General features: G+C 67.9%; 39 protein-coding genes, 2 tRNA genes and 4 pseudogenes. 33 read left to right on the top strand and 12 right to left on the bottom strand.

The features are described 5' to 3' along the window. Positions 1-183: 183 nt before the first annotated feature. Positions 184-435, top strand: coding sequence for a hypothetical protein (locus H7U32_RS07130; RefSeq protein ID WP_204469343.1), 252 nt, complete (start codon positions 184-186; stop codon positions 433-435). Positions 436-444: 9 nt separating this feature from the next. Here the strand turns inward: H7U32_RS07130 and H7U32_RS07125 are convergent, their stop codons facing one another. Together H7U32_RS07125 and H7U32_RS10825 are read right to left on the bottom strand one after the other, a co-directional pair. Beyond that, positions 445-1,212, bottom strand: coding sequence for a nitroreductase family protein (locus tag H7U32_RS07125; protein ID WP_204469341.1), 768 nt, complete (start codon positions 1,210-1,212; stop codon positions 445-447). Between the two features lie 49 nt (positions 1,213-1,261). Beyond that, complete coding sequence (locus H7U32_RS10825) at positions 1,262-1,609, bottom strand: hypothetical protein (protein WP_239457592.1); 348 nt, start codon at positions 1,607-1,609, stop codon at positions 1,262-1,264. A gap of 645 nt (positions 1,610-2,254) precedes the next feature. Here H7U32_RS10825 and H7U32_RS10820 point away from each other — a divergent pair. Further along, a complete protein-coding gene (locus H7U32_RS10820; RefSeq protein ID WP_239457591.1) occupies positions 2,255-2,737 on the top strand; it encodes a hypothetical protein in 483 nt (160 codons plus the stop codon). Positions 2,738-2,790: 53 nt separating this feature from the next. On the opposite strand, the gene H7U32_RS07115 is transcribed toward H7U32_RS10820, so the two are convergent. Continuing rightward, complete coding sequence (locus H7U32_RS07115; RefSeq protein ID WP_204469340.1) at positions 2,791-3,192, bottom strand: DUF4235 domain-containing protein; 402 nt, start codon at positions 3,190-3,192, stop codon at positions 2,791-2,793. 88 nt (positions 3,193-3,280) lie between these two features. Here H7U32_RS07115 and H7U32_RS07110 point away from each other — a divergent pair, with 88 nt between their 5' ends. The 3 genes from H7U32_RS07110 (at position 3,281) to H7U32_RS07100 (ending at position 8,134) form a co-directional block, all read left to right on the top strand. Beyond that, on the top strand, positions 3,281-3,979 hold the full coding sequence (locus tag H7U32_RS07110; RefSeq protein ID WP_204469338.1) for a histidine phosphatase family protein: 699 nt from the start codon (positions 3,281-3,283) through the stop codon (positions 3,977-3,979). A gap of 172 nt (positions 3,980-4,151) precedes the next feature. After that, positions 4,152-6,248 (top strand): alkaline phosphatase, encoded by a 2,097-nt coding sequence (gene phoA / locus H7U32_RS07105; protein ID WP_204469336.1) that lies wholly within the window; start codon positions 4,152-4,154, stop codon positions 6,246-6,248. Positions 6,249-6,805: 557 nt separating this feature from the next. Beyond that, positions 6,806-8,134: an ABC transporter substrate-binding protein gene (locus H7U32_RS07100; RefSeq protein WP_204469334.1), complete on the top strand. Its 1,329-nt coding sequence runs from the start codon at positions 6,806-6,808 to the stop codon at positions 8,132-8,134. A gap of 94 nt (positions 8,135-8,228) precedes the next feature. Here H7U32_RS07100 and H7U32_RS07095 read toward each other — a convergent pair whose 3' ends face one another. After that, on the bottom strand, positions 8,229-9,239 hold the full coding sequence (locus tag H7U32_RS07095) for a LacI family DNA-binding transcriptional regulator (RefSeq protein WP_204469332.1): 1,011 nt from the start codon (positions 9,237-9,239) through the stop codon (positions 8,229-8,231). A 315-nt stretch (positions 9,240-9,554) separates the two neighbouring features. On the opposite strand from H7U32_RS07095, the gene H7U32_RS07090 reads away from it, so the two are divergent. Continuing rightward, positions 9,555-10,409, top strand: a complete 855-nt coding sequence (locus tag H7U32_RS07090; protein ID WP_204469330.1) for a carbohydrate ABC transporter permease — start codon at positions 9,555-9,557, stop codon at positions 10,407-10,409. Beyond that, positions 10,406-11,242, top strand: coding sequence for a carbohydrate ABC transporter permease (locus H7U32_RS07085; RefSeq protein WP_204469329.1), 837 nt, complete (start codon positions 10,406-10,408; stop codon positions 11,240-11,242). Before H7U32_RS07090 ends, H7U32_RS07085 begins: the two co-directional genes overlap by 4 nt. 74 nt (positions 11,243-11,316) lie before the next feature. Here the strand turns inward: H7U32_RS07085 and H7U32_RS07080 are convergent, their stop codons facing one another. After that, on the bottom strand, positions 11,317-13,074 hold the full coding sequence (locus H7U32_RS07080) for a glycoside hydrolase family 13 protein (RefSeq protein ID WP_204469327.1): 1,758 nt from the start codon (positions 13,072-13,074) through the stop codon (positions 11,317-11,319). Positions 13,075-13,380: 306 nt separating this feature from the next. Here H7U32_RS07080 and H7U32_RS07075 point away from each other — a divergent pair, with 306 nt between their 5' ends. Continuing rightward, positions 13,381-13,983, top strand: coding sequence for a DUF624 domain-containing protein (locus H7U32_RS07075; RefSeq protein WP_204469325.1), 603 nt, complete (start codon positions 13,381-13,383; stop codon positions 13,981-13,983). Between the two features lie 24 nt (positions 13,984-14,007). On the opposite strand, the gene H7U32_RS07070 is transcribed toward H7U32_RS07075, so the two are convergent. Then, positions 14,008-15,069, bottom strand: a complete 1,062-nt coding sequence (locus tag H7U32_RS07070) for a LacI family DNA-binding transcriptional regulator (RefSeq protein WP_204469323.1) — start codon at positions 15,067-15,069, stop codon at positions 14,008-14,010. Positions 15,070-15,268: 199 nt separating this feature from the next. Here H7U32_RS07070 and malQ point away from each other — a divergent pair, with 199 nt between their 5' ends. Further along, positions 15,269-17,554 carry a 4-alpha-glucanotransferase gene (gene malQ, locus H7U32_RS07065; protein ID WP_204469322.1) on the top strand — a complete coding sequence of 762 codons (2,286 nt, stop codon included), beginning with the start codon at positions 15,269-15,271 and terminating at the stop codon, positions 17,552-17,554. A gap of 1,087 nt (positions 17,555-18,641) precedes the next feature. On the opposite strand, the pseudogene H7U32_RS07060 reads toward malQ, so the two are convergent. The 3 genes and pseudogenes from H7U32_RS07060 to H7U32_RS07050 all read right to left on the bottom strand — a co-directional run. Beyond that, positions 18,642-18,842: pseudogene (locus H7U32_RS07060) on the bottom strand (DNA cytosine methyltransferase); the annotation flags it as partial. A gap of 22 nt (positions 18,843-18,864) precedes the next feature. Beyond that, positions 18,865-22,089, bottom strand: coding sequence for a DUF3427 domain-containing protein (locus H7U32_RS07055; RefSeq protein WP_204469320.1), 3,225 nt, complete (start codon positions 22,087-22,089; stop codon positions 18,865-18,867). Between the two features lie 45 nt (positions 22,090-22,134). Next, on the bottom strand, positions 22,135-22,578 hold the full coding sequence (locus H7U32_RS07050; RefSeq protein ID WP_204469319.1) for a (deoxy)nucleoside triphosphate pyrophosphohydrolase: 444 nt from the start codon (positions 22,576-22,578) through the stop codon (positions 22,135-22,137). A 177-nt stretch (positions 22,579-22,755) separates the two neighbouring features. On the opposite strand from H7U32_RS07050, the gene H7U32_RS07045 reads away from it, so the two are divergent. The 14 genes from H7U32_RS07045 (at position 22,756) to rsmI (ending at position 38,235) form a co-directional block, all read left to right on the top strand. Next, positions 22,756-23,151 (top strand): hypothetical protein, encoded by a 396-nt coding sequence (locus H7U32_RS07045; RefSeq protein ID WP_204469317.1) that lies wholly within the window; start codon positions 22,756-22,758, stop codon positions 23,149-23,151. 565 nt (positions 23,152-23,716) lie between these two features. Beyond that, positions 23,717-24,316 (top strand): hypothetical protein, encoded by a 600-nt coding sequence (locus H7U32_RS07040; protein ID WP_204469315.1) that lies wholly within the window; start codon positions 23,717-23,719, stop codon positions 24,314-24,316. 156 nt (positions 24,317-24,472) lie between these two features. Further along, entirely contained in the window at positions 24,473-25,714 is a 1,242-nt protein-coding gene (locus H7U32_RS07035) for a Fic family protein (RefSeq protein ID WP_204469313.1), read from the top strand. Positions 25,715-26,181: 467 nt separating this feature from the next. Next, positions 26,182-28,062 carry a molecular chaperone DnaK gene (gene dnaK, locus H7U32_RS07030; RefSeq protein ID WP_204469311.1) on the top strand — a complete coding sequence of 627 codons (1,881 nt, stop codon included), beginning with the start codon at positions 26,182-26,184 and terminating at the stop codon, positions 28,060-28,062. An 11-nt stretch (positions 28,063-28,073) separates the two neighbouring features. Then, positions 28,074-28,802, top strand: coding sequence for a nucleotide exchange factor GrpE (gene grpE, locus H7U32_RS07025; protein WP_204469309.1), 729 nt, complete (start codon positions 28,074-28,076; stop codon positions 28,800-28,802). A gap of 242 nt (positions 28,803-29,044) precedes the next feature. Continuing rightward, positions 29,045-30,067 carry a DnaJ C-terminal domain-containing protein gene (locus H7U32_RS07020; RefSeq protein ID WP_204469307.1) on the top strand — a complete coding sequence of 341 codons (1,023 nt, stop codon included), beginning with the start codon at positions 29,045-29,047 and terminating at the stop codon, positions 30,065-30,067. Positions 30,068-30,079: 12 nt separating this feature from the next. Next, the gene (locus tag H7U32_RS07015; protein ID WP_204469305.1) at positions 30,080-30,643 is read left to right on the top strand and encodes a heat shock protein transcriptional repressor HspR; all 564 of its coding nucleotides are present in this window, start codon (positions 30,080-30,082) and stop codon (positions 30,641-30,643) included. 129 nt (positions 30,644-30,772) lie between these two features. Continuing rightward, positions 30,773-31,450, top strand: a complete 678-nt coding sequence (locus H7U32_RS07010; RefSeq protein ID WP_204469303.1) for an HAD family hydrolase — start codon at positions 30,773-30,775, stop codon at positions 31,448-31,450. Between the two features lie 184 nt (positions 31,451-31,634). Continuing rightward, the gene (locus H7U32_RS07005; protein ID WP_204469301.1) at positions 31,635-32,315 is read left to right on the top strand and encodes a DedA family protein; all 681 of its coding nucleotides are present in this window, start codon (positions 31,635-31,637) and stop codon (positions 32,313-32,315) included. Between the two features lie 147 nt (positions 32,316-32,462). Further along, positions 32,463-32,535: transfer RNA gene (locus tag H7U32_RS07000), tRNA-Ala, on the top strand. Between the two features lie 78 nt (positions 32,536-32,613). Beyond that, positions 32,614-32,686, top strand: a tRNA-Ala gene (locus tag H7U32_RS06995). 620 nt (positions 32,687-33,306) lie between these two features. Beyond that, entirely contained in the window at positions 33,307-35,367 is a 2,061-nt protein-coding gene (locus tag H7U32_RS12595; protein WP_440201441.1) for a TIM-barrel domain-containing protein, read from the top strand. Between the two features lie 122 nt (positions 35,368-35,489). Then, positions 35,490-37,025: a glycoside hydrolase family 1 protein gene (locus H7U32_RS06985; protein ID WP_204469350.1), complete on the top strand. Its 1,536-nt coding sequence runs from the start codon at positions 35,490-35,492 to the stop codon at positions 37,023-37,025. A gap of 250 nt (positions 37,026-37,275) precedes the next feature. After that, on the top strand, positions 37,276-38,235 hold the full coding sequence (gene rsmI / locus H7U32_RS06980) for a 16S rRNA (cytidine(1402)-2'-O)-methyltransferase (protein ID WP_204469299.1): 960 nt from the start codon (positions 37,276-37,278) through the stop codon (positions 38,233-38,235). Between the two features lie 179 nt (positions 38,236-38,414). On the opposite strand, the gene H7U32_RS06975 is transcribed toward rsmI, so the two are convergent. Both H7U32_RS06975 and H7U32_RS06970 read right to left on the bottom strand, forming a co-directional pair. Further along, positions 38,415-38,609 (bottom strand): hypothetical protein, encoded by a 195-nt coding sequence (locus tag H7U32_RS06975; RefSeq protein ID WP_323804606.1) that lies wholly within the window; start codon positions 38,607-38,609, stop codon positions 38,415-38,417. Positions 38,610-38,855: 246 nt separating this feature from the next. After that, entirely contained in the window at positions 38,856-39,758 is a 903-nt protein-coding gene (locus H7U32_RS06970; protein ID WP_204469297.1) for a hypothetical protein, read from the bottom strand. A gap of 232 nt (positions 39,759-39,990) precedes the next feature. Between H7U32_RS06970 and metG the strand changes: the two genes are divergently transcribed. The 8 genes and pseudogenes from metG (at position 39,991) to H7U32_RS06935 (ending at position 51,772) form a co-directional block, all read left to right on the top strand. Next, the gene (gene metG / locus H7U32_RS06965; RefSeq protein WP_204469295.1) at positions 39,991-41,856 is read left to right on the top strand and encodes a methionine--tRNA ligase; all 1,866 of its coding nucleotides are present in this window, start codon (positions 39,991-39,993) and stop codon (positions 41,854-41,856) included. A 1,110-nt stretch (positions 41,857-42,966) separates the two neighbouring features. After that, positions 42,967-43,221 (top strand): DUF4143 domain-containing protein, encoded by a 255-nt coding sequence (locus H7U32_RS10965; protein WP_323804605.1) that lies wholly within the window; start codon positions 42,967-42,969, stop codon positions 43,219-43,221. 254 nt (positions 43,222-43,475) lie between these two features. Beyond that, a pseudogene (locus H7U32_RS12590) lies at positions 43,476-44,522 on the top strand (ABC transporter ATP-binding protein); the annotation flags it as partial. A 36-nt stretch (positions 44,523-44,558) separates the two neighbouring features. Continuing rightward, positions 44,559-45,329 (top strand): annotated as a pseudogene (locus H7U32_RS12585) (ABC transporter ATP-binding protein); the annotation flags it as partial. A gap of 1 nt (position 45,330) precedes the next feature. Then, positions 45,331-47,145 (top strand): ABC transporter ATP-binding protein, encoded by a 1,815-nt coding sequence (locus H7U32_RS06950; RefSeq protein ID WP_204469291.1) that lies wholly within the window; start codon positions 45,331-45,333, stop codon positions 47,143-47,145. A gap of 10 nt (positions 47,146-47,155) precedes the next feature. Continuing rightward, on the top strand, positions 47,156-48,112 hold the full coding sequence (locus H7U32_RS06945; protein ID WP_204469289.1) for a TatD family hydrolase: 957 nt from the start codon (positions 47,156-47,158) through the stop codon (positions 48,110-48,112). Positions 48,113-48,263: 151 nt separating this feature from the next. Next, complete coding sequence (locus tag H7U32_RS06940) at positions 48,264-50,621, top strand: KUP/HAK/KT family potassium transporter (protein WP_204469288.1); 2,358 nt, start codon at positions 48,264-48,266, stop codon at positions 50,619-50,621. A 65-nt stretch (positions 50,622-50,686) separates the two neighbouring features. Beyond that, positions 50,687-51,772: a LacI family DNA-binding transcriptional regulator gene (locus tag H7U32_RS06935; protein WP_239457590.1), complete on the top strand. Its 1,086-nt coding sequence runs from the start codon at positions 50,687-50,689 to the stop codon at positions 51,770-51,772. A gap of 15 nt (positions 51,773-51,787) precedes the next feature. Here H7U32_RS06935 and H7U32_RS06930 read toward each other — a convergent pair whose 3' ends face one another. Continuing rightward, positions 51,788-53,446: an alpha-N-arabinofuranosidase gene (locus H7U32_RS06930; RefSeq protein ID WP_239457589.1), complete on the bottom strand. Its 1,659-nt coding sequence runs from the start codon at positions 53,444-53,446 to the stop codon at positions 51,788-51,790. 394 nt (positions 53,447-53,840) lie between these two features. On the opposite strand from H7U32_RS06930, the gene H7U32_RS06925 reads away from it, so the two are divergent. Continuing rightward, entirely contained in the window at positions 53,841-55,202 is a 1,362-nt protein-coding gene (locus tag H7U32_RS06925) for an ABC transporter substrate-binding protein (protein WP_204469284.1), read from the top strand. Between the two features lie 303 nt (positions 55,203-55,505). Further along, positions 55,506-55,772: pseudogene (locus H7U32_RS10805) on the top strand (HD domain-containing protein); the annotation flags it as partial.

Genomic DNA, 55,772 nt, shown 5'->3' with positions numbered 1-55,772 from the left:
TCCGAACCCGGAAGCTAAGGCCTGGCACGGCGATGGTACTGCACCCGACAGGGTGTGGGAGAGTAGCACGTCGCCGCACCACACATACAAGGACCCCGGGTCGAGCACAGCTCCCCGGGGTTCCTTCATATACGCCCGAAACAAGAGCAATCGATCAACCCACGCAACCCACGGGAGGCTTCCTTGCATTACTTCACGCCGAAGCGCTGCGCCTCCGTGAACAAGATCATGTACCACGACAAGGCCCAGGCCCTGCGCGCGGCCGACCAGTCGCTGCGCGAGCGTGGCACGGAGCTGTGGGTGTATCGCTGCGAATACTGCGGCAGCTGGCATCTGACGCATCGCAATCCCGACGACGCCTACCGGCACGTTCCCCTCAACCAGGAACGCAAGCCCCACAGCCGCAAGAAGGGCTACAAGCCCCGCCGCCGGTAGCGGCGGACGTCAGCGCAGCTTGAACCCCTGCTTGGCGGCGTGCTCGCCCACGTTCTTGGAGGCGACGCCCTGGTCCACCGCCACCGCGGCGATCTGGTCGCTGAAGGCGTCCACCGGGCGTTCGGTGTTGCGCAGGTCGTAGTAGCGGTGCACGGTCTCGTCGAAGTCAGCCAGCGGCTCGAGCACCTCGGCGTCGTCGGTCGGGTAGGTGTTCTCGAAGAACTGCATGGAACGCGGCATGCGCGGCTTGAGCGCCGGCTCCTGGTCCGGCTTGCCGATGGCCAGGCCCAGCACCGGGTAGGTGAGCTCGGGCAGCCGCAGCGCCTCGATCAGCTTGTCCACATCGTTGAGCAGGGAGCCCAGGATCACGCATCCCAGGCCCAGGGAGTAGGCGGCCGTCTCCATCGCATGCAGCGCCAGCACGGCGTCGTTCTGCGCCTGCGAGAAGCGGTAGCTGGAGGTGAGCGTGAAGGCGTCGGTGTGCACGTCCATGTCCTTGCGCGCGGCGATGGCCGCATTGCGGTGCTCGTCGGCCACGAACACGTACAGCAGCGGCGCGGTGCCCACATAGGCCTGCCCGCTGATGCCGGCGAGCGTGCGCTTGAGCTCCGGGTCGGTCACGCGGATGGCCGACCAGTCGTTGAGATACTGGCTGGACGCCGCGTGCTGCGCCACGGTTTCCAGCGCGTCGATGACGTCGTCGTCGATGGCCTCGTCCTTGAAGGCGCGGATCGAACGGCGGTTGAGCAGTGTTTCGATTGTCGCATTGGTAACCATACCGCCATTATCGCGCGCCCGGCCACCCCGTGCGCGCCGGCGACGTGCTTCATGTTTTTTGAGTGCGAATTGTGTAGTGGTGCCTCATCGGGGGTGAGCGCGAAACCGGGTCGGTCTGTTTGGCTGGTCGTATGGAAGACGGGACCACCATGGCGACGAAGCGGCAGGTCGCCCTCAGGTTCAGGGACGAGTATGTGAGGGTGTCGAAGAAGCGGAAGGGCGTCATCCTGGACAGGATGCGCGAGACGCCCGGGGTGGGCGGGGGCACGGCCAGGCGCCTGCTCGCCCAGGCCGGGCGGCATGGGAACGACGCGGCGCCGGCGGCGCGGGAGCGGCCGCGCCGGCATTCCGGCCAGTCGCGCGAGCCGCCGGTGCGGGTGCGGGTGTCGACGGACATGCCGTGCGGCAGGTATCCCAAGGCGATGCCGCCGCAGTGGCTGCCCGTGCTGCGCGGGCACGGGCAGCCGGACGAGTGGGACGGACACGCGCCCGGGGCAGCTTATGGCGATGGACGCCTCGACGACCGACCGGTGCCCCAGGCCGGCGCGCGACGCCGCCCGCCCCAGGGGGTCGGCGGCCACGCGTCCGGCCGGCGAGCCGTCGCGCGACTCGATCACGATCAGGAAGGCCGGCGACGGGCCGGACGGCCTGCCCGGCAACGTGGAGGCCGACACCGTCGCCCGCTGCGGCCCCGGTCCCAAGGGCGGGTCCCGCCGCACCCCGGCCGTGGTCGGCTTCGCCACCGGACGGGCCGGGAACGCGTCCGCCCGCAACGACGCGTGCCGCGGCCTCTCCCAGGCCGAGGAGAGGATCCCGTTCCCGATCCGCTCCCACGACAACGACAACGGCGGCGAGTCCGTCGACGCGGACTCCATCGGCCGCCTCCGGCGGCCCGACACCCAGCGGACCCGCGGCCGTCCCCACAGGAAGAACGACCAGGCCGCCGTCGGGTCCCGCGACAACCACGTCGTGCGCAAGCACGCGTTCCGACCGCCGGCGCGAACTCGCCGAACCCGACCTGTCGAACGAGCCGTGGCGGCCCGTGAGCGTCAAGGCCAACCCGTTCACCCCGTCCAAGAGACCCGTGGGACGCCCCGGCACCCGCGACGGACGCCCCAGGCGCGTCTGCGACCGGCCCATGGCCCCATGGCGGCGGCCCGCAAGGTTCGACGGACAGGACCGGGCCGCCGGCGGACCCGGATACATCCCGGCCGAACGACGCGAGCGCATCGAACGCCTGACCGCCGAGACGAACCCGGCCGAGCCCGTCCGCCGCACCCACGCCATCCAGGACCAGCCCGAGGACATGGCCGCCCCACGCACCCGACGCCTCGAGCAGCGCGTCGGCCCCGACACGCCATACTCGAACAGGACACTCGCACGCATCGCGGGCGTCCGACCGGAAGACAACAACGAAACCCCAGCCGACACCGACCAGGATTTCGCGCTCACCCCACGCGAGGCGCCACTCCCGGTTCCGCACTCACTTTCAAATGAGGCACCTCGCCGGTGCGCGCTGCGCTGAAGCAGTCCCCGGCCGTCAGCCCCTGGCCGGCCGCCGCGGTCGGCAGCCGCCGGTCAGCGGCGCCTGCGCTGGCGGCGGCGCACCCACGCCTTCGACCCGCGGTCGGACAGCGTGGAGACGACGGCGCCGAAGGCCGCGGAGGCGGCGGCGAACAGCAGGCTCATCGCGAGCCCCTGCTGGGCCGTCCCGTCCTGCTGGGCCGTCCCGTCCGTGGCGCTGCGGAGCCCGCCGGCCGCCCCGTGCGCGCCGGTGCCCTTGCGCCAGAGCAGGTCGAACATCTTGCCGGCCACCAGCCCGGCCAGCGCCGGCAGCGCCGCCTTGATTACCTTGTCCCCCAGGGAATCCGGGTCCGCCAGCCTCGCCTTGCGCATCGCGTCCACCTTCCTGTCGATGCGATGGAAGGCCTCCACGACCTCGTCCGCCGTGGAGCCGCCGTCGCCGCCATACTCACTCATGCCCACCAGTCTACCGGCGCCGGCGCCAGCGGCCCCGGTTCCCCGGCCATCGCCGTGCCCTTGGGCGCGAGGTACTACAGTGGTCGATATGACCGAAACGAAGACGTACCGCGACGGAGCCGTCGCGCCCGGCCGGCTGGTGCTGCTGCGCCACGGCCAGACCGCATGGAGCGAATCCGGCCAGCACACCGGACGCACGGACATCCCGCTGACCGGGGAAGGGGAGCGCCAGGCCGAAGCCGCCGGCGACCGCCTCCGGGCCGCCTATCCGGGCGGATTCGACGCCGCGCATGTGTTCGTCAGCCCCCTGCGCCGCGCCCAGCAGACCGCCGATCTGGCCGGCTTCCCCGACCACCGCACGGTGGCCGACCTGGCCGAATGGGACTACGGCCGCGCCGAGGGGCGCACCCGCGGCACCGTGAAGCAGGCCAGCGGCTTCGACTGGGAGCTGTGGCAGGACGGCCCGCGGTCGCTGCCCGAGCATTTGGAGGGCGACTGGACCGAGACCCTGCCTTCCGGCGAGCAGGTGCCGGTGCACGCCGGCGCCGGCGAGAGCGTGGAGGATGTGGCCGCGCGCGCCCGCCGCGTCATCGCGCTGGTGGATCCGCTGCTGGACGCCGGCGAGGACGTGCTGCTCGTCGCCCACGCGCATGTGCTGCGCATCCTGACCTCCCAGTGGCTCGACCTGGAGCCGCGCTTCGGCCGCCTGCTGCGCCTTGACACCGCCCGCTACAGCGTGCTCGGGCGCTACAAGGGCGACAACGTAATCGTCCACTGGAACCTCTGAGCGCGCCGCCGGCTGGGACGTCACCTCCGGTTCATCCGCCGTTGTCCGGCCGGCGCCGAATGTTCACCGGCCGGTGGGCGTGTTGTGGCCTCGGCGACAATCAGGCCTCTTAGATTGCGGGACGGAGACCACCCCGACAGTGGGGTGGCCGTCAGCAAGGAAAGAGGCAAGCGTGAGCAAGCACAACGCATGGAAGGGAACGGTGGCCGTGCTCGCGGCCACCGCTGCGATGTTCGGCGTGACCGGCACCGCCAACGCCGCCGACGGCAAGTCGGTGGACCAACTCGCTGCGCACGGCGGCGCGCAGCGCATCGCCGCCATCGGCTCCGAGCGCGCGAAGAACGTCATCCTGTTCATCGGCGACGGCATGGGGGATTCCGAGATCACCGTCGCCCGCGACTATCTGCACGGCTTCGACGGCAGCTTCGACGGCCTGGACCGGATCGGCCAGCCCGGCAAGCTGGGCGACGCCGCGGCCGGCACCGGCCAGTACACCACCTATTCGCTGGGCGGCAGCTCCGATGACTCGGCGATGGCCAAGGGCCGCGACGGCAAGCTCACCGGCAGCACGAAGGCCGGCGTGATGACCCCGGTGACCGACTCCTCGGCCTCCGGCTCCGGCTGGGCCACCGGCACCAAGACCTACAACAACGCGGTGGACGTGGACGTGCACGGCAACCCGCAGCTCAACCTCATCGAGCTCGCCAAGGCCAAGGGCCTGGCCACCGGCAACGTGACCACCGCCGAGATCCAGGACGCCACCCCGGCCGTCCTGGAATCGCATTCCACCGAGCGCGCCTGCTACGGGCCGCAGGGCAAGTGGGACGGCGCAACCGATACCAACGGCGACGGCAAGGTCGACGCCTCCGACGGCGACGCCGCGAAGAACTGCCTGGCCAGCCAGCTCAAGGTCAACGGCGGCATCGGCTCCATCTCCGAGCAGCTGCTCGACACCCGCGCCGACGTGACCATCGGCGGCGGCGCCAAGTACTTCAACCAGATCGACCCGACCTACGGCGACGGCACCAAGACGCTGTGGCAGCAGGCCGCCGACCGCGGCTTCCAGACCGTGGACAAGGACGTGGACCAGTTCGCCGGCCTCGCCTACCAGCAGGACAAGCCGGTGCTCGCCCTCATGGCGGACGGCAACATGCCCACCCAGTTCAACCCGACCCCGGCCCTGACCCAGGAGGCCACCGAACAGCGCGGCCCGGTCTCCTGCACCACGAACGACAAGTGGCTCGGCACCAAGAACGCCAACGGCAACTCCGCCTCCCTCGCGGACATGACCGACAAGGCGATCGACCTGCTCCAGGCCAACCCGAAGAGCCGGAACGGCTTCTTCCTGCAGGTCGAGGGCGCCTCGATCGACAAGCAGGACCACGCCGCCAACGCCTGCGGCCAGATCGGCGAAACCGACGACCTTGATAAGGCCATCTCCGCCGCCCTGAAGAAGGTGGACCTCAAGGACACCCTCATCATCGTGACCGCCGACCACGCGCACACCTCGCAGATCGTCAACGAGCCGCCGGCCTACGCGCTGAGCACCATCCTGGTCAACAAGCTCGGCGAGCGGATGGTCGTCTCCTATGGCACCGCCCCCAGCGCCGACCCGGACGCCGCCGACCCGACCAAGGGCTACGGCCAGGGCGGTATGGAGCACACCGGCACCCAGCTGCGCATCGCCGCCTCCGGCCCCGGCGCGCAGCGCGTCAACGGCCTGACCGACCAGACCGACAACTTCTACACCATCGCCTACGCGCTCGGCCTGGCCGCCGACACCGACAGCCAGCAGCGCCTCTCCGACGGCGCCAAGGTGGAGGTGGCCGGCAAGGACGGCGCCACCGTGGCCAACGCCACCGGATTCGACGGCGACGCGGTGCTCTCCTACGAGCTCAAGGACGACGCCGACGGTACGGTCGTCGCCTCCTCCGACACCAGCACCCCGGTCTCCGGCGTGCGCGTCGCCACCGCTGCCACCACCGCGATTCCGCTCCAGCAGCTCACCCCCGGTGCGAACTACACGCTCACCGTCACCGGCCGCCAGTCCGGCAAGCAGGTGACGGTTCCGTTCACCGCCGCGGCCCAGACCTCCGCCGGCCAGAGCGGCCAGGGTGACGGGGTCATCGCCTCCGGCACCGTGAACAAGCCCGCCGCCCCCGGCGCGCTGGGCAAGACCGGCGCCACCGTGGCGCTGGTGGTCCTGGCGGCGGCCGCGCTCGCCGCCGCCGGCATCGCGCTGCGCCGCCAGCTCGCCGCCCGCCGCTGACCCGGCCTGACCGGGGCCGGTCCGCCCGGCCGGCCCCGGCTCATTCCCGATTCCGATAGATCCCGATACATCCCGATACATCCCGATGCGCCGCGCCTCGGCCCGGATTCCTCCGGCCGGGGCGCGCCGTCGTTCAGCGCGCGGGGGCGACCCGCCGGTTCCCGTCCGCCCCAGCCTTGTCGAATCTCCGGCCCTTCCTGTCCCGGCCCTGTCGAATCCCCGATCCTCCCTGTCCCGGCTCCGTCCCATCCCCGCCTACCCGCCATCCCCCCGTGCGTTGCCGCCGGCCAGCCAAGCCTGTCGTTCGCTGGAAGGCAAACGGTTGCAGTGTCAACGATTTGCGAGAACCGTTGGAAATAGGGGGTTGGTAGCACTTTTCTTCCGGTGTGGACCGCAGTTTGCGCACGTCGTACTGCTGTCGTTTGCAAAAACGTGTCGGATGATGCACAATAGGAGGCGTCGAGAACCAAGGATGCTGTTTCGACGCAGGAACGGCATTCTGCGCGCCTCCCCCTCCGCAGTGGGAGTGCGCAAGCAGGACGGAAAGGAAAGGTTCGATGATGAATCGCACGTTCAAGACCACGGTCGGCCTGGTGGCCATCACCGCGATGTCCCTGGGTGCGCTTGCCGCGTGCGGCAGCTCCAGCGCGGGTGACAGCGATGCCAAGGGCAAGGTCTATTACCTCAACTTCAAGCCGGAGGCCGCCGACCAGTGGACGGCGCTGGCCAAGGAGTACACCAAGGAGAAGGGCGTCGAGGTCAAGGTCCAGACGGCCGCCTCGAACACCTACGAGCAGACCCTGAAGTCCGAGCTCGCCAAAAGCGAGGCCCCCACCCTGTTCCAGGTCAACGGCCCGGTCGGCTACCAGAACTGGAAGGCCTACACGGCGGATATGTCGAACACCGAGGTCTACAAGGAGCTCAGCAACCCCGACGTGGCGCTCAAGGACGGCGACAAGGTCGTGGGCGTGCCGTACGTGATGGAGACCTACAGCCTGATCTACAACAAGGACCTGCTCAACAAGTACTGCCAGCTGCCGGGCGCGAAGATCAAGTCCGCCGCCGACATCGACTCCTTCGACACGCTCAAGGCCGTGGCCGACGACATCCAGGCCCATAAGGACGAGCTGGGCGTCAAGGGCGCCTTCACCTCCGCCGGCTTCGACTCCAGCTCCGACTGGCGCTTCAAGACCCATCTGGCGAACCTGCCGCTGTACTATGAGTTCAAGGACGAGGGCATCACCAAGCAGCCGGCCACCGTCAAGGGCACGTACCTGCCGGAGTACAAGAAGGTCTTCGACATGTACCTCAAGGATTCCACCACTGCGCCCACGCAGCTGAGCTCCAAGACCGGCGACGACGCGAACTCTGAGTTCGCCCTGGGCGAGGCCGTGTTCTATCAGAACGGCACCTGGGCCTGGACCGACCTGGAGAAGGCCGGCATGAGCCCGGAGAGCGTGGGCATGATGCCGATCTACTTCGGCGTGGACGACAAGGACGAAGGCCTGGCCACCGGTTCCGAGAACTACTGGTGCATCAACGACAAGGCTTCCGACGCCGACAAGAAGGCCACCGAGGACTTCCTGACGTGGGTCATCACCTCCGACACCGGCAAGAAGGCGCTGAGCGAGGACATGGGCTTCACCACCCCGTTCAAGACCTTCGACGACGTGAAGTCCGACAACCCGCTGACGCAGGCCGCGGTCGAGGACTCCAAGTCCGGCAAGACGCAGGTCACCTGGAACTTCACGATGATGCCGTCCGAGCAGTGGAAGAACGACCTGGGCAACGCGCTCCTCGAGTACGCCCAGGGCACCGGCAGCTGGGACAACGTCAAGAAGGCGTTCGTCGACGGCTGGGCCACCGAGTACCAGAACTCCCACTGAGTCAGGCGGCGCCGGGCGAAGCCCGTCCCCTTTTCCTGAAGGCCGCCGTCCTCCCCTTCGCGGGGAGGGCGGCGGCCTTCGCCGTTCCCGGGGGTCAGCGCGGCCGGGCCGTGCTGGACCGCACGATGAGACTGGGTGCGATGAGCCGGAAGGGATTCTCGGGGGTGTGTCCCTCGATGAGCTCGAGGGTCATCTCCGCCGCCTGCCGGGCCATGCCGATCGGATCCTGGCGCAGCGTGGTGAGGCTGGCGTCGGCGGCGTAGGTGCTGTCGTCGTAGCCGATGACGGACACGTCGTGGGGGACGGACAGTCCGTTGCGCTGGAGCTGGAACAGCAGCGGCAGTGCGATGCCGTCCTCCTGGCAGGCGACGGCGGTGGGCATCTCGGGCAGGCTCATGAGTTGGGTGACGGCCGTGGCGATGCGCGATTCGCTTTCGTCGATGGTGATGACATGGGGTTCGATCCCCGCCTGCCGGCAGCAGGCCACGAAGGCGCGGTAGCGCGTCTCGACGCTGAAGTGCAGGGAGATGGCGCGGTCGGTGCGGATGTACGCGATGTCGCGGTGGCCTAGCGAGATGAGGTGGCGGGCCGCGAGCATGGCCCCGGTCGAATCGTCGATGGTCACGGTCGCGGCAAAGCCTTTGCCGTCGGTGGTGAGCAGGGAGTTGATGCCGATGATCGGCACGCCGATGCTGGTCAGGTGGGCGATCTCCGTGTCGTCGATGTCGAAGGAAGCCACGATCACCGCGTCCGCGTTGCGGCGCACCGGCAGCGTGCCGAAGAACTCGCGGCGCTCGTCGATGCTGGAGACCTGGAAGATGGAGATGTCGTAGCCATGGTGGTGGAACACCTCGGTGAGGCCTTCGAGCACCGAGGCGTTGAACCACTGGCGCAGGTGGTCGCTCATGAGCAGGGCCACGCGCAGCGAGCGGCCGGATTTGAGCGCCACCGCCGAACGGGAGAGCGAGAAGTTGAGCTCCTCGGCGATGCGCAGCACGCGCTCGCGGGTTTTGGCGGACACGAGCTCCGGGCGCGTGAGCGACCTGGAGACCGTGGAGACCGAGACCCCCGCCGCCTTGGCCACGTCCTGGATGCTGCTGCCCATGGCGCCTCCCGCCCTATCGTCGTCGTTGCGCGCGCGATGCCAGGCATCGCGATGAGAATGGTACTGAACATAGTCTACCTGTGGCGGCAAAACGATACAAACGTTTGCACTACAAGGGCAAAGCAGGGTGCGGTGTTTCACGTGAAGCCGACGCAAAAACGGTGGATTTTGGCCCTAATGCCGTTATTCTGCCGACAGGATTGGCAAATGACAACGTTTGACATGACTGTGTCGCGCTGCTATGTTGGGAGGCGAGCAAGGAACCGCGCGCACGCAGCCGTGGCGCGGTCTCATCGAAGAGAAAGCTGAATCGACATGATAAGCATGGCCGGCAAAGCCATCCGCCGGTGGTGGGCGGTGTTCACCTTGCCCACCTTCCTGGCCTTCGTCATCGGATTCCTCGTGCCATTCGGCATGGGCGTGTGGCTGAGCTTCTGCAAATTCACCACCGTGTCCGACGCCCAGTTCGTGGGGCTGCGGAACTACGCCCGCGCCATCCAGGACAAGGAGTTCCTGCGCGCGCTCGGGTTCTCCGTGGCGCTGACCATCGTCACGACCGTCGTGATCAACGTGGCGGCCTTCGCCATCGCCTACCTGCTGACCAAGAAGATCAAGGGATCGACGATCTTCCGCTCGGTGTTCTTCATGCCGAACCTCATCGGCGGCATCATCCTGGGCTACATCTGGCAGCTGCTGCTCAACGGCGTGCTCGCCCACTGGGCCCGTTCGCTCACCTACAAGGGCATCTATGGATTCTGGGGTCTGGTCATCCTCGTGTGCTGGCAGCAGATCGGCTACATGATGATCATCTACATCGCCGGCATGCAGTCGCTGCCCACCGACGTGCTCGAGGCCGCGGCGGTGGACGGCGCCAACGGCAGGCAGACGATGTTCCGCATCATCATCCCGCTGATGATGCCCTCCATCACCGTGTGCTCCTTCCTGACAGTGACCAACGGCTTCAAGCTCTACGACCAGAACCTCGCGTTGACCAACGGCGCCCCGTCGAACACCTCCGAGGGTCTGGCGCTCAACATCTTCCGCACCTTCTACGGGCGCGTCGGCTGGGAGGGCGTCGGCCAGGCCAAGGCCGTGCTCTTCTTCATCCTCGTCGCCGTCGTCGCGGTGATCCAGAACCGTCTTACGACCAGCAAGGAGGTCGAGGCATGAACGAGAACGTCAAGCACCCGAAGCTGTGGACGGTGTTCTTCACCGTCGTCTCGCTGGCATGGGTCTTCCCGATCGTGCTGGTGGTCATCAACTCCTTCAAGCAGAAGGCCTATATCTCGCGCAACGCGTTCTCGCTGCCCACCGGCAAGGCCTTCGTGGGGCTCGAGAACTACACGCGCGGCATCGAGGTCACCGACTTCTTCGCCAGCTTCGGCTGGACCCTGCTCATCACCGTCGGCTCCGTGCTGCTCATCCTGCTGTGCACCTCGATGTGCGCGTGGTGGATCGTGCGCGTGGACAACAAGGTCGCCAAGACGCTGTACCTGCTGTTCCTGTTCAACATGATCGTGCCGTTCCAGATGGTCATGTTCACGCTGTCCAAGCTCGCCGACACGCTCAAGCTCAACACCCCGTGGGGCATCACCATCGTGTACCTGGGCTTCGGCGCCGGCCTGGCGGTGTTCATCTTCACCGGCGTGGTCAAGGGCATCCCCCAGGAGCTCGAGGAGTCCGCGATGATCGACGGCGCCTCCGTGCCGCGCATCTTCTTCCAGATCGTGGTGCCGATCATGCGCCCGTCCATCATCTCGGTCGCGATCCTGCAGGCCATGTGGATCTGGAACGACTACCTGCTGCCGTACCTGACCCTCGACCTGGGCAAGTACAAGACGATCTCCATCGCCATCCAGTACCTCAAGGGCGGCTACGGCTCGGTGGACATGGGCGCGATGATGGCCTGCCTGGTGCTCGCCATCATCCCGATCATCGTGTTCTACCTGGTGTGCCAGAAGTACATCGTCAAGGGCATGATCGCCGGCGCCGTCAAGGGCTGACGCCGTCTCGCTTTCTCCTCAACGGCACGGCCGCCCCGGGAACATCCCGGGGCGGCCGTTGCTGTTGGGGTCGGTCAGGCGACGATCCAGGCGGTCGCGTCCGGCGGCAGCAGGCCGCCGTCGACCGGATGGCTGGCGAGGACGACCTCCCCGTCGGGCAGGACGACCGGGCCGTCGCCGAGGTTGGTCACCGAGGTGAGGCGGCGGCCGTCGGCGGTCGGACGGGCGTAGGCGACGACGTCGCCCTTAAGCCCCACCCAAGTGAAGCTCGTGGTGTCGCGGGCGGCGGTGAGCAGTTCCTGGCGCAGGCGCAGCGCCTCGCGGTACAGGCTGAGCATCGAGCCGGGGTCGCCGGCCTGGGTGTCGGCGGCGTAGCGGCCGTACCACAGTGGCTGCGGCAGATGCGGATCGGCGGCCGGCGAGCCGTCGGGCCGGGTGGCCGGGGAGAAGCCGAAGCTGGCGCCGGTGCCGAAGGGATGGCCGGGCTCGGACCACGCGGCGGTGGCGGGCGCATCGGCGGCGGTCCACGGCAGCGGCACACGGCAGCCGTCACGGCCCTTCGAGGTGCGGCCGCGGTCGGTGCGGAAGGCGGTCGGATCCTCCAGGCGGTCCCACGGGATGTCGGCCACCTCGGGCAGACCCAGCTCCTCGCCCTGGTAGATGTAGGCGGAGCCCGGCAGACCCAGCTCCATGAGGATGGCGGCGCGGGCGCGGCGGGCGCCGAGCTCGCGGTCCTCGATGAAGTTGCCGCCGTCGCGCAGCAGCCACATCTCGGCCAGCTGGTGGTGGAGGCGGGTGTGCACCTGCGGCAGGCCGTAGCGGGAGGCGTGGCGGGGCACGTCATGGTTGCTCATCACCCAGGTGGTGGTCGATCCGGAGGCCGCGGCCGAGTTGAGGCCGGCCTGGATGGCGGCGCGGAAGTCGCCGGCGCGCCAATCGGCCTCGGCGAACTCGAAGTTGAACACCTGGCCGAGCTCCTCCTCGGAGGCGTACAGGTGCTGGTGCTCGGGCACGCACCAGGCCTCGCCCACGGCGAAGCGCGGCGGATCGTACTCGTTGAACACTGCGCGCCACTCGCGGTAGATGGCGTGCACCTCCGGGCGGTCCCACAGCGGGTTCGTGCCGTCGTGGCACAGGCCCTCCAGCGGGTTGCCGCGGCGGGCGGTCACCATGAGGTCGTCGTCCAGGTCCTTGGCCAGGCCGTGCGCCACGTCGATGCGGAAGCCGTCCACGCCGCGGTCGGACCAGAAGCGCAGCGTGGTCTTGAACTCCTCGTGCACTTCCGGATTCTTCCAGTCGAGGTCCGGCTGCTCCTTGGCGAACATATGCAGGTACCACTGGCCGTCGGCCACGCGCTCCCAGGCCGGGCCGCCGAAGATCGACTGCCAGTCGTTGGGCGGCAGCTCGCCGTGCTCGCCGCGGCCGTCGCGGAAGATGTAGCGGGCGCGCTCGGGGGAGCCGGGGGCGGCCTTGAGCGCCGCCTGGAACCAGGCGTGGCCGTCGGAGGTGTGGTTGGGCACGATGTCCACGATCACCTTGAGGCCGGCCGCGTGGGCGGCCTCGGTCATGGCGTCGAAGTCCGCCAGCGTGCCCAGTCGCGGGTCCACGTCGCGGTAGTCGATCACGTCGTAGCCGCCGTCGGCCAGGGCGGAGGGGTAGAAGGGGGAGAGCCAGATCGCGTCGACGCCCAATGCCTTGAGATAGTCCATCTTCTCGGTGACGCCGGCGATGTCGCCGAGGCCGTCGCCGTTGACGTCCTTGAAGGAGCGTGGGTAGATCTGGTAGACGACGGCCTGCTTCCACCAGTCGTCGTTGCGGTTGTTCGCGGTCATCGATGTCCTTTCGCGGATGCGGTCGCGCGAGGCGGCGCCGTGCCACTGCGCCGGCGCACTGCCCCAAGGGTCATGACAACGATATCATGCAGGGGAGGGCTTCGCATATCCGCCGGCGGCCGTGTCTGCGGGGTGCGGGGTGACATCGATGGCATGCGCCGGTGGCGTGCGGTGCGCGGTGCGCGGGGTGCGGGGCGCGTGCGGTGCGCGGGGTGCGGGGGCGACCTCGCGCGTCTCCGCCGCCGGTGTACAGTGGTGTCGCCGCCCACGGCGGGCGGCGACCTGCCGCGAGATGGGAGTGACGACATGCGGTTCCTGTCCCCCGATTCCAAGTTCATGCAGGAGCTCGGCAACCTCACCGATGCGATCTGGATCAACATCCTCATGCTCGTCACCTCGATTCCCCTGGTGACGGCCGGCGCCGCGCTCGCCGCCGGGCATGACGCGGCCCGCCGCGCGGTGCAGGGCGAAGCCGGCGGCGTGACGGCCAACTACTTCCGCGCCTTCCGCGCGAACTTCGCCAAGGCCACGGCGCTGTGGATCGTGTTCGGCGCGACCGGCGCCGCGCTCGCCTGGTCGTGGGTGGTGCTGCAGATCACCCCGTTGCTTGTGCCGAAGATCGGCCTGAGCATCGTGTGGGCGCTGGGCTTCGAATGGGTGTTCGCGCTGCAGGCGCGGTTCGAGAACACGGTGGGCCGCACGCTGGCCAACGCCTTCGTGATGGGGGTGAGCCGGCTGCCGCTCACGCTGGGGATGACGCTCATCGACGCCGTGTGGCTGGCGTTGCTCGTGGCCAGCTGGTTCTACTTTCCGCAGGGTCTGTTCCTGCTGCTCGTGCTCGGCTACGGCACGCTGCTCACCTTCCATGTGCCGCTGCTGGAACGTGGCTTCAAGCCGATGCTCGGCTGAGGGGCCCGTCGCCGCCCGCGGCGGTCAGCCGGCCCGGTTGAGCGGCGCGGTCGTCTCGCGCAGCACCAGCGGCGCGGCCGGCGTCTCGAAGGCGAGGCCGGCCGGGGTGCCCTCGCCGAGCGGCTCGCCGGCGATCAGCGCCAGCGTTTTGCGGGCGGCGGCCGCGCCCATCGCGAACGGGTCCTGATGCACGGTGGTCAGTCCCACGGGGGCGGCGTAGGGGTTGTCGTCGAAGCCGACCAACGACAGGTCGCCCGGCACTTCGCGGCCGTACTGGCGCAGGCGGAGCAGCGTGGGCACGGCCAACCCGTCCTCGCACACGCAGACGGCGGTCGGCACCGGCATGGCGGACAGGATCAGCTCCACCGCGGCGTTCGCCCGGTCGCGGTCCCGGTCCGCCGGCAGGTTCAGCACCGTCGCCTCGACGCCCTGGGCGGCGTGCGCGGCGCAGGCGTCGAGCACGCCGCGCAGACGGGCCGTGGCGCTGAAGCGCAGCGCATGCGGATCGGCGCCGGCCTCGTCGCCGCCGTACCCCACGAAGGCGATGCGGCGGTGGCCCAGCGTCACCAGATGCTCGGCCGCGGCGCGCTCGGCGGCGCGGTCGTCGATGCTTACGCCGGCGTCGAAGCCGGCGGGGGAGGGGATGTTCACGCCCACGATGGGCACGGCCATGCGCTTGAGGCGAGCCACCTCGCCCGGGTCGATGTCGAAGGAACCCACGATCACCGCGTCGGCGTTGCGGCGCACCGGCAGGTCCTCGAAGAAGGAGCGACGGTCGGCGGCGGAACTCATCGGGAACACCGCGATGTCGTAGCCGGCGGGGCGCAGCACCGACCCCAGGCCGGCGTACACGCTGGCGTTGAACCATGTGACGCCGCCGCTCATGAGCAGGGCCACGCGGAAGGACTGGCCGGATTTGAGCGCGGCGGCCGAGCGGGAGACGCGGTAGTCGAGCTTGCGGGCGGCCGCCATCACGCGTTCGCGGGTTTCGGGCAGCACGAGGTCGGGTTTGGCGAAGGCGCGGGACACCGTGGACGTGGAGACGCCGGCCTCGCGAGCCACCGCCTGGATGCTTGCCTTGGTCATGATGACAACGGTATCATGTGTGACATGCCGGGGTGGCATGCTCCGGCTTGCAAACGTTGTCTTCCGTGCTTACCATAGAAGAAATGGACATACGCGACGTCTCCCCGTCGTCAACGTGGAACAGACTGGGAACGTTTGCAGACCCGTGGCATCACCGAAGGACAGGGATATGACCGACGCCTCAGCAGCAACGAACCCCATGACATCCGATTCTGCCCGTCCGCCCGCTTCGGCTGGCGCGGCGCCGGGCGGGGCCACCCACGACGCAGCCCCCGACGGGGCTCGTGGCGCCGCCCCCGGCGGGCGGCGCTCCGAATCCCCGGGCCGCCTGGCGCGCCCGCTCATCCGGCTGGCGCACCTGCACGGCGTGGCCACCTCCTACATCGACCAGCTCGGCGCCTACGTCGAGAACGACGACGCGGCCATCGCCGGCGTGCTCGCCGCCCTCGGCGTCGACGCCTCCGGCCCCGAAGCCATCGAGGCCTCCCTGCGCGCGGAACTCGACCGGCGCGGCCGCCAGCTGGTCGCGCCCACCATCGTCGCCACCTGCGGCGAGGCGACGTCGGTGCCGGTCAACTGCGCCCCGGAGGACCGGCCCCGCGCCGGCATCGTGCTCGAGGACGGCACCCACTACGACGGCGAACCCGCCATCGTGCCCACCGACCCCGCCGACGCGCCGCGGCACCACCAGCTGCTGCGCGCCGGCATGGCCCTCACCCTGCCTGCGGACCTGCCGATGGGCTACCACACGCTCGTCGTGGAGGTCAGCGGGCGGCGCGCCACGGCCACCGTCATCTGCGCGCCGAAGTCGATCCCCGTGCCCCCGGCCGTCGCCGAACGCGACCGCTGGGGCTGGATGACGCAGATGTACTCGGTGCGCTCCGCCGACTCGTGGGGCGTGGGCGACTACGGCGACCTGCGCCGCCTGCTGGCGGACGCGGGCGCCAAGTCCGGCGCCGACTTCATGCTCATCAACCCGATCCACGCGTGCGCGCCCGTCGCGCCGCTGGAACCCTCGCCGTACCTGCCCGAGTCACGGCGCTTCCTCAACGTCACCTACATCCGGCCGCAGGACATCCCCGAATACGCCGAGCTGAGCGAGGCCGAGCGCGCCGAGGTCGACCGGCTGCACGCCGGCGTGGCCCCGATGAACGTCAGCGCCGAGCCGATGGATATCAACGCCGCGTGGAACGCCAAGCTGCCCGCGCTGCGCGTGATCTTCCGCCACGGGCGCGGCGCGGCGCGCGAGGCCGCGTTCCGCGCCTTCGTGGCGGAGGCGGGCGAGGACCTGACCGCATGGGCTACCTGGTGCGTGGCCTTCGAGACCTGGGGCGCGCCGTGGGAGGGCGACTGGATCCGGACCACCGGCCGCGACTCGGCCGCCGTGCGCGAGCTGGCCGCCGGGCATGCCGAGGAGATGGACTTCCAGCGGTGGCTGCAGTGGATCGCCGCCGAACAGGTGGGCGCCGCCCAGCAGGCCGCCAAGGACTCCGGCATGGCGCTCGGACTCATGATGGACATGGCCGTGGGCGTGCACGCGCTCGGCGCCGACGTGTGGTGGAGCCCGGAGCGCTTCGCCCTGGGCGGCGTGACCGTGGGCTGCCCGCCCGACTTCTACAACCAGCAGGGCCAGGACTGGGGCCAGCCGCCGTTCAATCCGCGCTACCTCGAGGAGACCGGCTACGCCGTGTACCGGGACATGGTGCACGCGATGTTCGCGCACGCCGGCGCGATCCGCATCGACCACGTGCTCGGGGTGTTCCGCCTATGGTGGATTCCGCAGGGGCTCGGCGCGAAGAACGGCGCGTATGTGCGCTACGACCACGAGGCCATGCTCGGTGTGCTCGCCATCGAGGCGACGCGCGCCGGCGGCATGGTCATCGGCGAGGACCTGGGCACCGTGCCGGATTACGTACGTCGGGTGCTCGCCGACCATGGCGTGCTCGGCACCGACGTGGAATGGTTCGCCCGCGTGGACGACTCCCCGAACGCCAGCGATCCGTACAAGGCGCCCTCCGAGTACCGGCGCCAGGCGCTCGCCTCGGTGACCACGCACGACCTGCCGCCCACCGCCGGCTACCTGCGCTTCGAGCATGTGGCGCTGCGCGAGCGGCTGGGCCTGCTCAGTGAGCCGGTGGAGACCTTCGCCGCCTCAGCCCGCGCCGAACGCGACGCGATGATGGCGCGGTTGGTGGAGTCCGGGTATTTGACGGCCGAGGAGGCCGCGGATGTGGAAGGGCACGAGCAGCGCGTGGTCGAGGCGATGCATGCGATGCTGCGCGACACTCCCTCGTATTTGAAACAGGCGGCGCTGGTGGATGGCGTGGGCGAACGGCGTAGCCAGAACCAGCCCGGCACCAGCTGGGAGTACTGCAACTGGCGCGTGCCGTTGGCCGACGGCTCCGGGCATGTGGTGCCTGCCGACGAGGTGTTCGCGCTGCCGCGCGTGCGCTCGCTGGCCGCGGTGATGCGCGGGGAGCGGTGAGGCGGGGCGGTGATGCGCGAGGCGTACGGTTTGTCGCACTCTTGCGGTCCCCATACGGCGAACCGTACTCTTACGGCGTGTGAGCGTACGGTTTGTCGCACTCTTGCGGTCCCCATACGGCGAACCGTACTGTGAGTGTGCCTAAGCGTACGGTTTGTCGCGCTCTCACGGCCTTCATGCGGCGAACCGTACTGTGAGTGCGTGTCAGCGTACGGTTTGCCGCATGCTTGTAGTTTCGCTGCGGCGAACCGTACTCTTGCGGCGTCTAAGCGTACGTTTTGTCGCATGGGCGTCTCCTCACGCTCCGGAATCTTGGCGATGTCATTGGTCTGAGCCTGTGGGAACGGTTTTCCTCTGTCCGTGAGCGCGCGGCTGTGCATGTGGGGACGGTTGCTTCTGTCCTTGAGCGCACAGCTGTGCCTTCGATGGTCATGTATGGCGTCCCCAGATACACAGCTATGCATGTGGGGATGGGTTTTGCTGTGTCCTGACGTGCACAGCTGTGCCTGCGATGGTCATGTGCGGCGTCTCCGGATGCACAGCTGTGCATAGCGTGGTCGTGTACGGCCGTCCGAGCCGTTGTTCGTGACCATGCCATGCACAGTTCCGTCCCGAAACGTCCTTGCGTGCACAGCCCGGGGCTTCTGGAGTCATGGCATGCGCAGCGCCGCCGTGGTCTCAAGCCCATGGGAAGCGCGATAGCCATCCATCCGCATGCGATGGGCGCCGCGGATGAGGATGGTGGTATGGATTGGGGAGTAGGGCTTGTACAGAATGGGGAATAGGGGTTGTCAAATATGGGGAATAGGCGACGTGCTGCTGGATCGGTGCAACGGTCATCATAGGTGAAAACCTATGAGATCATGTGTGAAAGCATATGAAGGACCGATGATGACCGAGAAAAAACCTATGATGCCGGCGCAAGCACAGATGATGAAGGGGCATTACCAGCAAAAGTACTACGAAGGTACCATGACGGTACCATGATGACTGAGAAAAGACCTATGATGCCGGCGCAATCATCGATGATGACGGGAACGTTGCCGGCAGAAGGACGATGACGGCCGCCGTTGAGAAATGAAGGCCATCACGCCGATACGAGATCGGAGGCCAGCACCTTACCGATGGCGTGGGGGACGCCGGTGACGAGGGCGTTGCCCATGCAGAAGGCGCGGTGGTCGTCGGACATGCCGGCGGTCCATCCTTTCGGGAACATCTGCAGCTGGTCGAGTTCGTCCGGCACCAGGCGGCGCAGTTTGCCATCCTGCTCCACGACATGCTTGGCGCCCCGGGCAGGAGCGCCGAGCGGGTCAGGCGGTCGCCATGCCGGTGAGATGACGGTAGAGCTCGGTGTCGAGCGGCTGGGTCAGGCGCAGGTTCGTCGTCGTAACGTTCACCTGCTTGCCGCCGTCGGAATCGGGCTTGGTGGTGAGCTGCGGCTCGGTGAACGACGTGACGTGCCCGACGTAGTAGTACCGGCCTTCCTTCTCCTCCTCCTTGCGCATGACGAACAACGGGATGAAGTGGGAACCCTTCCAGCCCTCCGTGCCCAGGCCCTGCCGCAGCCATTGGAACTCCGGGGAGTCCGGGGTGCGCTTGTTCTTGCTGTAGTAATGCATCTCCTGCGGGTTGAGGAAGCGGTCCTCGTACTGGCTGGTCGCGTATTTGACGAAGATGGGCATCGTGCCGGTCTCGCGGTGCACGAAGTAGCCGCCGACGTTCTGCGGCGTCATTTCGTTGCCCCAGCCGAGCAGACGCATCACGTCCGCCAGTGTGTACTTCTGCTCGTACAGGAAGCCACGATCGAAGCCTCGGTCACGCCGGGCGGCCTCCGAGAACATCAGACGGCATTTGGCCAGGCCGGTGCGCAGTGTGTCCGCGAAGAAGACGCGGAACGTGCGGTTGCCGGCCAGCATGTCCGCGAACGCTCCGGTCAGGCGCACCGTCCCGTCGTCCGTCGTCTCGACCAGCGGTGTGGCGCCGAATCGTTTGCGGTTCGGCGCGGTGAAATACTCGCCGTCGAGCACGCCGAGCGCCGAGTCCAGCTGGGAGGGGGCGAGGTAGGCGTCGGGGAACCGGCTGGCGATGAGCCCGAGCAGCTCCTTCCGGGACGCCGGCGGGGCGGGCGCCCAGCCGGCGCCATCGTCGTCCCCAAGATGGGTCTCGCCGAACCCGCACAACCGATCCAGCACCACCAGCTCGTGCGGGCGCAACCCCGGCAGCAGCAGTTCGGTGGCCATCTTGAGGATGGCGGTTTGCGTGTCCGTCGTCGGATCCAGCAGGTCGGCGAACGACGGCTCGTCGTTGTTCCGTCCCTTGTCCAGGCTCCGCTCCCGGGACCGGACGAACGACAGGTAATCCCCCGATTTTGACGCCAGCGTCACCGGCAGCGACGGGTCGCGCTCCACGATGTCGGCGAGCATCGGGATACGACCGAGCTGGTAGCGCAGCTGGCGGTATTGCTCGGTGAGCTTCTTCATATCCGACCAGTCGGCGGAATCCAGCGCCTTGAGCACACGGTCGCGGGCGATGCGGTCGAAACTGATGGAGGACAGCCCGATGGTGTGCCGCTGCAGGTTCTTGCGCGCGATGTCGCGGTCGCCGGAGCTGCCGTACAACGCCACCGGGATGAGGTAGTTGTTCGCGTAGTTGCCGATGAAGTCGATGACGGTGACGCTGTCCTTATGGTCCGCCTTGCGCAGGCCGCGGCCGAGCTGCTGGGTGAAGATGATGCTCGACTGGGTGCTGCGCAGCATCACGATCTGATTGACCAGCGGGATGTCGATGCCCTCGTTGAACAGATCCACCGTGAACAGGTAGTCGTATTCGCCGGCCTCCAAGGCCTCAACCATGCGCTCGCGGTCCTCCTGCCGGGGGCAGGTGCCGCTGGTGACCGCGGCGGTGCGGTAGTTGCGCTCGGCCTGTTCGTTGAATGCCTCGTTGAACAGCCGGGAGAGCGCGACGGCCTCGTCCTGCCGGCTGCAGAACACCAGGCCGGTGAGCTGCTCGTGATACGGCGTGTACTGGCGGAGTTTGCCGATGATGTACCGCACGCGCTCGCGGGTGGCGAGCTGGCCGATCTCGTACTTGAGCTGTGCGGCCTGCTTGGCGTCCATGCCTCCGGAGACCTCGATGCGTTGCGCCGGCTGGTCGGAGCCACCGTCGGAACCGAGGTATTCGGCCACGCCGTAATAGTGGAACGGGCAGAGCATGTTCTCGTCGAGCGCCCGCTGCAGACGGATCTCATAGGCCACGTTGTGGCCGAAGAGCTCGAAGATGTTGACGCCGTCGGTGCGTTCCGGCGTGGCGGTCATGCCGAGCATGAACCTCGCGTCCTGGAAGTGGTCGATGACGCGTTTGTAGGTGTCCGCGCCCACGTGGTGCGCCTCGTCCACGAGGATGTAGTCGAATTCGTCGGAGGCGAATTGCGCGAGCACCTCCGGCTTGCCCATGGTCTGGATGGTGGCGAACACATACTTGCGGCCGGACTGTTTGCTGTCGCCGGTGAACAGGCCCAGCTCGTCGTCCGGGCAGCCGAGCACGCGTTGGTAGGAGCGCATCGCCGCCTTGAGGATTTGCTGCTGGTGCACCAGGTACAGCATGCGGCGCGGCTTACAGGCCCTCACATCGAAGGCGGAGAGATAGGTCTTGCCGGTTCCGGTCGCGGAGATGACGATGGCGCGCCGCTCGCCCTGCGCACGCAGCTTGGCTAGACTCTCCAACGCCTCGCGTTGCATGTCGTTCGGTTCGATGGGCTTGTGTTCCGCAGCCTCGCGTTCCTTAAGAATCTCGCGGCGCGGAGGCGCGTAACGCTTGAAATCCTCCTCGTACTGCTTGATCCATTCCTCGGTCAGCGGTACGGAATCCCTTACCTGCGCATCTAGCTCACGCTGGACCTGACCGACCAGATCGCCGCCCTCCAGGGAGGAGACTTTGAGGTTCCATTCGCGCTGCTGGCTGAGCGCGGTGGAGGTGAGATTAGAGCTGCCGACGTACACGTTGACGTACGGGGTGCCGTTGTCCATGCGGCGGGTGAACACATATCCCTTCGGATGGAAGGGCTGGCCTTGGGGATCGTCGGAGGGACCGTCGGTGGGGCTGGCGTCGCCGCCGTTCCATACGCGGACGTCCACGTCGGCCTCGCGGCCCAGGCGCAGCAGGTCCCAGAAGGCGGCCGGTTTGTTGAAGAAGTTCTTCGTGGAGGTGATGAGACGGCTGGGAGTGACCGCGGTGCGCGGATGCAGCTCACGGTTGTCGAGGAAGTCCTGGAACAGCGTCTTGACCGCGCCGGGGGAGACGAATGCGACCGACATGGTGAAGGCGTCGCTTTGCTCCAGTTCGTCATGGAGCGCTTCGCCCATCGTGTCGCCGGAACGGTTCGCGATGAGCCTGGGCGCATAGGTGCCCGGTGCGTCGGCGTCGGCTCGGACCAGCCCGGCGCTCAGATCCTTGGCGAAGAGGTGCTCGATGGCGGAGAAGTCGGCGGGGAAGTCGTCGGTGCTCGCGAAGGGGGCGTCGGTGTTGTCGGTCGTCATGGAGGCCTCGGGATCGGTGCGGGGAGGGTGGTTCGTCAGGCGACGTCAGGCGGCGTCGGCCGCGGACGGGAATGCCATGGCGGCGATCATCCGGACGGCCTCGTGATCGGCGGGGGCCCAGTCCAACGTGGGCATTTCGGCGGGGGCGAGCCAGCGGATGGCCTGGTGCTCGGTCAGGCGCGGCGCCCCGGAATGAAGATGGCCGATGAACGTGGTGAGCACCACGGTGCCGAAGTCATAGTCATAGGAGGACGTGCACACTTCGTCGGCGACTTCGATGTCGCAGCGCAGCTCCTCCTCGATCTCACGGTGCAGGGCTTCGCGCGGCGTCTCGTGCGGCTCCACCTTGCCGCCGGGAAACTCCCAGAATCCGGCCAGGGATTTACCCTCGCCGCGTTGGGCGCACAGCACCTTGCCGTCCTTCACGATGGCGGCCCCGACCACGGTGATGATCTTGCGGGTGGGGGTTGGTGCAGTGCCAGTGCTCATTGTGTCGCTCCGCTCTTTCGGTGTCCGGGAAACCGAGACCAGGATACCGCCGCTGGGATGATGTCGGTTTGTTCCCGCGACGGTTGTGGGGTGACGCGATCTGCGCCATGGGCGTGATCGTCCCGCGGGGTGGTCACTCTTCGGCAGGGTACAAGGTGATTGAACGGGGAGAAGACCATGGTGGATGGGATCGAAGCAGAACGTGGGAGCGGATGCGAGCCGGGGCGGATGGTGACCGAGCAGATGATCCGGGAGATGATCGAACGCGTCGACGGGAGGTTGCTGCCGTTATGCCGATGCGAGGGATTCCAGCCGGGGGAGAGTGTCGTCAGGCTCGGCGACGACGGATATGTGACCGAGGCTGAGTTCGACGCGGCGCTCGCGGATGAGCCGGACTGGGCGGCGGCCTGCTACCAGCTGGACGGCAACCAGCGCGGCCGGTGCAAGGTGTGGGCGGAGCTTTATAACGAGGAAGGCGTCGCAGGACTGGAGGAGGCGCTGACCAGATTGTTCAGACTCGACCAGGCGGATGTCCTGTATTGCACCGAGGCGGATGAGAACGGCCACTGCTGAGCCGCCGACGCTGCGTGTGGCGGAGTTCGGGGTGTGGCTGAGGCTGGGTGGCGGCGTATCTGCGTTCGTTGGGTCGTCAAGGTGTGACGTCGGGTGGGGAATTTGCGGTTGTTGGGGCGTGGGTGGCGGGGGTATCTCGGTTCAGTGGGGCGTCTCGGCCGGGGTATCTCGGTTCGTTGGGGCGGATTTTCCGTGTTGCGGAGGTCTATCTGCGTTCGTTGGGTCCTCCGGCCAGAGACACCGCGGAACCCGATTCTTGGAATTCCGCCGTTTTGGGGACTTTCCTAGGTGGGATATCGCGCTTGAGAGGACCCAACGAACGCAGATAGACCTCCGCAACGGCCCGAATCCGCCCCAACGAACTGAGATACACCTCACCGGAAGCCCCAACGAACGCAGATACGATGCACCGCAAGCCCCAACGAACCGAGATGCGCCCTCCAGCGCCCCAATGAGCGGAGATAGGACCTCCGCGGCGCCCCGGGCCCTGCCCCGCCTCGCCCGCCGCGCGCCTACGATGGGAAGTGCAAGCGGCGGGGGCCGCGGAACGGGAGGCCATACGGCGATGGACATCGGGGCATCGATGGCGGTGGCGGCGGAGTCGGCCAGAGCGGTGGCACAGGTGTCGCGCGGACACTGGCTGCTTGTGGTGTGCGCGGCACTGTATCTGTTCTGGTGGGCGGTGTTCTTCCGCCCCGGAGCCCAAGCGCGCGGAGCATTGCGCGGCGCCGCCATCGCGGCGATCCTGCTCGCGGCGGTCTGTGGCGTCTGGGGGCTCATCGACGCAGGGATCGCATTGCCCTGGATCGGCAGCGTGGGCGGTGTACCGCTGTGGGTGTTCGCGGTTTGCGGCGTCGTCGCCTATGCGGCGCTCGCCGGCGTGACGCAGGGGCTGTTCCATCGCCAGCTCACCACGGAGCTGTTGCTCATCGTGCTGTGGGCGGCCTTCGAGTTGGCGGTCGCATGCCGTCTCGGGGCCGGCGCGATCCCGATGGGTGTGGCCGTGGCGCTGCTCATCCTGACCGTGGTGTTGTTCGTCGGCAGCATGGTCTGCTATGTGCTCTACTACCGGCTGCCCGCATGGCCGGCGTTCCTGGCCGGGTGCGCGCCGCTCGTGGCGGTCGGCGTCGAGGCCGCGGCCATCGCGGTGCTGACCTCGATCTGAACCGTCCTCAGCGGCGCCCCTAATGTTCAAAAACCGCGAAATCGTACATTATGTAAGCAGCCAAGGCTATCTTAATGTTCAAAATCCGCAAAAAGATACAATAGAAAAGATGATTTGACCTAGTAATGTGCGGAATGTGCGGAAAGGAGCAATGGCATGCCCTATCTCAGCATCCAGCGGACCGTACACATGACGCGTTCCGCCGAGCTTCCGCAGGTCGTGGCCGATCGGGAATATGAGGCGCGGCTGCGCGGGTGGGGCACCTTTCGCTCGGGCGTGAGGCTTGGTGGCCACGAGGTGTTCGTCGTCAATTTCAGCGAGTTGGCGTTGCTTACGGATCGGATTCGTGAGCAGGAGGCGCAGGTCGAGGCGTTGTGGCGGGCGTTGCCGAGCGTCGCCAATCAGTCGTATCTGGTGGATCTGCTGAGCAACGAGCTGGAAAGCACCAACACCATCGAGGGCGTGCGCTCCACCCGCAAGGAAATCGGCGACGCTTTGGAGTCGGCCATGTCCAACGACGGGGCGCACCGGCGCTTCGGTGAGATGGCCAAGCTGTTCATGGCGCTGAGCGCCGACGACGATGGGGCGCGGTCGTTGCCGGAGACATTGGAGGACGTGCGGGCCATCTACGACCGCGTCGTTTCCGGTGAGCTGGCCGAGGCCGACCGCCCGGACGGAGACCTATTCCGTGCCGGTCCGGTATATATTGACGATCCCTCGACCGGGCGCCGAATCCATGCCGGTGTCGTTCCGGAGTCGGAGATCAAAGTGGCGCTCACCCAATGGCTGGCGCTGATGCGCAATCAGGAGATTCCGCCGTTGCTCCGGGCTGTGATGTGCCACTTCGTCTTCGAATACGTGCATCCCTTCTATGACGGCAACGGCCGGACGGGCCGGTTCCTGCTCGCCTGGCAGTTGCGGCAGGCCTTGGGGGTGTTCACGGCCGTGAGCATCAGCCCGGCCATCGAGGCTGGGAAGGACCGGTATTACAAGGCGTTCGAGGAGGCCCAGCATCCGCTCAACTGCTGCGACGCCAGTCTGTTCTGCCGCCAGATGCTGCGGTTTGTGAGTGATGCGCAGCAGCACTTGGTGGACGATCTGACCGAGAAAAGCGCGAGGCTTGGCGCGGCGTCGGAAGCGTTGCGGCGTCTGTGCTCGGAACGCGGATATGACGAGACGCTGATGGATATCCTCGGATTCCTGACGCAGGAGGAGTTGTTCGGCGTGGGGGTGCGACGCCTGACCCGCGGCCAGATGGAGCAAGCCGGGCACATGGGGCGCGCACGCGTCAGGAATGCCTTGGCTCGGTTGGAATCCGATGGGATGGTCGCGCACGCCGGGCAGCGTCCCGCCCGTTACTTCCTCGCCGAGGAGGCACGACGGATCCTGCTGGGATGACGACGGCGCGGCTGTCTCCGCGAAGGGATCCGGCCGGACGTGATCCCGATAAGGCTTGACAACGATGCCGGGGCGGGCCTCCCCGCGGAGGGGGCCCGCCCGTAGGGGGAGGAGCGGGGATGGCCCGCCCCGGCATCGTCCTAGTCGCGTTTGGTTGCTCGGCCCGCCCGTCATCCGCCGTCCCGTTCGTGTCATCCGCCGTCATCTGCCTGCCTCCAAACCTGAGTCACCCCCGCTCAAGATTTTTGGAGAATTCGGGAATAGAACTTGCCAACAGGAAGTTGAGTGGTGTAGGCTCAAGTTTTGGAACGGGCTGGAAGGCACACAGGCAGGCTGCAAAGCCGTCGAGGCCGGAAGGTCCGCGAGGAACGTGAGCGGGAAACCGTGAAACAGAACGTTCCGCACACGCCCGGCCCGAGGAACAGGCAGGCAGGGCGGCGGCGGACAGAAGAAAAGGAGCACAAACTATGGGACGTGCAGTCGGCATCGATCTGGGCACCACCAATTCCTGCATCGCTACGCTGGAAGGCGGCGAGCCCACCGTCATCGTCAACGCCGAGGGCATGCGCACCACCCCGTCCGTGGTCGCGTTCTCCAAGTCCGGCGAGATCCTGGTCGGCGAGGTCGCCAAGCGCCAGGCCGTCACCAACGTGGACCGCACCATCTCCTCCGTCAAACGCCACATGGGCACTGACTGGACCGTGGAGATCGACGGCAAGAAGTGGACCCCGCAGGAGATTTCCGCGCAGATCCTGATGAAGCTCAAGAGGGACGCCGAGGCGTACCTGGGCGAGCCGGTGACCGACGCGGTCATCACCTGCCCGGCGTACTTCAACGACGCCCAGCGCCAGGCCACCAAGGACGCCGGCAAGATCGCCGGCCTCAACGTGCTGCGCATCATCAACGAGCCGACCGCGGCCGCGCTGGCCTACGGCCTGGAGAAGGGCAAGGAGGACGAGCGCATCCTGGTCTTCGATCTGGGCGGCGGCACCTTCGATGTGTCCCTGCTGGAGATCGGCAAGGACGACGACGGCTTCTCCACCATCCAGGTGCAGGCCACCAACGGCGACAATCACCTGGGCGGCGACGATTGGGACCAGAAGATCATCGACTGGCTGGTCTCCGAGGTCAAGAACAAGTACGGCGTCGACCTGTCCAAGGACAAGATCGCGCTGCAGCGTCTGAAGGAAGCCGCGGAGCAGGCGAAGAAGGAGCTGAGCTCCTCCACCTCCACCTCCATCTCCATGCAGTACCTGGCCATGACCCCCGACGGCACTCCGGTGCATCTGGACGAGACCCTGACCCGCGCCCACTTCGAGGAGATGACCTCCGACCTGCTCGGCCGTTGCCGCACGCCGTTCAACAACGTGCTGGCCGACGCCGGCATCTCCGTGAGCGACATCGATCACGTGGTCCTGGTCGGCGGCTCCACCCGTATGCCCGCCGTCAAGGAGCTGGTCAAGGAGCTCACCGGCGGCAAGGAAGCGAACCAGTCCGTGAACCCGGACGAGGTCGTGGCCGTGGGTGCCGCCGTGCAGTCCGGCGTCATCAAGGGCGACCGCAAGGACGTCCTGCTCATCGACGTGACCCCGCTGTCCCTCGGCATCGAGACCAAGGGCGGCATCATGACCAAGCTCATCGACCGCAACACCGCCATCCCGACCAAGCGCTCCGAGGTGTTCTCCACCGCGGAGGACAACCAGCCGTCCGTGCTCATCCAGGTCTACCAGGGCGAGCGTGAGTTCGCCCGCGACAACAAGCCGCTGGGCACCTTCGAGCTGACCGGCATCGCCCCGGCGCCGCGTGGCGTCCCGCAGATCGAGGTCACCTTCGACATCGACGCCAACGGCATCGTGCACGTGTCCGCCAAGGACAAGGGCACCGGCAAGGAGCAGTCGATGACGATCACCGGCGGCTCCGGCCTGCCGAAGGACGAGATCGACCGCATGGTCAAGGAGGCCGAGGCCCACGAGGCGGAGGACAAGAAGCGCCGCGAGGACGCCGAGACCCGCAACCAGGCCGAAGGCTTCGCCTACCAGACCGAGAAGCTCGTCAACGACAACAAGGACAAGATCTCGGACGACGTGGCCAAGGAGGTCACCGAGAAGGTCAACGCCCTCAAGGAGGCCCTCAAGGGCGACGACATCGAGAAGGTGAAGACCGCTCAGACCGAGCTCATGACCGCCGCGCAGAAGATCGGCCAGGAGCTGTACGCCCAGCAAGGCACCGCTGACGCCGCCGGCGCGGCCGGTGCGGCCGGCGCCGGTTCCGCCTCCGCCAACAACGGTGGCGACGACGACGTGGTGGACGCCGAGGTCGTGGACGACGACGACAAGGACAACAAGTAAGGTCGCGCCCGATGGCTGAGTTCAACAAGGACGCCTACCTGAACGACCTGCCGAACGCGGACGACGCCAAGACGCCGCAGGAGAAGGCGGCCGAGCAGGCCGCCTCCCCGGCGGGGCCCGCCGCGGAGGGCCAGCCGGCCGCCGGCGCCGCCGCGGGAACGGAGCAGGGGGCCGATGCCTCCGCCGCTTCCGCCGCCGACGCCAAGGCCGCCAAGTCCGCCGATGCCGACGCCGCCGCCAAGTCCGACGCCGCCTCCGACACCACCGCCGACACCAAGTCCGCCGGCGAGGGCGAGGACACCCTCACCCCGCTGGGCAAGGCGAAGAAGGAGGCCGCCGACTACCTCGAGGCCCTGCAGCGCGAGCGCGCGGAGTTCATCAACTACCGCAACCGCGCCGTCAAGGAGCAGGAGCGCTCGCGCCAGCACGGCATCATCGACGTGCTCACCGCGCTGCTGCCCGCGCTTGACGACATCGACCGCATCCGCCAGAACTCCGAGATGGACGACTCCTTCAAGGCCGTGGCCGCGAAGATCGACAAGGCCTTCGAGAAGCTCGGCGTCGAGAAGTTCGGCGAGGCCGGTGAGGACTTCGACCCGACCAAGCACGACGCGATTCTGCACAAGCCGGACGATTCGGCCGAGAAGGAAACCGTCGACACCGTCGTGGAGGCCGGCTACCGCATCGGCGACCGCGTGATCCGCGCGGCCCGCGTGGTGGTCGCCTCCCCGCACCAGTGACCCACCGGTGACCCACCGGTGACCCACGAGTGGCGTCTGGTGACGCACGAGTGACGCACCGACGATCGCCACCGATCCACTGACCAACGGCAGCCGGCCCTCCCGCTCTTCCCAGGGCGGGAGGGCCGGCTCGTCACCACCCGCTGGTCACCCCACCAATCCACTCCACCAACCCCACCAATCCAACCCATCATCCACACAGCGATCATCACGGATTTTTCGGCACACGAAGGAGGCACAGCATGGCCGAGAACGAATGGCTGACCAAAGACTTCTACAAGGTCCTCGGTGTCTCCAAGGACGCCACGGACGAGGACATCAAGAAGGCGTACCGCAAGCTGGCGCGCAAGTACCACCCGGACGTGAACAAGACCAAGGAGGCGGAGGAGAAGTTCAAGGACATCTCCGAAGCCTATGACGTGCTGAGCAACAAGGAGAACCGCCAGAAGTACGACGCGATCCGCCAGTTCGGCATGGGCGGCGCCCGGTTCGCGGGCGGCGCCGGCGGGCAGGGCGGCTTCGACGCGGGCTCGTTCTCCGACATCTTCGGCTCGATGTTCGGCGGCGCCGGCGGCCCCGGCGGCACGCGCATCCGCTTCTCCACCGGCGGGCAGGGCGGCCCCACCAACATCAACGACATCTTCTCGATGTTCGGCGGCTCCGACCCGCGCCCGGGCGGCGGCTACTACAGCGACTACGCCGACCATCGGCGCGCCACGCCGCGCCCCGAGGCCGGCGAGGACCGCAACTCGCACATCACCCTGACCTTGCGCCAGGCCGTCAAGGGCGCCACCGTGTCGCTCGCGGTGGACGGCGACAAGTTCAAGACGCACATCCCCGCCGGCGTGCGCGACGGGCAGAAGATCCGCCTGGCCGGCAAGGGCAAGCCCGGCCGCAACGGCGGCAAGGCCGGCGACCTGTACCTGCACGTCACCGTCAGGCGCGACCCCAAGTTCGAGATGCGTGGCCGCGACCTGGTGATGCCGCTGCCCGTCACCCTCGGCGAGGCCGTGGCCGGCGCCAAGGTGGAGGCGAAGGACATCGACGGTAACCCGGTCGTGTTCAAGGTCCCGGCCGGCACGTCCTCCGGCGCCGAGGTCAAGGTGCCCGGCCGTGGCGTGCAGCGCGGCAACGAGCCCGGCGACCTCGTCGGGCGCGTCGAGATCCATGTGCCCGCCAAGCCGGGGATCGGCCTGAAGCGGGCGGCCAAGGACTTCGACAAGGAATCCGGTTCCTTCCCGGCCGACCTGGCCGCGGAACGCTGACGGGGGCCTGCGATGGCACGGATGGCCCAGCAGATGCGTCAGCTCTACGCGATGTGCGCGACGGCGCTCGTCCTCGGCCGCGCCGACCTCGACGGAGCCGACGACGCCGGATTCGACATCGACCTGCCGGTGTTCACCGTCGGCCAGGCCGGCGAGCTCGCCGGCATCCACCCGCAGACCCTGCGCCAGTACGACCGCGTGGGGTTGGTGACGCCGCAGCGCACCGACGGCGGCGCGCGGCGCTACTCCCTGCGCGACGTCGAACGCCTGGTGCAGGCCCAGCGCCTGAGCCAGGACGAGGGCATCAACCTGGCCGGGGTGGGCCGCATCCTGGCGCTGCAGGAGGAGAACCGGCAGCTGCGGCGGCAGGTGCGCCGCCTGCAGCACGAGACGGAGGACTGCGTGTTCGCCGCCGGCCGCGACGGCGACATCGTCGAGATGCGGCGCTCCGGCAGCGCGCGCACCTGGCGCCGGTCCATCCGCCGGCGCCCGCGGGCGCTGCCGTCGCGCACGGAGGCCCGCGACGCGGCCGCGGTGCCCGATTCGCAGTCGCTGGTGCTGTGGGGCTACCGCTGAGGCGGCGGCCGGCCGGCGGGGCGGCTGTCGCGTCGCTTTGCTGAGATAGGGGGAGCGTGGCCGGCGCGGCCCCCGCCGCGGGGCGCGGCCGGCCCACCCATCGCACCCATCGACTGTTGCGGAGGCATCATGTTGCTCAAGGCCGTGTTCTGGGACCTCGACGGCACCCTCATCAATTCCGAGCCGCTGTGGCACCAGGGCGAGATCGAGATCGCCCACGCCAACGGCGGCGAATGGACCGTCGACGACGGCTGGGAGGGCTCGGGCACCCCCGTGCCCGACGTCGCGCGTCGCATGATCGCCAAGGGCACGCGGCTGACGGTCGAGCAGATCGACGTGCAGCTCAAGGACTATGTGTACCAGGCCGAGGTGCGCGGCCTGCCGTGGATCGACGGCGTGCTCGGCGTGCTGCGCTCGCTCAAGGAGGCGGGCGTGCTGTCGATGCTCGTCACCACCTCGCCGCGGCGCATGGCCGAGAATGTGATGGCCCAGGCCGGCGACCTTCTCGCCGGCTATGTGTGCGGCGACGACCCCTACGCCCACAAGCCCGACCCAGCCCCCTACCTCGCGGCGGCCGCGCGGCTGGGCGTCGACGCCGCCGACCCGGCTGCGATGGCGCGGTGCGTGGTGCTCGAGGACTCCGCCTCCGGCATCCGCGCCGGCGTGGCCTCCGGCGCCACGACGATCGCCCAGACCGGCTGGATCCGCAACGACACCTCCGGGCTGGGCCAGTTCGCGTCCATCCCCTCCTACGAGGGCATCGACGCCGCCGCCCTCGACGCCTTCGTGCGCCGGCGCGTGGGCTGAGCGGGCGCGAGCGGCCGCGGGGTGCGGCGGTTGCGGGCGGCTGGCGCGGCTGCGGGCGGCCGCGGGGTGCGGCGGCTGCGGAAGACCTGGACGGCCGCGGAAGACGTGCTGGTATGGTGGGGCCTGGTTGTGAGCCGCCCCGCCGGACCGCCCCGGGGCACAACGACAGGACTGTTTGGATATCATGGGTTTCGTCAATTTCATCATCGAACTGCTTAAGGATCCCCGCGCCGCCATCGCCAGCTGGATCGCGATGGGCGTCGCGCCCACGCTGGGATTCATCTTCCTCATCGTGTTCATCGAGACGGGCGTGGTGTTCTTCCCGTTCCTGCCCGGTGATTCGCTGCTGTTCGCGGCCGGCTTCTTCGCCGCGCCGGACGCCGCCACCGGCGAGCCGGGCGCGCTGCCGCTGTTCGCACTGCTGCCGGTGGTGTGGCTGGCGCCGATCATCGGCGACCAGTGCAACTACTTCATCGGGCACTTCTTCGGCCGGAAGATCATCGAATCCGGCAAGGTCAAGGCCATGACGCCGGAGCGGCTCGCCAAAACCGAGGGCATGATCGAGAAGTGGGGGCCGCTGGCGGTGTTCCTCGGCCGCTTCTTCCCGTTCATCCGCACGTTCATGCCGTTCATCTCCGGCATCTCCGGCATGCGTTGGAGCCGCTTCACGCCGTTCTCCGTGCTCGGCGGCCTGGTGTGGAGCTCCCTGTTCACCTTCCTCGGGTACTTCTTCGGCGGCATCCCCGCGGTGCAGGAGCACTTCGAGCTGGTGATCGTCCTCATTCTGGTCATCTCGCTGCTGCCGACCGTGATCGGCTTACTCAAGGCCAAGTTCGGCAAGAAGCAGGCGCCGGAAGCCGCGTGAGTGCGGCCGGCTGTTGGCGTGGCTGGCGGCGGGCGTGACCGGGTGGCGCGGCCGAGTATCGCGTCGCCGGCGCGTCGCCGTGTTGCATTTGTTGGGGGAGCGCACTATAGTGTGCAGAGTTGTCTTGCGAAGCATGACAACACCCAAGGGGCTGTAGCTCAGTTGGTAGAGCGCTTCGTTCGCATCGAAGAGGTCGTGGTTTCGATTACCATCAGCTCCACGAGGAAGCCTGCGATTCGCGGGTTTCTCCGCTGGCTGGTGCCGGGCCGAGGCTCGGGCTGGCCGGACAACTTCATATGGGGCTATGGCGCAGCTGGTAGCGCATCTCCATGGCATGGAGAGGGTCAGGGGTTCGAATCCCCTTAGCTCCACGAAACCCTTCGGATTCCACCCCGAAGGGTTTTTCTTTTTCTGGCTGGTTGCGTGTTCGTCTGGCGGCGTTGGCGGTGTTGGCGCCGGCCGTTAGCGCCCTGTTTTGCTCCCTAAAGGGAGCGGGATTGGACGCTGTGGGCCTGCCAGTCGATTGCCCAAGAGTCTTGTATGCCCTTCGGATTGCGTCCGGAGAGCTTTTTTGTTGCTCCAGGAGGCCCTCGCTGCAGTGGCGGGGGGAAGGGGGGAATGCGGAATCGGAACTGACAAGGGGGTGCCGCCACAATCCGGTGTTGCTTGGAAACGCCGTAAGGTCGGGGGTGCAAGGGTGCATCAAGGGGTGAGCGAAACCCGGCAAGGTTTCCATAGATTCACTTCCTGAGTAATGGCATAGGGCTGGATGCCGCCAGCGATGGCGGCGAGGTGGAACGCAGATGGTCATTGTTCCGCCGCCAGGCCGTGCGAGAGGACCCAGGAAAGAGGGGCCATGCGTATGACGTGGCATTGGAATGGCAGGACGGCAACGTCCGCGCTGGAGCATGGGCAAGGGGAGTCCGATGCTCTCCGCTATGATGCGCCGAGGCGCCGCCCGGCGCGAATCATCAGGCGAATCGCCACCGCGGTGGTGGCGACGATCGCCTCAGTCTCGATGCTGGCCGCGCCGGCATACGCGGCGCCGAAGGGCGGGACGGACGAGACCGCATTCGCGTCCGTCTCCGCGAAGAAGGCCCAGAAGACCAGCGGCACCGCTCGGGCCGCAGGCGACGAGACCACCGTGGCGGATGCCTCGACCATCGACAACTGGCGGCAGCATCTGGAGAACTCCACCGAGAACATCGGCCGCATCTGGACCGACAAGTCAGTCTTCACCGGCGACGCCGAGCTGACAAACGCTGAGGGCCGGGATCCGATCACGGTCAGCAAGAACCAGAACGATTCGGACCCCGACTTCCTCGTCGGCCTGTCCGCCCTGTCGTCCGTGTCCAACCTGACGAAGACTTCCAGCCAGCCGCTCGACATCGTGCTGGTGCTCGATGTGTCCGGCTCCATGGACGAGACCATGACGTCCTACACGTATGAGCCGGTGTACCGCATCAACACCAACGGACGGACGACGTATTACGCGAAGCTGGAGAATGGGGCGTATCGGCAGATTGAGCGCGTGACGTCGCGGTGGGGGCAGTTTGACCACTGGGAGCTGAACGGCCGGACGGTCGAGCCGAAGACCAGCGCCCAGGATACTGATCCCGGCCGCATCCAGTTCTATACGCGTGGTCGTGCGACCAGCACGAGGAAGCTGCAGGCTCTCAAAGCGGCCGTCAACAGCTTCATTCAGGCGACGTCCGAGCAGAGCGGGACCGTTCAGAACCGCATCGCGCTGGTGAAGTATGCCGGTGATCGGTACCGGAACAGCATCGGGGATAACACCTATCGAGAGAATCGTAATACCTATAACTATACGCAGGTGGTGTCGGACTTCTCTGACAATTTTGGTGCCTTGTCAAGTCAGGTGAACGCGCTGCAGGCCGGCATGGGCCTGGTGGACTTCACGAACCCCGCCGCGCGCGACTGGTTCAAAGGCAAGGTCAAGGCGCTGCTCGCCCAGGGGGTGGACGCCATCAAAACCGACTTCGGCGAGCGGATTCCGCGCGACGTGGTGTGGTTCGACGGTTCCCCGAAGCTGTCGATGCACAACTGGTACACGCAGCTGTACAACCAGACCGTGTTCGAGGCGATCGAGGAGACTTATGGCAAGGGCCAAGCCTGCCTGTTCGCGCGTTCGGCCACTGTCGGCGGGCAGACGCAGCCCGTGCATTGGGGCGGCGACTGCGAGTCCACGTTCAATGGCATGGCGCAGACGCTGCGCGCGGGACTGTCGTTGATCAGCAGCGGCTTCGGCTTCTGGAGCCATGACATCGGCGGATTCGAGGGTGCCTACCCCGATCCGGCCTTGTACAAGCGGTGGATCGCATTCGGTCTGCTCAGCTCCCACTCCCGTTTGCATGGATCCAGCGTGTATCGCGTGCCGTGGCTGTTCGACGAGGAGGATGAGCGCAACGGCGTGGCCATCGCCCCCGGCCAGAGCGCGGTGGACGTGACCCGTGAATTCACCAAGCTCAAGCTCTCCCTCATGCCCTACCTGTACCAGGTGGGCCTCGAACCGCACCGCAGCGGCACTCCGGTCATGCGCTCGATGTTCCTCGAGTTCCCCGACGACCTCGCCGCCCGTCCGCTCGACCGCCAGTACATGCTCGGTCCCTCGCTGCTCGTGGCGCCGGTGTTCACCTACTCGGGCGAAGTCGACTACTACCTGCCGGAGGGCACGTGGACCAACTGGTTCACCGGGGAGCGCGCGCATGTGGTCAACGGCCAGTGGCGTCACGAGACCCACGCCTATGACACCGTGCCGCTGTGGGTGCGTGACGGCAGCGTGCTGGTCACCCATCCCGGCGCCGAAACCCCCGAGTACGAATACGGCAGGGACACGCTGGTCCACGTCTTCCTCGATCAGGTGGAATCCGCCGAGGCCACCGTGACGGAGACGGACGGAACAACGGTTGTGTTCTCCGCGCGCCGCACCGCCGCCGGCATCGAGGTCACGAGCTCCGACGGCCGCGACTTCACCGCCGCCGATGGCATGAGCCAGCCCGTCGCCTCCGTGGACGGCAAAGCCACGCTGTGACCGTATGATGGCCACGGAACCACTTGTGGCCCACAGCGGCCGCCGTCCCCGACGGGCGGCGGCCGCTGCGTGGGCCACGTCGGCAAACAGGCCGCCGGGCCTTCGCAACGAAAGGGACGATGATGACCTTCCAATTCCCCGCTGACTTCACCTGGGGCACCGCGACCGCGTCGTACCAGGTCGAGGGAGCCATCCACGAGGATGGCCGCACGCCCTCCATCTGGGACACGCTCTGCGCCCAACCCGGCCGCATCTGGGACGGCTCCTCTGGCGTCGTCGCATGCGACCAGTACCACCGCTACCCGCAGGACATCGCCCTGATGCGGGAACTGGGCATCGGCGCCTACCGCATGTCCGTCGCCTGGCCGCGCATCGTGCCCGAGGCGGGCGGCTGCGCCAACCAGTCCGGGCTCGACCATTACCGGCGCGTGCTCGACCTGCTGCGGGACAACGGCATCAAGCCCGTCGTCACGCTGTACCACTGGGACCTGCCGCAGTACCTGCAGGACCGCGGCGGATGGGCGGCGCGCGAGACGGCGGAACGGTTCGCCGACTACGCGGCCATGCTGGCCAAGGCCTTCGGCGACCGCGTGGACACGTGGACCACGCTCAACGAGCCGTGGTGCGCCGCCTACCTGGGGTACGGCTGCGGCGACCACGCGCCGGGCATCCGCGACCATGCGCAGGCGCTCGCCGCGGTGCATCACCTCAACCTGGCGCACGGCCTGGCCATCGGCGCGATCCGCGGCGAGCTCGGCGACGCGGCGCGCTGCTCGGTGACGCTCAACCTCCAGGTCACCCGCGCCGCCAGCGAGGCGCCGCAGGACGCGGCCGCCAAGCACCGCGCGGATCTGCTCGCCAACGAGGTCTTCCTCGGGCCGATGCTCGACGGCCGCTACGACCCCGAGCTGTTCGAGGTCACCCGCGACGTGACCGACTGGTCCTTCGTGCGCGACGGTGACGTCGAGACCATCCACCGTCCCCTCGACGTGCTGGGCGTGAACTACTACTCGACCGCCACGGTGCGCTGGGCCACGGACGCCGACCGTGCCGCCGACGCCCGCGCCGCCGGCGGCTCCTCCGACGGTCTGGACGTGCATGTCGCGCCGATGCCCGCGCAGGAGGTCGTCCACATCCTGCCGCCGACCGGGGAGCTCACTGCGATGGGCTGGAATCAGGAGCCCGCGGGGTTGCGCGATGTGCTGGTCGAGCTGTCCGGCCGCTACCCGGGGCTCGAGCTGATGGTCACCGAGAACGGTTCCGCCTGGGATGACGACGCCGTCACCGCCGACGCCTCCGTGGCCGGGGTGCCCGCCCCGGCCGCCTACGACGGCGACCCCGAGGTGCTGGGCGCCGACGGGACGGCCGCGCCCGCCCCGGCCCAGGACGCCGTCTGGGCCGTGGAGCCGGGGAAGATCGTCCACGATCCGAGGCGGGTGGCCTATCTGGACGCCCATGTGCGGGCCGTGGCCGACGCCATCGAGGCCGGGGCGAACGTGACCGGGTACTACGCGTGGTCGCTGCTCGACAACTTCGAGTGGGCGCTCGGTTACACCAAGCGCTTCGGCATCGTGCGCGTCGACTACGGCACGCAGGAGCGCATCTGGAAGGACTCCGGCCTGCGCTACCGCGCCATCGCGCGTGCGAATGCGATCTGAGATCAGCCGATTCAGAGGTAAAAATCTTATCTTATCTGATCAGATAATTGATCAGATAAGATAAGATTTTTGCCTCCCGGGTTCAATGCACACATCGAGGTGCAATTCAATATGTGCTTTGGGCGAGTTCTCTGCTTACTTCCAATGCGCAACTTACCGGCGATATAACGTGTGCATTGGGCAGGGGAGGGGAGGTGCGCCAAGAGGCGACCCGGGCCCGGGTTCCGCCCTACGGACTTATGATGAGCGCATGAGTGATGACAACGGACAGACCACTGCGCCCGTAACGCCAGATGCCGCAGAAGGGGAGCAGACAATCGTCCAGGTGCCGGCCGGCACCGTGGTGCTGGCCGCCACGCCGATCGGCAACGTGGGCGACGCCTCCGCCCGGCTCATGGCGCTGCTGGAGCGCGCGGACATCGTGGCCGCCGAGGACACACGCCGGCTCTTCGACCTGGCCCGGCGGCTCGGCGTGCACGTGAACGGGCGCGTCGTCGCCTACCACGACCACAACGAGCGCGGCAAGGCCGACGGTCTGCTCGACCAAGTGGAGGCGGGCGCCACCGTGCTCGTCGTCTCCGACGCCGGCATGCCCACGATCAACGACCCCGGCCTGGCCATCGTGCGCCGCGCCATCGAACGCGGCCTGCCCGTCACCTGCGCCCCCGGCCCGTCCGCCGTGCTCGACGCGCTCGCGCTCTCCGGCCTGCCCACCGACCGCTTCTGCTACGAGGGCTTCCTGCCGCGCAAGCACGGCGACCGCATGCAGCATCTGCGCATGCTCAGAGCCGAGCGCCGCACCATCGTGTTTTACGAGACCACCCACCGCATCGCCGAGGCGATGGACGACCTGCTCGCCGCCTTCGGCCCCGACCGCCCGATGGCGCTGTGCCGCGAACTGACCAAGGACTACGAGCAAATCCGCCGCGGCACCATCGGCGCGATCCGCGAGGGCGTCATCGCCGACCCGCCGCGCGGCGAGATGGTGCTCGTCATCGGCGGCGCCACCGACGAGGAGGCCGCCGAGGCGGCGCCCGAGGCGCTCGGCGTCGACCAGCTGGCCGCGCTCGCGCTGGACCTCGCCGCATCCGAGGGGATGCGCGTCAAGGACGCCATCGCCAAAGTCGTCCAGGACCACCCCCTGCCCGACGGCTCCTTCGCCAACCGCAAGCAGGTGTACGCCGCCGCGCTCGCCGCCAAGCAGGACTGAGCCGCCGGGGGAGGACCCCGTGGCGGGGGCGTGGCGGCACGTGCCGGGGGTGAGTCGGGCACGCGGCGGGCCATGCCGGGTCGTGCCGGGTCGCGCTGGGTCGCGCCGGGGCACGCCGGGTTACGCCGGGTCGGGCCGGGACATGGCGGGGTCGACTCCCGCCGCCGTTCCGCCGCACCTCAGCCATCGGATTCCTCCAAAGCGTCGAGCAGCACGGTCAGCGCCTCCCGGACCCCGGGGCCGCCGGCCTGCGAGACGTATTCGAGCAGACGCGCGTCCGCGTTCGGATTGGCCACAAGCCACCGCCTTAGCCCGGGCACTTCGCGTGCGATGTACTCCAGCGTCTCGTAATCGGTGCCCGGACTGCACGCCACCAGCGGCGTCAGCTCCAGCGGCGGCGGGGGAGGGGCCGGCCCGTCGGCCCGCCCGCCGTCAGCCGTCCCACCGCCGCGCCCGCCGCCAGCGCCCCGGCCCGCCGTCGCGAGCCCATGCAATCGCGCCGCGCGCGACAGCCTGCCCAGCCTGCCCGACCGTGCCGCCCGACGCCCGCCATGCCGTCGCCGCCGCATCCGCGCCTCCCTCCTGTGCATCGACGCGATGCCGGTGCCTCGCCGCCGGCATCACCGCAGCATCGCCTCCTTCCTGACCTGGGCCAGCCACTGCGCCCTCCTGGCGCGCTCCTCGTCGAGCGGAAGCCGCGCCTCGAAGAAGCGCTTCGCGCGTGGGCCGGTTTTCATATAAGGGTTCTCGCCGAGGATGGTCAGGCATTCCTTGGCGGAGATCTGGTAGGCGTCCATCAAGGTGTCGATGCGCGAGGCGATGGACGGCATCACCTTGTCCGCCTCGTCCTCGCGGTTCGCGGCCAGGTCCACCGCGGTGCGGGCCGGGGCCGTGAGCCGCAGCGCCCCGATGCGCTGCAGCTGGCCGCCCGGCGCCTTGCGGTTGTACACGCGCACACGCCGGCCGTGCACCGTCGCACGGTAATGCGAGCCGGAGAGCACGTCCACCGTGTCCGGCAGCCTGCCGCCCAGCCAGACCCATGCCGCGCTCAGCGCGCAGGCCACGGTGTTGAGCGGCGTGAGCGTCGAGACGATTTGCGCGCGGCCGTACAGCGTGGTCGTGTACTCCGACCAGAAGCCGTTCGCGCGGTCCAGCGGCACCACGACGCCCAGACGGGTCAGCCAGCTCATGCTCAGCGGCCCCGGCAGGTCGCGCACGCGGAGCATCGTCGGCACCGGCGCCTCGACCGCGCTGCCCGGGCCGGCCGCGCCGCCCATGCCGGCCCCCGAGCCGGCTGCGCCGCAGAGCCCCGCGCTTTTCGGCGGCATCGTGCGGACCACGCAAAGTCCGTCGCGGGCCGGTCCGTCGCGGACCGCGGCGGTTCCGTCGCCGAGGGCCGGACCGTCACGGACCGGGCCGCCGGGCCGGCTGGCGTCGCGTCGGCCGGCCGGATGCCGCCGGGCCGGCGCGGGAATCGGCGCCGGCCCCGTCGCCGGCTGCGGAATCTTCGTCGCTGTCGTCATGTCATCGTCGTCATTCATACGGCCCGACCCTAGCGGCGGCGGGCCGGCGGCGCCACACCCACCCCCTCCTACGGTGGATAAGTGGATAACTCGGCCGCCTTCGCACCCCCGATGTGCATAAGTCGACCCGTTCGATACCCCCGTATCCCCGTTGTGGATAACCGGGCGGGGCCTGCCCGCCGCCCGTGTGCGGCCCCTCCGCGTGTCCCCGCCGCGCCGGATAATCGGCCGCATGAGTCATATTCTGGTGAATGTCGCATGGCCGTACGCGAACGGCCCGCGCCACATCGGCCACGTGGCCGGTTTCGGCGTCCCCTCGGATGTGTACGCCCGCTACGAGCGCATGAAGGGCAACGATGTGCTCATGGTCTCGGGCACGGACGAACACGGCACCCCGATTCTGGTCGAGGCGGAGAAGGAGGGCCTGACGGCCCAGGAGCTGGCGAACCGCTACAACCGCGTGATCGCCAAGGACCTGTGCGACCTAGGGCTGAGCTACGACCTGTTCACCCGCACCACCACCGGCAACCACGAGCATGTGGTGCAGGAGATGTTCAAGCAGTGCCTCAAGAACGGGTACATCTACAAGGGCACGCAGCGCGTGGCCATCAGCCCCTCCACCGGGCGCACGCTGCCCGACCGCTACATCGAGGGCGAATGCCCGATCTGCCACACCGAGGGCGCGCGCGGCGACCAGTGCGACGCCTGTGGCAACGAGCTCGACCCGGACGAGCTCATCAACCCGGTCTCCAAGATCAACGGCGAGACCCCGCGCTTCGAGGAGACCGAGCACTTCTTCCTCGACCTGCCGGCCCTGGCGGAGGCGAACCTCAAGTGGCTCGACTCGCGCACCGGCTGGCGCACGAACGTCATCAACTTCTCCAAGGGCCTGTTCAAGGAGGTCAAGCCGCGCGCCATCACGCGCGACATCGACTGGGGCATCCCCGTGCCGGTGGACGGCTGGATCGACAACCCGAACAAGCGCCTGTACGTGTGGTTCGACGCGGTGATCGGCTACCTGTCCGCCTCGATCGAGTGGGCGCGCCGCTACGGCAAGACCCCCGACGACTGGCGCCAGTGGTGGAACGACCCCGCCACCCCGGGCTACTACTTCATGGGCAAGGACAACATCACCTTCCACTCGCAGATCTGGCCCTCCGAGATCCTCGCCTACAACGGCGGCGGCTCCAAGGGCGGCGAGACCGGCGAACTCGGCCCGCTCAACCTGCCCGAGCAGGTGGTGGCCAGCGAGTTCATGACCATGGAGGGCAAGAAGTTCTCCTCCTCGCGCGGCATCGTGATCTACGTCAAGGACATCCTCGCCCGCTACCCCGTGGACGCGGTGCGCTACTACATCTCCATCGCCGGGCCGGAATCCTCCGACGCCGACTTCACCTGGGCCGAGTTCGTGCGCCACAACAACGAGGAGCTGGCTGCCAGCTGGGGCAACCTGGTCAACCGCGTGGCCAACCTCATCGCGAAGAACTTCGGCGCCATCCCCGAGCTCGACGAGGATTCGATGACCGACGAGGACCGCGCGCTGCTCGCCGAAACCGCCACCGCCTTCGACGCGGTGGGCGGGTTCATCGAGACCCATCGCCAGAAGGCCGCCCTCATCGAGGCGATGCGCATCGTCGGCGACATCAACAAGTACATCTCCGCCACCGAGCCGTGGAAGATCAAGGATGACGACAAGCGCCTGGGCACCGTGCTCCACGTGGCCGCGCAGGCCGTGAGCGACGCGAACCATCTGCTCGCGCCGTTCCTGCCCCACTCCGCGCAGAAGGTGTGGGAGGCGCTCGGCGGCACCGGCGTCTTCTCCCCGCTGCCGCGCATCGAGGAGGTCGAGGACCTCGACAAGCCGGGCTTCCGGTATCCGGTCATCACCGGTGATTACGAGCTCGGCCGCACCGTGCACCCGTGGGAGAGCGAGCCAATCGTGGCCGGAACCCCGGTGGCCAAGCCGACGCCGATCTTCGCGAAGATCCCCAAGGAGGCCGTGGACGAGGAGCTCGCCCGCTTCGAGGAGGCGCTTGCCGCGCGCCGCGAGGCCGAGGCGGAGCGCCTGGCCGCCGAGAAGGCCAAGCTGCAGGGCTGAAGGCTGCCTGTCGGGCTGAGGGCTGCCGGCCGGCCGGGTGTTCCCGGCCTTGCTGCCGATGCCTCCCGTCTCCGTCGAATGATGGGGCGGGAGGCATCGGTGTATCTCGGGTTTGCCGGGATTGTAGGGGCTCTATGGGGCGGGATGGCTGCGCTGCGCTGTAGGGGGTTGGGCTGCTGCTGAACTGCGTGGACGCTGTATCGGCGTTCGTTGGGGCTTCTGACGGGATGAATCTCGGTTCGTTGGGTCGTGCTGAAGTGCGGTGGCTGGGCTATCTCGGTTCGTTGGGGCGGATTTTGTCTGTTGCGGAGGTCTATCTACGTTCGTTGGGTCCTCGTCGGCGGGGTATCCCGTCTAGGGAACTCCTGAAAACGGCGGAATTCCAAGGCTTGGGTGTTGTGATGTCTGCGGGCGGAGGACCCAATGAACGCAGATAGATGTCTGTAAAGTGGAAAATCCGCCCCAACGAACCGAGATACTCCTCTTGAGGCGCCCCAACGAACGGAGATGCCAGGGGCAGACGACCCAACGAGCCAAGATAGGCCTCAAGTCATTCGTGCGATACGGCCGGTGCCGGAGCGGTGAATCTCATCCGTATGCGTCGGAACGCTCGCCCCAGTGAGAACGGGCTCACTACAGCAGTCAGGCTGTTGCCATGAGCGGAGCTGGCACATGCTCAGCAGGGCAGCTGGCTTGTCGCTACGCTTGCCTCCACGGCTCCGGGCCCTTGCGAATCAGACACAGGATTCCTAGACGATTCTCAGGAACACGCATCGTTTCCCCAAGGAACGGGCGGTTTACTAAATCATGTCAGCGGTTGAGGTTGATGCCGATGGCGAGGTTCCCTCCAGAACCCCATAACTGAACCCTTCTTCTCTCTTCTCTCTCACCCGGCGGCTTCCCTCCGCCGGGTTTCTCTTTTCCGGGCTCATTCCGCCGTTTCCGATGTTCACGTGCATGCGGGACTGCGCGCAGGGCTCATGAGCTTATGGGCGCTCCGGCCCGCACGGCAAACCGTACGCTGACTGGTCGTAAGAGTACGGTTCGCCGCATGAAGGCCATGCGAGTGCGGCAAACCGTACGCTGGGCGACCCGAAGCCCGCTTTGTTCGTGTGCGCAGCGTCCGTGCCTGTGCTGTTTGTGTTCAATGTTCTTTCGGCACCACCTCGGACACCAAAGCTGTACTTCCACGACACGGGATTGCTGTGTCACCTGCTCGGCATCGGTAGCCTGCCGGAGCTGTTGGCCTCGCCGTACCTGGGCATGGTGTTCGAGAACATCATCGTCGCCGAGACGATGAAGCGCCATTGCAACGAGGGGAAGGCGCCAAGTCTGTTCTTCCACCGCATCACCGACAGCTTTTAGGCGGCAGATGCGCGGGCCGTCAGTGCCGCCGACTGGCTCAAACGTTAAGCGGGGCGGCACCCTGCTCCCACCTCAACGGACAGCCTCGACGCATATGGGCACAGATGCCCGCGGAACATGGGCGTGTCCTGCTGTGGGACCCCTAGAATGATGCCCCGTCGCATATCGGACGCGCCGCGGCATCGCCGCCCGCCGCGTGCCGCGCGACGCCACGAGAAGAGAACCCCCACCAGTTTCCAGGAGAGACCTCACCCATGTACGTCGATCCGAACCGCAACAAGGACGCGGGCAACCTCAGATGGATCATGCCCTACTGCAAACCCGACCTGCCGCGCGTCCTCGGCGCGGTCGTGCTGTTCATCGTCAACGATGCGATGGCGCTGACCATCCCCCTGCTCACCGGGCTCATCGTCGACCGGGTCATCGTCCAGGGGCATACGGACGAGCTTGTGCGCCTGTGCCTGGTCATGCTCGTCATGACCGTCGTGCGCGTGGGCACCCGCTACGGCTACCAGATGTGGATGGAGCGCTTCAGCCAGAACACCATCTACCGCCTGGTCTCCGACGAATACGAGAAGCTCCACGAGCTCGACTTCACCTATTTCAACCACACGCGCACCGGTGACATCATGAGCCGCATGACCTCCGACACGGACGCGATCCGCCACGCCATCGGCTGGGTGAGCTACCAGATCCTCGACTGCGTGGTCATGTTCCTGGGCGCGCTGGCCGTGATGACCTCGATCGACTGGCGGCTGGCGCTGGCGCTGGCCTGCGTCACGCCGTTCCTGTTCGTGCTCACGCGCGGCCTGTCCACCCACGCGCGGCCGCTGTTCCTCGCGATCCGCAACTCGCTGGCCAGCCTCAACTCGATGGTCGAGGAGAACATCGAGGGCAACCGCGTGGTCAAGGCCTTCGTGCGCGAGCCCTACGAAACCGAGAAATTCGACCGGCACAACGACGACTACATGCAGCGCAACATGGCGCAGGCCTACAACACCCGCCGCTACATGCCCTGGCTGGACGGCCTCGGCTTCTCGCTGCAGCTCATCACGCTCGGCTTCGGCGGCCTGCTGGTGATCCAGGGGCACATGACCCTGGGCAACCTGGTGAGCTTCAATTCCTTCCTGTGGATGCTCGACGGCCCGGTGCGCCAGTCCGGCTGGCTCATCAACGACTGGCAGCGCTTCAACGCCTCCTGCGTCAAGATCCGCCGCCTGCTGACCTCCAAGTCACGCATCGTGGAAAAGGAGGGCGCCGAGGACGGCGTCAAGCAGGCCGTCGCCATCGCCGCGCAGGTCGGCGGCGAGCATCCGGCCGCGCCCGACCGCGTCACCGGTGCGGTGCGCTTCGACCACGTGAGCTTCGCATTCCCCGACGACCCCGGCACCCCGATTCTCAAGGACATCGACTTCGCGATCCCCGCGGGCGCCAAGCTCGGCATCCTCGGCGAGACCGGCTCCGGCAAATCCACGCTCGTCAACCTCGTCTCCCGCTTCTACGACCCGACCGTCGGCCGGGTGCTCATCGACGGCATCGACGCGCGCGACTGGCCGTTGGCCACGCTGCGCTCGCAGGTGTGCATCGTGGCGCAGGACACCTTCCTGTTCTCCGACACCATCGGCGGCAACATCGCGTTCGGCGCCGGTTCCGACCGCGACCCCGTGTTCATCCGCCGCATGGCGCAGATCGCCGGCGCCGACCAGTTCATCCAAGCGATGCCCGAGGGGTACGACACCGTCGTGGGCGAACGCGGCGTGGGCCTGTCCGGCGGCCAGAAGCAGCGCCTGTCCCTGGCGCGCGCGTTGGCCGACGACCCGGCCATCCTCATCATGGACGACACCACCTCCGCCGTCGACATGGAGACGGAGGCGGAGATCCAGCAGCATCTGCGCGACATGGACGAGAAGAAGACGATCATCACCATCGCCCACCGCATCTCCTCGGTCAAGGACGCGGACCTCATCCTGGTGCTCGAGCACGGCGCCATCGTCGAACGCGGCACCCACGCGCAGCTCGTCGCCGCGCACGGGCGGTACTGGGAGATCTATCGCAAACAGCTGGGCATGGCCGCCGGCGCGGCCCAGGGATTCGGGGAGGAGGCCTGACATGGCGCAACGCAACACCTTCCGTGAGGACGAGGAGCTCGAGGAGCAGATCAACCTGCGCGACATCGCGCGCGTGGGCCGCTACCTCAAGCCGTACCTGCCGCGCGTGGTCCGCATCCTCGTCGTCGTCATCGCGATGAGCGGCATCCTCGTCACCGTGCCGTACCTGACCAAGATCATGATCGACTCGGCCATCCCGAACAAGGACCTGGGGCTGCTCGGCGCCCTGGCCGCGGGCCTGGCGGCGCTCATCGTGGTGTACGAACTGTGCCTGCGCTACCGCACGGTGGCGATCACACGCGTCGGCCAGCTCATGCTCAAGGACATGCGGCGCGACATCTTCACGCATATCCAGACGCTGCCGTTCAGCTACTTCGACTCTCGCCCGCACGGCAAGATCCTCATCCGCGTGGTCAACTATGTGAACACCCTCTCGGACACGCTGAGCTCCGGCCTGATCAACGTGATCTCCGACGTGTTCACCTTCGTGATCACGCTCGTGGTCATGTTCGCGATCGACTGGCGCCTGGCGCTGTTCAGCCTCGTGCTGTTCCCGGTGCTCATCGTGTGGGTGCGCGTGCTGCAGTACTTCCAGCGGCGCGCCTACCAGAAGCTCTCCAACAAGCAGAGCAACCTTAACGCGTACATCCACGAGTCGATCGCCGGCGTGAAGACCACGCAGACCTTCGCCCAGGAGCGCGCCCAGTTCGCCACGTTCCAGCAGCAGCAGGGCGAGGTGCGCTCGGCCTGGATGCGGGCCGTGCACATCCAGTTCCTCATGTGGCCGGGCGTGCAGACCATCTCCGTGGCAACGATCTCGCTCATCTACTTCGTGGGCGTGATGGGCCTGGGCGGCGTGGACGTAACTACGGGCGTGCTCATCGCCTTCGTGGGCTACGCAAACAACTTCTGGAACCCGGTGATCAACATCGGCAACTTCTACAACCAGCTCATCACCTGCTCCGCCTACCTGGAGCGCATCTTCGAGACGCTGGACGTCAAGCCGGAGATCACCGACAGACCCGGCGCGCGCGACCTGCCCGCCATCCAGGGGCGCGTCGACTTCAACGACGTGGTGTTCCGCTACGAGGAGGGCGGGCGCACGATCCTCAACCTCGTCGACTTCCACGTGGCCCCGGGCCGCACGATCGCGCTCGTGGGCCCGACCGGCGCCGGCAAAACCACGATCGTGAACCTGCTCTCGCGCTTCTACGACGTCTCCGAAGGCTCGGTGACGATCGACGGCCACGACGTGCGCGACGTGACGCTCGCGTCGCTGCGCCGCCAGATGGGCGTGATGCTGCAGGACACCTTCATCTTCTCCGGCAACGTGCGCGAGAACATCCGCTACGGCCGCCTCGACGCCACCGACGAGGACATCGAGGCCGCGGCGAAGGCCGTGCACGCGCACGAGTTCATCATGGAGCTGCCCGACGGCTACGACACCGCGGTCGAGGAGCGCGGCTCGACCCTGTCCGCCGGCCAGCGCCAGCTCATCGCCTTCGCGCGCGTGCTGCTCGCCGACCCCCGCATCCTGATCCTGGACGAGGCGACCAGCAACATCGACACGCGCACCGAGGAAGCGTTGCAGGCCGGCCTCAACCACCTGCTCAAGGGACGCACGAGCTTCATCATCGCGCACCGCCTGTCCACGATCGAGAACGCGGACGAGATCTTCTACATCGACCACGGGCAGATCGTGGAGCACGGCTCGCACGCCGAGCTGCTGGCGGAGCACGGCGCCTACTGGCGGCTCTACGAGAGCCAGTACGCGATGATCCGCTCCTCCGTCGGCGCCGACCGCGCGGCCGGGTAGGCTGGGGTCCATGAGCAAGCACAAGCACCGCGACCGCAGCTGGGCGCCGGCCCCCGCGCCGCTGCCCGCCGACGCGCAGGTCATCGACAACCACACCCACGTCGCCTCCGTCGTCCCGTTCTCCCGCGCGATGAGCCACGAGGCCGTCGAGAAAGGCCAGGACCCGGTGCCCGTCTACTCCGTGGACGAGCTGCTGGACCAGGCCGCCGCCGTGGGCGTAAGCGGCGTCATCGACTCCGGCTGCGAGTTGCCGCATCTCATGACCGCCGTGGACATGGCCCGCGAGCACGACAACGTGCACGCCGCGCTCGCCATCCACCCCAACGAATCCGTGCGCCACGGCCACCGCGCCGTGCCCGGGCCGGACGGCCTGCCCGTGCGCTACCAGCCGTGGCATGACACGAGCTTCGAGGACGCGCTCGCCGAGGTGGAACGCCTCGCCCGCGCCTACCCACGGCAGGTGGTGGCCATCGGCGAAACCGGCATGGACCTGTTCCGTACCGGCGAAGGCGCCAAGGAGATCCAGCGCGAGGCCTTCCGCGCGCACATCGCGCTGGCCAAGGAGCTGGGCCTGCCGATGCAGATCCACGACCGCGACGCCCACCGCGAGGTCATCGAGACCCTGCTCGCCGACGGCGCCCCCGAACGCACGGTGTTCCACTCCTACTCCGGCGACGCGGAGATGGCCGAGATCTGCCGCGAGCAGGGCTGGTACCTGAGCTTCTCCGGCACCGTGAGCTACAAGGGCAACGACGGCATCCGTGAGTCGCTGCGCATCGTGGGCCTGGACCACGCGATGGTCGAGACCGACGCCCCCTACCTGACCCCGATGCCGTACCGCGGCCGGACCAACGCCCCCTACTTGATCCCGTACACGCTGCAGGCGATGGCCGACGCCCTGGACCTGCCGTTGGAGGAGGTCGCCCGCGGCACGCGCGCGACCACTCGCGAGGTGTACGGAGTCTGACGCCCGCCGCAACGTTGCGCCTCCCCAGTCGCTGAAGTTGTGAGGAAATCGTTAGGACGCTAACATATCCCTAACAACGACTAGCGAACGGGGAAGGTCCCCGCGCCGAAATTCATCAGCGGGGAATCTCTCCGCCTCTGGAGGATGCAGTATGGCGGAGTCATCACGTCCGTCTTCCGATGCCCAGAACACGACCCCCGGGGCCCCGGCATCGCAGAACCCGAACGGCAGTCCCGAACCCAACGCCCGGCGCAAGCCGGCCCCCAAGTCCTCCGGCCGCCCGGCCGGCGGCCAGGGGCGGCAGGACGACGCGCTGCTCAAGGCGGACAGCTACACCAACGCGCCGAAGGTCTCCCGGCGCACGCTCACGCGCGAGGAGCGCGAGGAGCTGGCCAAGCAGGAGGAAGCCGAGCGGCGCGAGGCCCAGCGGCTGGCGCGCGGCAAGGCCCGCGGGCCCCTCGGCCGCTGGTGGCGGCGCCTGCAGTCCGGCCCGGACCGCGTGAGCTTCGGCATGGCCATCGTGGCGCTCGGCGTCGTCTACGGCGACATCGGCACCTCGCCGCTGTACACGGCCCAGACCTTCCTCTCCGGCCAGGGCGGCCTGCAGCACGCCGACCGCGAGGCCGTGCTCGGCATGCTTTCGCTGGTGTTCTGGTCCATCACGTTGATCACCACCATCAAATACGTGCTCATCGCGATGCGCATCGACAACAAGGGCGAGGGCGGCATCTTCGCGCTGTTCTCCCTGATCCGGCGGCGCGGCGCCTGGCTGGTGATCCCCGCCATGCTCGGCGGCGCGGCTTTCCTGGCCGACTCGGTGCTCACGCCGGCCGTGTCCATCAGCTCCGCGGTCGAGGGCCTGCGGACCATCCCCATGCTCGAGCCGCTGTTCGACCAGAACACCGAGCTGACGCTGATGATCACCATCTGCATCATCGTCGTGCTGTTCTGCTTCCAGTCGCGCGGCACCGAGCGCATCGGCCGGGTGTTCGGCTCCATCGTGCTCGTCTGGTTCGGCTTCCTCGCGATCGTGGGCGTGGCCAACCTCTCCTCCGACTGGTCCGTGCTCGCCGCGCTCAACCCGGTGTACGGGCTCAAGTTCCTGTTCAGCCCGCACAACGCGGCCGGCATCGCGCTGATGGGCACCGTGTTCCTCTCCACCACCGGAGCCGAGGCGCTGTACTCGGACATGGGCCACGTGGGCCGCGGCAACATCTACTTCACCTGGCCGTTCATCAAGGTCACGCTGGTGCTGTGCTACTTCGGCCAGGGCGCGTGGATCCTGCGCAACCAGCACAACCCGGAGTACGCGGACCAGGCCACCGTCAACCCGTTCTTCGAGATGATGAGCCCCAATGTGCGCTACCTGGCCGTGGTGCTGTCCGTGGCCGCGGGCGTGATCGCCTCGCAGGCGCTCATCACCGGCGCGTTCACCATGGTCTCCGAGGCCACGCGCCTCAACTGGATGCCGCATCTGCAGGTGCGCTACCCGGCGCGCACGCGCGGCCAGATCTACATCCCGGTGATCAACATCGTGCTGTGCGTGGCCACGCTGGCCGTGCTCGCGCTGTTCAAGGACTCCGAGCACATCTCCGCCGCCTACGGCCTGGCGCTCACCATCACGATGATCACCACCACCGTGCTGCTGGCCGTGTACCTGTGGTACGACGGCAAACGCGTGGGCGCGGTGGTGTTCACCGTGGTGTTCCTGGCCATCCAGGTGCTGTTCTTCATCGCCTCGATGGCCAAGTTCCTCCACGGCGGCTGGTTCACCATGCTGCTCACCCTGGCCATCCTCGCGGTGATGTTCACCTGGAACGAAGGCACCAAGCTGGAGCGCGCGCAGCGCCGGCACATGAGCCCCGCCGACTGCCTGCCCGCGTTGGACAAGCTCCACGGCGACTTCCGCATCCCCTATTTCGCGGACAACATCGTGTACCTGACCTCCGATACGGAGATGAAGCGCCTCGACACGGACATCTTCTTCTCGATCTTCGCCGACCATCCCAAGCGCGCCCGCGCCTGGTGGGCCGTGAGCGTGGAGACCGCGGACGAGCCGTTCACCCGCGAGTACACGGTGGAGAACTTCGGCACCAACTACCTGTTCCGCGTGCGCATGCGCCTGGGCTTCAAGGTCTCGCAGTCCATCCCCGCCTACCTGCACCAGATCATGCACGACCTGGAGAAAACCGGCGAGCTGCCGAACCAGAAATCCGTGTACCCGAAGGTGGACGCCGACCCCGGCATCGGCACCATCCGCTACGTGCTCATCCACAAGGCCCTCATGCCCGAGTCGAAGATCTCCACCCGCGGCGCCCTGTCCCTGCAGATCAAGTACGCGATCCGCCACGTGGCCGGCTCGCCGGTCAAATGGTTCGGCCTGGCGCCGTACAACCCGCTGGTGGAGGTGCAGCCGCTGTTCGTCTCCACGCGCCGGCCCCCGCGCCTCAAGCGCGTCGGCCGCCCGCAGCCGGTGGAACCGGAGATGATCGCGCCGGCCGGGCAGTGAGGCCGGGCCCGGCTCCGCCCGCGGGCGCGGAGCCCCCGCCCGGCGGAACCCTACAATGGTGCGCTATGACCGGATCCAGGCGTAAACGGGCGACGATGGCGGACGTGGCGCGCGCGGCCGGCGTTTCGGTGGCGTCGGTGTCGAACTACCTCAACCACCGCCCGTACATGACCGAGGCCATGCGCGCGCGCATCGCCGCGGCCGTGGCCGACCTCGGCTACCAGGTGGACGCGGCCGCGCGTAACCTGCGCTCCGGGCAGACGCGCCTGCTCAAGCTGTCGATCCCCGACCTGCGGCAGCTGTACTTCGCCGAACTGGCGGAGGATTTCCTCGCGCAGGCCCGCGCCCACGGCTACGGCGTGATCGTGGAATCGACGTCCAACAACCGCGACCGCGAGCTGGAAAGCGTGCGGTCGATGGGCACGCGGCTGGCGGACGGTCTGATCCTGAGCCCGCAGCTGATGACGCACGGGGACGAGCCGATGCTCGCCGGCGACTGGCCGCTGGTGGTGCTGGGGGAGCGGCTGTTCGACGCGCCCGCGCCGCATGTGGCCATCGGCAACCGTGCCGGCGCCAAGGCGGTGGTGCGCCATTTGCTGGCGGCCGGGTGCCGCCGGATCGCCGTGGTCGGCGGCGTGCGGGCGGCGCTGCCCGCACGCCCCGCGGCCGTCGGCCTGCCCGGCGCGCCGGCCGGTGCGCCGGCCGAGCTGTCCTCCGGCGTGGTGCGTACGCGGGCCTTCCTCGACGCCATGCGCGAGGCCGGCGCGCCCGTCGACGCGCGGCTGATCGCCGAGCCCGAGGGCTGGGGCAGCCAGGACGGCCGCCGCGCGGTGCGGCGGCTGCTGGACGCTGGGGAGCGCTTCGACGCGGTGTTCGCCCTCAACGACCTGCTGGCGTGGGGCGTGCTGCGCGGCCTGCGCGACCGCGGTCTGCGCGTGCCGGAGGACGTGCGCGTGGTCGGGTTCGACAACCTGGACGAGTCCGCCGCGATGAGCCCGTCCCTGACCACCGTGGATCCGCACCGCCGGCAGATCGCGCGGCTGGCGGTGGAGTCGTTGCTCGCGCAGATCGAGGAGGGACGGCGCGCGCCGGCCGGCACCATCGAAGTGCCGGCCTCGCTCGTCTGCCGCGAGTCGTCGCCCGCCCGCTGACCGGGCGGGCGCCCGTCAGATCGTGAACTCGACGGCCGCCCACGCCACGGCCGGCAGGTCGAAGCACAGCCCGGCGCCATCCGTGCTCACCGGCAGCTCGCGGGGCACGACGGTCTCCGGGGCGTCGGCCGTGTTCTGGCGGTGCGGGTCGTCGTCATGGAGGACGACGGCGCGCGCCACGCGCACGCCGTCGCCGCCTGCGGCCGGCAGCCCGGCCAGGTCCACCGTCACCCCGTGCGCGGCCGTCACGTCGCGGTTCACCGCCAGCAGTAGGCCAGAGCGGGTCCGCTCGTCCCACGTCACCACCGCGTCGAGCGCGTCGACCTCGCCCCAGGTCTCGGTCGCGACCTTCGGCGAGTCGATCGCCGGCGCCCACGCCAGGCCGCGCGCGTGGTGCGCGGCCTCGGCGAATGGGTAGAACACGGTCTGCCGCCACGCCGGGCCGCCGTCCGGCTCGGCCATGATCGGCGCGATCACGTTGACCAACTGCGCGCGCGAGGCGGAACGCACGCGGTCGCAGTGCTTGAGCAGGGTGATCATCAACGACCCCTCCACCACCGCGTCCGCCGCGGAGTAGATGTCCTCCAGCAGATGCGGCGCGAACGGCCACGGCTCGTGGTGCAGCCCCTCGGCCGCGGCGGCCTTCCACTCCGCCTCCTGCCGGTTCCACACGTCGGAGTACCACACGCCCCACTCGTCGAAGCTCAGCGCGATGTCCTTCGTGCCGTGGTTCGCCTCGCGCGCGGCGTCCGCGCTGGCGGCCACGGTGGCGATGAAGCCGCGCATGTCCTCCGCGCAGGCCAGGTAATCCTGCAGGGAGCGCGCGCCGCGCTCGTAGTAGTAGGCGTGGCAGGAGACGAAGTCCAGATTGTCGTAGGCGCGGGTGAGCACCGTGCGCTCCCAGGTGCCGAAGGTGGGCATATGCGCGCTGGACGAGCCGCATGCCACCAACTCGAGACCGGATTCGGCGAGCTTCATCGCGTGCGCCACCTTGTCCACGGCGGAGGCGTATTCCTCGGGTGTCATGTGGCCGACCTGCCAGGGGCCGTCCATCTCGTTGCCGATGCACCACATGCGGATGTCCATCGGCTCGGGGATGCCGTTGGCCACGCGCCGGTCCGCCAGCGCGGTGCCGGGGGTGCCGTTGACGTACTCGAGCTCCTCGAGCGCCGCCTTGAGCCCGCGCGTGCCCAGGTTGACCGCGAGCATGATCTCGGTGCCGGCCTTGCGGCTCCAGCGGTGGAAATCGTCGATGCCCACGAGGTTCGGCTCGGTGGTGTGCCAGGCCAGGTCGCGGCGTACCGGGCGCTGCTCGCGCGGGCCGGTGCCGTCCTCCCAGTTGTAGTTGGAGACGAAGTTGCCGCCGGGGTAGCGCACGCAGGTCACGCCGAGCTCGCGCGTCAGGGCGAGCACGTCGCCGCGGAAGCCATCCTCGTCGGCGGTGGGGTGGTCGGGCTCATAGATGCCGCCGTACACGCAGCGGCCGAGATGCTCGACGAAGGAGCCGAACATGCGCCGGGGCACGTCCGCCACGGGCGCGGCGTGCGGTGCGATGGCGATGGTGACGTCTGGCGGGGTGGGGGCGGTGTGCGGGTGCGGTGCGGCGGCCGGTGAGGTGTGGGCGGTGTACGGGTGCGGTGCGGCGGCGGCCGGGTGCGGTGCGGCGGATGTCATATCCCCTCCTTGGGTCATGGCGGTATCGGATGCATGACCGGGTGTCTGGCTGCGCGCGGAGCCGGCTTCGGCTGCGCGCGGGGTGTCCGGCGGCGCGGGGTGCGCAGTCAGGACTGTCCGCGCGGCCTGGCTTCGGCGGCGCGGGCCCGGCCTGCCGGTCGGGTCGTGCGGTCCCAGGCTTGGCTCCGGCCGTGCGTTCCCGACTCCGGTCGCGCGGATCGGCTCCGGCGGCGCGGGTCTGGCCTCGCCCTCGGACACCCCCGATATGCGAAACGCCGACGGGGGTGTTTGCGCAAACATCGCGGTCGTGTTATTGTCCATTAAAACGATACAAGACGTGAATGACCACGGATTGTGCGTTTCCCAGGAAGACAACAGGGAGGAACCAAGAACGATGAAGTTCACAGCAAAGAAGGCAATCGCGCTCACCGGTGCCATCGCGATGATGGCGGGCGTGGCCGCCTGCGGCTCCGGCAGCGACACCGCCGGCGACTCCGGCGCGGCGAAGGACGGCGAGAAGACCGAGATCCTGGTCTGGTCGTGGGATTCCACGCTGCCGCGCACCGTGGAGGGCTTCGAGAAGGAGAATCCGGACATCAAGGTCAAGGTGACCAACGCCGGCACTAACAAGGACGAGTACAACGCCCTGAACAACGCCATCGAAGGCGGCTCCGGCGCCCCGGACATCGCGCAGATCGAATACTACGCGCTGCCCGAGTACCAGATCCGCGACTATGTGATGGACCTGTCCGAGTTCGGCGCCGACAAGTTCTCCGACTTCTACACCCCCGGCACCTGGAGCTCCGTGAACCTCAACGGCGGCGTGTACGCCCTGCCGATGGACTCCGGCCCGATGGCGTGGTTCTACAACAAGGACGTGTTCGACAAGGCCGGCGTGGACCCGACCCAGGTGCGCACGTGGGATGAGTTCTACGACGCGGCCAAGAAGGTCAAGGCCGCCGGCTCCTACATCACCTCCGACTCCGGCGACGCGGGCTTCTTCGACTCGATGACCTGGCTGGCCGGCGCCAAGCCGTTCGCCACCTCCGAGGACGGCACCCAGGTGACCGTCAACCTCACCGGTGACAAGAACGTCAAGACCTTCACCGACTTCTGGCAGAAGCTCATCGACGAGGATCTCATTGACACCAAGACCGTCGGCTGGTCCGACGACTGGAACAAGGGCCTCAACGACGGCTCGATCGCCTCGCTGCTCACCGGCGCGTGGATGCCGTACAACCTGCTTTCCGGCGCTCCCGACGGCGACGGCAAGTGGCGCATCGCCCAGATGCCCACCGCGGACGGCTCCGAGACCAACTCGGAGAACGGCGGCTCCTCGCTGGCTCTGATCAAGACCGACGACAAGGCCAAGGCCGAGGCCGCGTACAAGTTCATGGAGTACGCCTGCCACAACGCCGAGGGCATCAAGACCCGCGTGGACGGCGGCGCCTTCCCGGCCGACAACGACACCCTCGCCTCCGACGACTTCCTCTCCATGACCTCCCTGACCGACGCCGACGGCAACGCCCACGAGTACTTCGGCGGCCAGAAGTTCAACGAGGAGCTGGCGAAGGCCGCGGCCAACGTGTCCACCGGCTACAAGTTCCTGCCCTTCGAGGTCTACGCCCGCGGCGTCTTCGCCGACGACGCCGGCGCCGCCTACACCGACAAGTCCATCACGCTGGCGGAAGGCGTGGAGGCCTGGCAGAAGAACCTCACGGACTACGCCGAGCAGCAGGGCTACACCGTCAAGTAATCGGTGCCTGCCATACCGCGACCGGCGATGGATTCCTGCGGCCGGAGCTCCTGGCGAACTCTCCTTCCTCACGGAGCTCCGGCTGCACGGCAATGGGGTGGCCACGATTCGTTCGTGGCCACCCCATTGCCGTTGAAGCGGAGCAGTGGCGTCAAACTGTGACGTGGTTGCTTCGCTGAGGGGCTGTCAGTGGAGCAGTGGCGTCATGCTGTGGCGTGGTTGCTCCGCTGAAGGACCATCGGTGGCACAACGGCTACCCGCGGGGGGCGGCGATTCCGTCGCGGAATCCTACAATGGTGCGGTATGACCGGATATATCCCCACACTCGAGCAGGTGGACGAGCTGCACCACCGCATCGCGCAATCCCAAGCCGCCTACGACCTCATCCACACGCACTGCCAGGTCGTCGCCACCATCGCCCGGCAGCTGGCCCACCGGCGCAACGCGCTGTTCATGCGGCGTTGCACGCTGCCGGCCGGCGCCCCCGAATTCGAAAACAACTCCGCCGCCTGCGCCGTGGCCCCAAGCCCGGATGCGGCCGGTGCCCCAAGCCTCGCCCCGGCCCCGGCC

Source organism: Bifidobacterium pullorum subsp. saeculare, assembly GCF_016899725.1.
GTDB classification, from domain to species: domain Bacteria; phylum Actinomycetota; class Actinomycetes; order Actinomycetales; family Bifidobacteriaceae; genus Bifidobacterium; species Bifidobacterium pullorum_C.
Note: the sequence above shows the minus strand (reverse complement) of the source record. Positions and strands in the feature narration are given on the sequence as shown.

Excerpts from the sequence above, each read along its gene's own strand:
- H7U32_RS07125 (WP_204469341.1), bottom strand. The coding sequence starts at position 1,212 with ATGGTTACCAATGCGACAATCGAAACACTGCTCAACCGCCGTTCGATC.
- H7U32_RS10825 (WP_239457592.1), bottom strand. The coding sequence starts at position 1,609 with ATGTCCGTCGACACCCGCACCCGCACCGGCGGCTCGCGCGACTGGCCG.
- H7U32_RS07115 (WP_204469340.1), bottom strand. The coding sequence starts at position 3,192 with ATGAGTGAGTATGGCGGCGACGGCGGCTCCACGGCGGACGAGGTCGTG.
- H7U32_RS07110 (WP_204469338.1), top strand. The coding sequence starts at position 3,281 with ATGACCGAAACGAAGACGTACCGCGACGGAGCCGTCGCGCCCGGCCGG.
- H7U32_RS07100 (WP_204469334.1), top strand. The coding sequence starts at position 6,806 with ATGATGAATCGCACGTTCAAGACCACGGTCGGCCTGGTGGCCATCACC.
- H7U32_RS07095 (WP_204469332.1), bottom strand. The coding sequence starts at position 9,239 with ATGGGCAGCAGCATCCAGGACGTGGCCAAGGCGGCGGGGGTCTCGGTC.
- H7U32_RS07090 (WP_204469330.1), top strand. The coding sequence starts at position 9,555 with ATGATAAGCATGGCCGGCAAAGCCATCCGCCGGTGGTGGGCGGTGTTC.
- H7U32_RS07085 (WP_204469329.1), top strand. The coding sequence starts at position 10,406 with ATGAACGAGAACGTCAAGCACCCGAAGCTGTGGACGGTGTTCTTCACC.
- H7U32_RS07080 (WP_204469327.1), bottom strand. The coding sequence starts at position 13,074 with ATGACCGCGAACAACCGCAACGACGACTGGTGGAAGCAGGCCGTCGTC.
- H7U32_RS07075 (WP_204469325.1), top strand. The coding sequence starts at position 13,381 with ATGCGGTTCCTGTCCCCCGATTCCAAGTTCATGCAGGAGCTCGGCAAC.
- H7U32_RS07070 (WP_204469323.1), bottom strand. The coding sequence starts at position 15,069 with ATGACCAAGGCAAGCATCCAGGCGGTGGCTCGCGAGGCCGGCGTCTCC.
- malQ (WP_204469322.1), top strand. The coding sequence starts at position 15,269 with ATGACATCCGATTCTGCCCGTCCGCCCGCTTCGGCTGGCGCGGCGCCG.
- H7U32_RS07055 (WP_204469320.1), bottom strand. The coding sequence starts at position 22,089 with ATGACGACCGACAACACCGACGCCCCCTTCGCGAGCACCGACGACTTC.
- H7U32_RS07050 (WP_204469319.1), bottom strand. The coding sequence starts at position 22,578 with ATGAGCACTGGCACTGCACCAACCCCCACCCGCAAGATCATCACCGTG.
- H7U32_RS07045 (WP_204469317.1), top strand. The coding sequence starts at position 22,756 with ATGGTGGATGGGATCGAAGCAGAACGTGGGAGCGGATGCGAGCCGGGG.
- H7U32_RS07040 (WP_204469315.1), top strand. The coding sequence starts at position 23,717 with ATGGACATCGGGGCATCGATGGCGGTGGCGGCGGAGTCGGCCAGAGCG.
- H7U32_RS07035 (WP_204469313.1), top strand. The coding sequence starts at position 24,473 with ATGCCCTATCTCAGCATCCAGCGGACCGTACACATGACGCGTTCCGCC.
- dnaK (WP_204469311.1), top strand. The coding sequence starts at position 26,182 with ATGGGACGTGCAGTCGGCATCGATCTGGGCACCACCAATTCCTGCATC.
- grpE (WP_204469309.1), top strand. The coding sequence starts at position 28,074 with ATGGCTGAGTTCAACAAGGACGCCTACCTGAACGACCTGCCGAACGCG.
- H7U32_RS07020 (WP_204469307.1), top strand. The coding sequence starts at position 29,045 with ATGGCCGAGAACGAATGGCTGACCAAAGACTTCTACAAGGTCCTCGGT.
- H7U32_RS07015 (WP_204469305.1), top strand. The coding sequence starts at position 30,080 with ATGGCACGGATGGCCCAGCAGATGCGTCAGCTCTACGCGATGTGCGCG.
- H7U32_RS07010 (WP_204469303.1), top strand. The coding sequence starts at position 30,773 with ATGTTGCTCAAGGCCGTGTTCTGGGACCTCGACGGCACCCTCATCAAT.
- H7U32_RS07005 (WP_204469301.1), top strand. The coding sequence starts at position 31,635 with ATGGGTTTCGTCAATTTCATCATCGAACTGCTTAAGGATCCCCGCGCC.
- H7U32_RS06985 (WP_204469350.1), top strand. The coding sequence starts at position 35,490 with ATGACCTTCCAATTCCCCGCTGACTTCACCTGGGGCACCGCGACCGCG.
- rsmI (WP_204469299.1), top strand. The coding sequence starts at position 37,276 with ATGAGTGATGACAACGGACAGACCACTGCGCCCGTAACGCCAGATGCC.
- H7U32_RS06970 (WP_204469297.1), bottom strand. The coding sequence starts at position 39,758 with ATGACGACAGCGACGAAGATTCCGCAGCCGGCGACGGGGCCGGCGCCG.
- metG (WP_204469295.1), top strand. The coding sequence starts at position 39,991 with ATGAGTCATATTCTGGTGAATGTCGCATGGCCGTACGCGAACGGCCCG.
- H7U32_RS06950 (WP_204469291.1), top strand. The coding sequence starts at position 45,331 with ATGGCGCAACGCAACACCTTCCGTGAGGACGAGGAGCTCGAGGAGCAG.
- H7U32_RS06945 (WP_204469289.1), top strand. The coding sequence starts at position 47,156 with ATGAGCAAGCACAAGCACCGCGACCGCAGCTGGGCGCCGGCCCCCGCG.
- H7U32_RS06940 (WP_204469288.1), top strand. The coding sequence starts at position 48,264 with ATGGCGGAGTCATCACGTCCGTCTTCCGATGCCCAGAACACGACCCCC.
- H7U32_RS06935 (WP_239457590.1), top strand. The coding sequence starts at position 50,687 with ATGACCGGATCCAGGCGTAAACGGGCGACGATGGCGGACGTGGCGCGC.
- H7U32_RS06930 (WP_239457589.1), bottom strand. The coding sequence starts at position 53,446 with ATGACATCCGCCGCACCGCACCCGGCCGCCGCCGCACCGCACCCGTAC.
- H7U32_RS06925 (WP_204469284.1), top strand. The coding sequence starts at position 53,841 with ATGAAGTTCACAGCAAAGAAGGCAATCGCGCTCACCGGTGCCATCGCG.